The sequence below is a fragment of the Amycolatopsis sp. NPDC051102 genome (assembly GCF_040682815.1).
Classification (GTDB): Bacteria; Actinomycetota; Actinomycetes; order Mycobacteriales; family Pseudonocardiaceae; genus Amycolatopsis.
In genome coordinates, this window is record NZ_JBFBBT010000007.1 from 222,224 (window position 1) to 276,976 (window position 54,753).

Annotated in this window: 56 protein-coding genes and 1 tRNA gene (1 of these 57 running past the window's edge); 31 read left to right on the forward strand and 26 right to left on the reverse strand. The window is 70.0% G+C overall.

Annotated elements, in window-relative coordinates; all coding sequences use genetic code 11:
- Window positions 1-101: 101 nt before the first annotated feature.
- A complete protein-coding gene (locus tag AB0M93_RS21920; protein ID WP_364276153.1) occupies window positions 102-1,421 on the reverse strand; it encodes an FAD-dependent oxidoreductase in 1,320 nt (439 codons plus the stop codon).
- Between the two features lie 112 nt (window positions 1,422-1,533).
- Here AB0M93_RS21920 and AB0M93_RS21925 point away from each other — a divergent pair, with 112 nt between their 5' ends.
- From AB0M93_RS21925 to AB0M93_RS21940, 4 genes are all read left to right on the forward strand, one after another.
- The gene (locus tag AB0M93_RS21925) at window positions 1,534-2,178 is read left to right on the forward strand and encodes an aminodeoxychorismate/anthranilate synthase component II (protein WP_364276008.1); all 645 of its coding nucleotides are present in this window, start codon (window positions 1,534-1,536) and stop codon (window positions 2,176-2,178) included.
- A complete protein-coding gene (locus tag AB0M93_RS21930; RefSeq protein WP_364276009.1) occupies window positions 2,175-2,966 on the forward strand; it encodes an ABC transporter ATP-binding protein in 792 nt (263 codons plus the stop codon). Before AB0M93_RS21925 ends, AB0M93_RS21930 begins: the two co-directional genes overlap by 4 nt.
- Entirely contained in the window at window positions 2,954-3,595 is a 642-nt protein-coding gene (locus AB0M93_RS21935; RefSeq protein ID WP_364276010.1) for a hypothetical protein, read from the forward strand. The genes AB0M93_RS21930 and AB0M93_RS21935 overlap by 13 nt, the downstream gene beginning before the upstream one ends.
- A 99-nt stretch (window positions 3,596-3,694) precedes the next feature.
- Window positions 3,695-4,009, forward strand: a complete 315-nt coding sequence (locus AB0M93_RS21940) for a hypothetical protein (RefSeq protein ID WP_364276011.1) — start codon at window positions 3,695-3,697, stop codon at window positions 4,007-4,009.
- Here the strand turns inward: AB0M93_RS21940 and AB0M93_RS21945 are convergent.
- Together AB0M93_RS21945 and AB0M93_RS21950 are read right to left on the reverse strand one after the other, a co-directional pair.
- A complete protein-coding gene (locus AB0M93_RS21945) occupies window positions 3,967-4,233 on the reverse strand; it encodes a DUF397 domain-containing protein (RefSeq protein WP_364276012.1) in 267 nt (88 codons plus the stop codon). The two genes, AB0M93_RS21940 and AB0M93_RS21945, sit on opposite strands and share 43 nt — an antisense overlap.
- Before the next feature lie 23 nt (window positions 4,234-4,256).
- Window positions 4,257-5,123 (reverse strand): helix-turn-helix transcriptional regulator, encoded by an 867-nt coding sequence (locus AB0M93_RS21950; protein WP_364276013.1) that lies wholly within the window; start codon window positions 5,121-5,123, stop codon window positions 4,257-4,259.
- A gap of 52 nt (window positions 5,124-5,175) precedes the next feature.
- Between AB0M93_RS21950 and AB0M93_RS21955 the strand changes: the two genes are divergently transcribed.
- Window positions 5,176-5,439 carry a hypothetical protein gene (locus AB0M93_RS21955; protein ID WP_364276014.1) on the forward strand — a complete coding sequence of 88 codons (264 nt, stop codon included), beginning with the start codon at window positions 5,176-5,178 and terminating at the stop codon, window positions 5,437-5,439.
- Window positions 5,440-5,495: 56 nt separating this feature from the next.
- Here AB0M93_RS21955 and pknB read toward each other — a convergent pair whose 3' ends face one another.
- The 7 genes from pknB to AB0M93_RS21990 all read right to left on the reverse strand — a co-directional run bounded on the left by pknB (window position 5,496) and on the right by AB0M93_RS21990 (window position 14,978).
- Window positions 5,496-7,478, reverse strand: a complete 1,983-nt coding sequence (gene pknB / locus AB0M93_RS21960; RefSeq protein ID WP_364276015.1) for a Stk1 family PASTA domain-containing Ser/Thr kinase — start codon at window positions 7,476-7,478, stop codon at window positions 5,496-5,498.
- Window positions 7,475-8,824, reverse strand: a complete 1,350-nt coding sequence (locus AB0M93_RS21965) for a serine/threonine-protein kinase (RefSeq protein WP_364276016.1) — start codon at window positions 8,822-8,824, stop codon at window positions 7,475-7,477. Before AB0M93_RS21965 ends, pknB begins: the two co-directional genes overlap by 4 nt.
- Before the next feature lie 3 nt (window positions 8,825-8,827).
- Window positions 8,828-10,297, reverse strand: coding sequence for a penicillin-binding transpeptidase domain-containing protein (locus AB0M93_RS21970; RefSeq protein WP_364276017.1), 1,470 nt, complete (start codon window positions 10,295-10,297; stop codon window positions 8,828-8,830).
- A complete protein-coding gene (locus AB0M93_RS21975; RefSeq protein WP_364276018.1) occupies window positions 10,294-11,781 on the reverse strand; it encodes an FtsW/RodA/SpoVE family cell cycle protein in 1,488 nt (495 codons plus the stop codon). Before AB0M93_RS21975 ends, AB0M93_RS21970 begins: the two co-directional genes overlap by 4 nt.
- The gene (locus AB0M93_RS21980) at window positions 11,781-13,178 is read right to left on the reverse strand and encodes a PP2C family serine/threonine-protein phosphatase (protein WP_364276019.1); all 1,398 of its coding nucleotides are present in this window, start codon (window positions 13,176-13,178) and stop codon (window positions 11,781-11,783) included. The genes AB0M93_RS21975 and AB0M93_RS21980 overlap by 1 nt, the downstream gene beginning before the upstream one ends.
- A complete protein-coding gene (locus AB0M93_RS21985; protein ID WP_003079002.1) occupies window positions 13,175-13,636 on the reverse strand; it encodes an FHA domain-containing protein in 462 nt (153 codons plus the stop codon). Before AB0M93_RS21985 ends, AB0M93_RS21980 begins: the two co-directional genes overlap by 4 nt.
- Before the next feature lie 100 nt (window positions 13,637-13,736).
- Window positions 13,737-14,978 (reverse strand): DUF3662 and FHA domain-containing protein, encoded by a 1,242-nt coding sequence (locus AB0M93_RS21990; RefSeq protein WP_364276020.1) that lies wholly within the window; start codon window positions 14,976-14,978, stop codon window positions 13,737-13,739.
- 130 nt (window positions 14,979-15,108) lie between these two features.
- Between AB0M93_RS21990 and AB0M93_RS21995 the strand changes: the two genes are divergently transcribed.
- Window positions 15,109-15,191, forward strand: a tRNA-Leu gene (locus tag AB0M93_RS21995).
- A 178-nt stretch (window positions 15,192-15,369) separates the two neighbouring features.
- Here the strand turns inward: AB0M93_RS21995 and AB0M93_RS22000 are convergent.
- Window positions 15,370-16,101 (reverse strand): trypsin-like serine protease, encoded by a 732-nt coding sequence (locus tag AB0M93_RS22000; RefSeq protein WP_364276021.1) that lies wholly within the window; start codon window positions 16,099-16,101, stop codon window positions 15,370-15,372.
- Window positions 16,102-16,217: 116 nt separating this feature from the next.
- Entirely contained in the window at window positions 16,218-16,592 is a 375-nt protein-coding gene (locus tag AB0M93_RS22005; protein WP_364276022.1) for an FKBP-type peptidyl-prolyl cis-trans isomerase, read from the reverse strand.
- 142 nt (window positions 16,593-16,734) lie between these two features.
- Here AB0M93_RS22005 and AB0M93_RS22010 point away from each other — a divergent pair, with 142 nt between their 5' ends.
- Window positions 16,735-19,953: a penicillin acylase family protein gene (locus AB0M93_RS22010; protein WP_364276023.1), complete on the forward strand. Its 3,219-nt coding sequence runs from the start codon at window positions 16,735-16,737 to the stop codon at window positions 19,951-19,953.
- 45 nt (window positions 19,954-19,998) lie between these two features.
- Here the strand turns inward: AB0M93_RS22010 and AB0M93_RS22015 are convergent, their stop codons facing one another.
- A complete protein-coding gene (locus AB0M93_RS22015; RefSeq protein WP_364276024.1) occupies window positions 19,999-20,994 on the reverse strand; it encodes a helix-turn-helix transcriptional regulator in 996 nt (331 codons plus the stop codon).
- Window positions 20,995-21,096: 102 nt separating this feature from the next.
- Here AB0M93_RS22015 and AB0M93_RS22020 point away from each other — a divergent pair, with 102 nt between their 5' ends.
- Window positions 21,097-21,447: a hypothetical protein gene (locus AB0M93_RS22020; RefSeq protein ID WP_364276025.1), complete on the forward strand. Its 351-nt coding sequence runs from the start codon at window positions 21,097-21,099 to the stop codon at window positions 21,445-21,447.
- A 2-nt stretch (window positions 21,448-21,449) separates the two neighbouring features.
- Here the strand turns inward: AB0M93_RS22020 and AB0M93_RS22025 are convergent, their stop codons facing one another.
- Window positions 21,450-22,040, reverse strand: coding sequence for a phosphoribosyltransferase (locus AB0M93_RS22025; RefSeq protein WP_364276026.1), 591 nt, complete (start codon window positions 22,038-22,040; stop codon window positions 21,450-21,452).
- A gap of 383 nt (window positions 22,041-22,423) precedes the next feature.
- Here AB0M93_RS22025 and AB0M93_RS22030 point away from each other — a divergent pair, with 383 nt between their 5' ends.
- The 4 genes from AB0M93_RS22030 (at window position 22,424) to AB0M93_RS22045 (ending at window position 25,741) form a co-directional block, all read left to right on the forward strand.
- Window positions 22,424-23,296, forward strand: coding sequence for a DNA-processing protein DprA (locus AB0M93_RS22030; protein ID WP_364276027.1), 873 nt, complete (start codon window positions 22,424-22,426; stop codon window positions 23,294-23,296).
- A 30-nt stretch (window positions 23,297-23,326) separates the two neighbouring features.
- Window positions 23,327-24,367 (forward strand): PLP-dependent transferase, encoded by a 1,041-nt coding sequence (locus AB0M93_RS22035; RefSeq protein WP_364276028.1) that lies wholly within the window; start codon window positions 23,327-23,329, stop codon window positions 24,365-24,367.
- 61 nt (window positions 24,368-24,428) lie between these two features.
- Window positions 24,429-25,172: a hypothetical protein gene (locus AB0M93_RS22040; protein WP_364276029.1), complete on the forward strand. Its 744-nt coding sequence runs from the start codon at window positions 24,429-24,431 to the stop codon at window positions 25,170-25,172.
- Window positions 25,169-25,741 carry a class F sortase gene (locus AB0M93_RS22045; protein ID WP_364276030.1) on the forward strand — a complete coding sequence of 191 codons (573 nt, stop codon included), beginning with the start codon at window positions 25,169-25,171 and terminating at the stop codon, window positions 25,739-25,741. The genes AB0M93_RS22040 and AB0M93_RS22045 overlap by 4 nt, the downstream gene beginning before the upstream one ends.
- Here the strand turns inward: AB0M93_RS22045 and AB0M93_RS22050 are convergent.
- Window positions 25,727-26,767: a patatin-like phospholipase family protein gene (locus AB0M93_RS22050; RefSeq protein ID WP_364276031.1), complete on the reverse strand. Its 1,041-nt coding sequence runs from the start codon at window positions 26,765-26,767 to the stop codon at window positions 25,727-25,729. The genes AB0M93_RS22045 and AB0M93_RS22050 overlap by 15 nt on opposite strands.
- 54 nt (window positions 26,768-26,821) lie before the next feature.
- Window positions 26,822-27,565: a FadR/GntR family transcriptional regulator gene (locus tag AB0M93_RS22055; protein ID WP_364276032.1), complete on the reverse strand. Its 744-nt coding sequence runs from the start codon at window positions 27,563-27,565 to the stop codon at window positions 26,822-26,824.
- 66 nt (window positions 27,566-27,631) lie between these two features.
- Here AB0M93_RS22055 and AB0M93_RS22060 point away from each other — a divergent pair, with 66 nt between their 5' ends.
- From AB0M93_RS22060 to AB0M93_RS22110, 11 genes are all read left to right on the forward strand, one after another.
- A complete protein-coding gene (locus AB0M93_RS22060; RefSeq protein WP_364276033.1) occupies window positions 27,632-29,122 on the forward strand; it encodes an ABC transporter substrate-binding protein in 1,491 nt (496 codons plus the stop codon).
- Window positions 29,119-30,063 carry an ABC transporter permease gene (locus AB0M93_RS22065; RefSeq protein ID WP_364276034.1) on the forward strand — a complete coding sequence of 315 codons (945 nt, stop codon included), beginning with the start codon at window positions 29,119-29,121 and terminating at the stop codon, window positions 30,061-30,063. Before AB0M93_RS22060 ends, AB0M93_RS22065 begins: the two co-directional genes overlap by 4 nt.
- Entirely contained in the window at window positions 30,063-30,869 is an 807-nt protein-coding gene (locus AB0M93_RS22070) for an ABC transporter permease (protein ID WP_364276035.1), read from the forward strand. The genes AB0M93_RS22065 and AB0M93_RS22070 overlap by 1 nt, the downstream gene beginning before the upstream one ends.
- A complete protein-coding gene (locus tag AB0M93_RS22075; RefSeq protein ID WP_364276036.1) occupies window positions 30,866-31,597 on the forward strand; it encodes an ABC transporter ATP-binding protein in 732 nt (243 codons plus the stop codon). The genes AB0M93_RS22070 and AB0M93_RS22075 overlap by 4 nt, the downstream gene beginning before the upstream one ends.
- The gene (locus AB0M93_RS22080; RefSeq protein WP_364276037.1) at window positions 31,594-32,364 is read left to right on the forward strand and encodes an ATP-binding cassette domain-containing protein; all 771 of its coding nucleotides are present in this window, start codon (window positions 31,594-31,596) and stop codon (window positions 32,362-32,364) included. The genes AB0M93_RS22075 and AB0M93_RS22080 overlap by 4 nt, the downstream gene beginning before the upstream one ends.
- On the forward strand, window positions 32,357-33,769 hold the full coding sequence (locus AB0M93_RS22085; protein WP_364276038.1) for an aldehyde dehydrogenase family protein: 1,413 nt from the start codon (window positions 32,357-32,359) through the stop codon (window positions 33,767-33,769). Before AB0M93_RS22080 ends, AB0M93_RS22085 begins: the two co-directional genes overlap by 8 nt.
- Window positions 33,766-34,521 (forward strand): SDR family NAD(P)-dependent oxidoreductase, encoded by a 756-nt coding sequence (locus tag AB0M93_RS22090; protein ID WP_364276039.1) that lies wholly within the window; start codon window positions 33,766-33,768, stop codon window positions 34,519-34,521. Before AB0M93_RS22085 ends, AB0M93_RS22090 begins: the two co-directional genes overlap by 4 nt.
- 10 nt (window positions 34,522-34,531) lie before the next feature.
- A complete protein-coding gene (locus AB0M93_RS22095) occupies window positions 34,532-35,917 on the forward strand; it encodes an amidase (RefSeq protein ID WP_364276040.1) in 1,386 nt (461 codons plus the stop codon).
- Window positions 35,918-35,996: 79 nt separating this feature from the next.
- On the forward strand, window positions 35,997-36,518 hold the full coding sequence (locus AB0M93_RS22100) for a sigma-70 family RNA polymerase sigma factor (RefSeq protein WP_364276041.1): 522 nt from the start codon (window positions 35,997-35,999) through the stop codon (window positions 36,516-36,518).
- The gene (locus AB0M93_RS22105) at window positions 36,511-37,356 is read left to right on the forward strand and encodes a CU044_5270 family protein (RefSeq protein WP_364276042.1); all 846 of its coding nucleotides are present in this window, start codon (window positions 36,511-36,513) and stop codon (window positions 37,354-37,356) included. Before AB0M93_RS22100 ends, AB0M93_RS22105 begins: the two co-directional genes overlap by 8 nt.
- Before the next feature lie 52 nt (window positions 37,357-37,408).
- Entirely contained in the window at window positions 37,409-37,585 is a 177-nt protein-coding gene (locus AB0M93_RS22110; protein WP_364276043.1) for a hypothetical protein, read from the forward strand.
- Here AB0M93_RS22110 and AB0M93_RS22115 read toward each other — a convergent pair.
- Window positions 37,582-38,439, reverse strand: a complete 858-nt coding sequence (locus AB0M93_RS22115; RefSeq protein ID WP_364276044.1) for a CoA ester lyase — start codon at window positions 38,437-38,439, stop codon at window positions 37,582-37,584. The two genes, AB0M93_RS22110 and AB0M93_RS22115, sit on opposite strands and share 4 nt — an antisense overlap.
- Window positions 38,436-39,506 (reverse strand): CoA ester lyase, encoded by a 1,071-nt coding sequence (locus tag AB0M93_RS22120; RefSeq protein WP_364276045.1) that lies wholly within the window; start codon window positions 39,504-39,506, stop codon window positions 38,436-38,438. Before AB0M93_RS22120 ends, AB0M93_RS22115 begins: the two co-directional genes overlap by 4 nt.
- A 432-nt stretch (window positions 39,507-39,938) precedes the next feature.
- On the opposite strand from AB0M93_RS22120, the gene AB0M93_RS22125 reads away from it, so the two are divergent.
- The 3 genes from AB0M93_RS22125 to AB0M93_RS22135 are packed head-to-tail and all read left to right on the forward strand — an operon-like array spanning window position 39,939 to window position 42,222.
- Window positions 39,939-40,592 carry a hypothetical protein gene (locus tag AB0M93_RS22125; RefSeq protein ID WP_364276046.1) on the forward strand — a complete coding sequence of 218 codons (654 nt, stop codon included), beginning with the start codon at window positions 39,939-39,941 and terminating at the stop codon, window positions 40,590-40,592.
- Between the two features lie 32 nt (window positions 40,593-40,624).
- A complete protein-coding gene (locus tag AB0M93_RS22130; protein WP_364276047.1) occupies window positions 40,625-41,275 on the forward strand; it encodes an NAD(P)H-binding protein in 651 nt (216 codons plus the stop codon).
- Complete coding sequence (locus AB0M93_RS22135; RefSeq protein ID WP_364276048.1) at window positions 41,272-42,222, forward strand: ribose-phosphate pyrophosphokinase; 951 nt, start codon at window positions 41,272-41,274, stop codon at window positions 42,220-42,222. The genes AB0M93_RS22130 and AB0M93_RS22135 overlap by 4 nt, the downstream gene beginning before the upstream one ends.
- Here the strand turns inward: AB0M93_RS22135 and AB0M93_RS22140 are convergent.
- A complete protein-coding gene (locus AB0M93_RS22140; RefSeq protein WP_364276049.1) occupies window positions 42,219-43,517 on the reverse strand; it encodes a D-arabinono-1,4-lactone oxidase in 1,299 nt (432 codons plus the stop codon). The two genes, AB0M93_RS22135 and AB0M93_RS22140, sit on opposite strands and share 4 nt — an antisense overlap.
- An 84-nt stretch (window positions 43,518-43,601) precedes the next feature.
- Here AB0M93_RS22140 and AB0M93_RS22145 point away from each other — a divergent pair, with 84 nt between their 5' ends.
- Window positions 43,602-44,786, forward strand: coding sequence for an amino acid deaminase/aldolase (locus AB0M93_RS22145; protein ID WP_364276050.1), 1,185 nt, complete (start codon window positions 43,602-43,604; stop codon window positions 44,784-44,786).
- Between the two features lie 2 nt (window positions 44,787-44,788).
- Here AB0M93_RS22145 and AB0M93_RS22150 read toward each other — a convergent pair whose 3' ends face one another.
- Together AB0M93_RS22150 and AB0M93_RS22155 are read right to left on the reverse strand one after the other, a co-directional pair.
- The gene (locus AB0M93_RS22150) at window positions 44,789-45,049 is read right to left on the reverse strand and encodes a hypothetical protein (protein WP_364276051.1); all 261 of its coding nucleotides are present in this window, start codon (window positions 45,047-45,049) and stop codon (window positions 44,789-44,791) included.
- A gap of 321 nt (window positions 45,050-45,370) precedes the next feature.
- Window positions 45,371-46,018 (reverse strand): TetR family transcriptional regulator, encoded by a 648-nt coding sequence (locus AB0M93_RS22155; RefSeq protein ID WP_364276052.1) that lies wholly within the window; start codon window positions 46,016-46,018, stop codon window positions 45,371-45,373.
- A 130-nt stretch (window positions 46,019-46,148) separates the two neighbouring features.
- On the opposite strand from AB0M93_RS22155, the gene AB0M93_RS22160 reads away from it, so the two are divergent.
- Both AB0M93_RS22160 and AB0M93_RS22165 read left to right on the forward strand, forming a co-directional pair.
- On the forward strand, window positions 46,149-47,465 hold the full coding sequence (locus AB0M93_RS22160) for a GH1 family beta-glucosidase (protein WP_364276053.1): 1,317 nt from the start codon (window positions 46,149-46,151) through the stop codon (window positions 47,463-47,465).
- Window positions 47,458-48,717: an MFS transporter gene (locus AB0M93_RS22165; RefSeq protein ID WP_364276054.1), complete on the forward strand. Its 1,260-nt coding sequence runs from the start codon at window positions 47,458-47,460 to the stop codon at window positions 48,715-48,717. Before AB0M93_RS22160 ends, AB0M93_RS22165 begins: the two co-directional genes overlap by 8 nt.
- 326 nt (window positions 48,718-49,043) lie before the next feature.
- Here AB0M93_RS22165 and AB0M93_RS22170 read toward each other — a convergent pair whose 3' ends face one another.
- Entirely contained in the window at window positions 49,044-49,460 is a 417-nt protein-coding gene (locus AB0M93_RS22170; RefSeq protein WP_364244746.1) for a hypothetical protein, read from the reverse strand.
- Between the two features lie 12 nt (window positions 49,461-49,472).
- Window positions 49,473-49,817 (reverse strand): hypothetical protein, encoded by a 345-nt coding sequence (locus AB0M93_RS22175; RefSeq protein ID WP_003069007.1) that lies wholly within the window; start codon window positions 49,815-49,817, stop codon window positions 49,473-49,475.
- Window positions 49,818-50,135: 318 nt separating this feature from the next.
- Here AB0M93_RS22175 and AB0M93_RS22180 point away from each other — a divergent pair, with 318 nt between their 5' ends.
- Together AB0M93_RS22180 and AB0M93_RS22185 are read left to right on the forward strand one after the other, a co-directional pair.
- Window positions 50,136-51,521, forward strand: a complete 1,386-nt coding sequence (locus AB0M93_RS22180) for a helix-turn-helix transcriptional regulator (RefSeq protein ID WP_364276055.1) — start codon at window positions 50,136-50,138, stop codon at window positions 51,519-51,521.
- A 22-nt stretch (window positions 51,522-51,543) separates the two neighbouring features.
- A complete protein-coding gene (locus tag AB0M93_RS22185; protein WP_364276154.1) occupies window positions 51,544-52,431 on the forward strand; it encodes an aminoglycoside phosphotransferase family protein in 888 nt (295 codons plus the stop codon).
- Window positions 52,432-52,641: 210 nt separating this feature from the next.
- Here the strand turns inward: AB0M93_RS22185 and AB0M93_RS22190 are convergent, their stop codons facing one another.
- The 3 genes in view from AB0M93_RS22190 to AB0M93_RS22200 are tightly spaced (each overlapping or abutting the next) and all read right to left on the reverse strand, a layout consistent with a single transcriptional unit that may run on beyond the window.
- Complete coding sequence (locus AB0M93_RS22190) at window positions 52,642-53,670, reverse strand: CopD family protein (protein WP_364276056.1); 1,029 nt, start codon at window positions 53,668-53,670, stop codon at window positions 52,642-52,644.
- The gene (locus AB0M93_RS22195; RefSeq protein WP_364276057.1) at window positions 53,670-54,218 is read right to left on the reverse strand and encodes a copper resistance CopC family protein; all 549 of its coding nucleotides are present in this window, start codon (window positions 54,216-54,218) and stop codon (window positions 53,670-53,672) included. The genes AB0M93_RS22190 and AB0M93_RS22195 overlap by 1 nt, the downstream gene beginning before the upstream one ends.
- Window positions 54,219-54,753: the 3' portion of a YcnI family protein gene (locus AB0M93_RS22200; protein WP_364276058.1), read on the reverse strand. The gene runs 233 nt beyond the window's last position; only the last 535 of its 768 coding nucleotides appear in the window; the start codon falls outside the window, past its right edge; its stop codon occupies window positions 54,219-54,221.

Consider the following 54,753-nt stretch of genomic DNA (forward strand, 5'->3'; position numbering starts at 1 on the left):
CACCTGCCCCCCCCCGGCGCGCCGCGCCGCCCGGACCACCCCACCCCGCCGGGAGGGCGTTTGTCCTGGCGTTAAACACCCCCCCCACCCCCCCACGACCCCTAGCCGCGCGAAACCCGGGTCATCTCCTCGCGCTCGACCACCTTGATCCGCTCCCGGCCCGCCGCCGAACCGAGCGACTTCTCGTGGGCGTCCAGGCGGCCCCAGCCGTCCCAGGTCGTGAACGGGATGCCGCGCGTCGCCAGGAAGTCGAGGATCGCGTCCGGGGACGCGTACTTCGGGGGCGCCAAGGTCGGGGCGTCGGCCAGCAGGCTGGCGATCGTCTCCGCCGCGTCGCCCTTCGTGTGGCCGATCAGGCCGATCGGGCCGCGCTTGATCCAGCCCGTCACGTACACGCCCGGCAGCTGGCTCTCGTCCAGGTCCAGCACGCGGCCCGCCTGGTTCGGCACCACGCCGGCCACGTGGTCGAACGGGAGTTCCGGCAGGTGCGACGACAGGTAGCCGACCGCGCGGTACACCGCCTGGACGTCCCAGTCGTGGAACTCGCCGGTGCCGCGGACGTTCCCGTCGCCGGTCAGCTCGGTCCGTTCGGTGCGCAAGCCTGTCACGCGGCCGCCGGAGCCGAGGACTTCCGCGGGGGTGTGGAAGAAGTGCAGGTGCAGCCGCCGCGGCCGGGTGCCCGGCTCGCGGATCGCCCACTCCTGCAGCGTCTTCACGACCATGTCGATCTGCTTCGACGCCCGCAGCGCGGCGATGCTGCCTTCGTCGAACTCGATGTCCTCGGGGTACACGATGACCTCGACGTTCGGCGAGTGGTCCAGCTCCCGCAGCTCCAGCGGGGTGAACTTCGCCTGCGCCGGGCCGCGGCGGCCGAACACGTGCACGTCGGTCACCGGGCTCGTGCGAAGGCCCTGGTAGACGTTGTCCGGGATGTCGGTGGTCAGCAGCTCGTCGGCCGTCTTCGCCAGGATCCGTGCCACGTCCAGGGCGACGTTCCCGACGCCGAGCACCGCGACCGAAGACGCGGTCAGCGGCCAGGTGCGCGGGACGTCCGGGTGGCCGTCGTACCAGGACACGAAGTCGGCGGCGCCGTAGCTGCCGTCGAGGTCGATGCCCGGGATGTCGAGCGCGCGGTCGGCGGACGCGCCGGTCGAGAAGATCACCGCGTCGTAGAACTCGCGCAGCTCGTCGAGCTTGATGTCGGTGCCGTAGTCGATGTTGCCCAGCAGCCGGACGTTCGGCTTCGAGAGCACCTTCTCCAGCGCCGTCACGATGCCCTTGATGCGGGGGTGGTCGGGCGCGACGCCGTACCGGATCAGCCCGAAGGGCGCGGGCATCCGCTCGAACAGGTCGACGGAGACGTCGGCGTCGGACTTGTCCAGGATGTCGGCGGCGTAGATCCCGGCGGGCCCGGCACCCACGACGGCTACACGAAGAGAACGGCTCACCCGACCCACGGTAAGTTAGGATCACCTAACCTAAAATGTGATTTGGCGTACGGTCCACCAGGTGGGAGCCGGTAAGCTCGGCGCCATGCGCGTTCTCGTCGTCGACAACTACGACAGCTTCGTCTACAACCTGGTCCAGTACCTGGCCCAGCTCGGCGCCGACTGCACGGTCTGGCGCAACGACGTCGTGGACCTCGACCGCGTCCCCGAATTCGACGCCGTGCTCGTCTCGCCCGGCCCGGGCACGCCGGAACGCGCTGGTCAGAGCATGGACGTCATCCGCAAGTGCGCCGAGACGCGCACGCCGATGCTCGGCGTCTGCCTCGGCCACCAGGCGCTCGGCGTGGTCTACGGCGCGACCGTCGACCGCGCGCCCGAGCTGCTCCACGGCAAGACGAGCCAGGTCCACCACACCGGCGCCGGCATCCTCAAGGACCTGCCCGAGGAGTTCACGGCCACCCGGTACCACTCCCTGACCGTGGTGCCCGACACGATTTCCGACGCGGTTTTCGAGATCACCGGCAGCACCGAAACCGGCATCGTGATGGGCATGCGCCACCGCGAGCTGCCGCTGGAAGGCGTCCAGTTCCACCCGGAGTCCGTGCTCACCGAGGGCGGCCACCGGATGCTGGCGAACTGGCTGGCCGCGGCCGGCCACCCGGTCGACCCGGCCCGGGTCGACGAGCTCGAGCGCGCGACCAAGGCGCTCCAGAAGGCCGCTGTTGCGTGATCCGGCTCGAGGGGGTCGGCAAGCGGTACGGACGGGGTGACTTCGTCCTCCGCGACGTCGACCTGACCGTCGAGCCCGGGCACGTCGTCGGCGTCCTCGGCAGCAACGGCTCGGGGAAGTCGACGCTGCTGCGGATCATGGCCGGCGTCTCGCACCCGACCACCGGCACGGTCAGCGGAACCCCGCGGATCGGCTACCTGCCGGACCGCTTCCCGGCCGGCCAGCGCATGGGCGCGCGGGCGTACCTGCGGCACATGGCACGCATCCGCGGCCTCGCCGATCTTTCGATGATCGACCCGCTGCTGGAGCGGCTCGCCCTCGTCGGCGGCCCGGCGGCGCCGCTGCGCACGCTGTCCAAGGGCAACGCGCAGAAGGTCGGGCTCGCGCAGGCGGTGATGGTCCGGCCCGACCTGCTGATCCTCGACGAGCCGTGGTCCGGTCTGGACGTCGGCACGCACGCGATCCTCGGCGAGCTCGTGGCCGAGACGCGGGCGCGCGGGGCGAGTGTCGTGTTCACCGACCACCGGCCGCAGGTGGTGCACGACCACGCCGACGTCGTCCACCTGATGAACGACGGCAGGCTGACGGCCGAGAGCGCCGAGCCGACCACGCGGATCGTGCTGCGCGGCGACGGCACCGGCTGGGCGCACGAGCCCGGCGTCCGGCACGCGGTGGCCGAAGGCCCGCAGGTGGTGCTGACGGTCGAGGTCGCCGCGGTGGACGCGGTGCTGCTGCGCGCGTTGAAGGACGGCTGGTCGGTGCGGGAGGTGGCGCCGTGCTCGCCTTGACGCGGTATTACCTGGCGCTGCTGGGCCATTCCCAGCGGTACCTGCCGGCGTTGCTGGCGTACCTCGCGCTGTGCGTGATCCTCTACGCCGATCCGCATTCGCCGCCGCTGCCGCTGTTCGGCGTCAGCGCGGGCGGGTTGCTGGTCGTGTCGTGCTGGCTGACGATCGCGCTGCTCGACATCGAAGATCCCGTGCAGCGCTTGGTGACGTTGAGCCACGCGCGCCAGTGGCGCCGGATGATCACTGGCGCGGTGAGCACGGTTCTGGTCTGTTCGCTGGTGCTCACCGCGATCACCGAGGTGTGGTCGGCGATCAAGTCGTTCAAGGTGCAGCCGTCGGCGCTGGGGATCGGGTTGCTGGCGCACTTCGCGTGCGCGCTGCTGGGCATCGCGATCGCGTTGCCGTGCTCGCGGCTGCTGGTGCAGCGGATCGGCTGGACCGTCCTGGCGGCGGTGATCACGCTGGTTGTGGTGCTGCTGGCGAAGATTCCGCTGGTCCACCCGCTGCTGCACGCCCTGACGGACGACGAACCGGTCGGCGGGCCGTTGGTACTGGCGTTGGTGACGTCAGTGGCGATGCTGGCGGCGAGCTTCTTCGTGGTGTCGGCCTTGGTGCACCGGCGCTCCTGACTGCAATTTGCAGTATTCAGTTTCCGCGCGGGCTACCGGGGAGGCCACTAACACGACTAAGGTTCGTGTCCTCTCCGGTTCTGGGTGAAGGGAGACCGGGTGACGGCTGGGATCGTCGCGATCACCGTGCCAAACTCCGACCGCGAGCTTCCGGAGCTCGCCGCCTGGTTGCGCGGCGAAGACGAACTTCGCGGGCGGGTCCAGGTTTTCGACGCCGTTGTGGTCGGGGTGTCGAGCAACTCCGCCGCGGTCTTCTGCCGCTCGCTCTTCGCATGGCTGAGGCGGGGGGCCGGAAGCGTGTCCCTGAAGGTGAAACGCTCGGGCGCCGCCGAGGAGCTGGAGCTCGACTGCGGTGCCGCGAGCGACGCCGATCAGGTGCTTGGTGCGGTGCGGGGATTCCTCGACAAGGCGTGACCCAGCAGCGCATCCCAGGCCGGGCCGGTGACGGTCAGGTGGCCGGCCGCGCGGTCCTTCGTGTCGCGGATGCCCACGGCGGGACCGGTGAAGGCGACCTCGACGCAGTTGCCGCCGTTGCTGCTGCTGTGGGAGCTCTTGAACCAGGCGACTTCGACGCAGTTGCCGCCGTTTCCACCACTGAAGCTGCTCTTGAACCAAACTGGGGACTCGGGGGCTGTCATCACACACCCCTTCAGGTGGCGTTCTACTTGTAGGACTCTGCCACCTTAGCGAGGAACTTGCGAGTGGATTCCGGGTCCAGTGCGGCATCTCGCAGGCGCCCGTAGACCACGCTGTACTTGGTGAACTCGTCCGGCTCCTTGAGGTAGGTCGCGCCGAAGAGGTCTTCCAGGTAGACCGTCGAGAAGTTCTGCTCCTGCAGGCGAAATAAGGCGAAAGCGGCCGGAGTCGTGACCCGGCCCGGCGCCTCGAACGGCAGCACACGAATGGTGATGTTGGGCCGTTTCGATGCCGCGATCAGGTGCTGCAACTGCGCCCGCATGATGGCGTGGCTGCCCTGAATCCGGCGCAAAGCCGCCTCGCTGAGCACCGCATCGAGGCGCAGCGACGGGCGACCATTGCGCCGCAACGCGACCTGCCGTTCCAGTCGGGTGGTCACCTGCTTGTCGATGATCCGCTGGTCTGCCTCCGGCTCCCATGCCTGGATGTTCGACCGCGCGTAGTCCTCGGTCTGGAGCAGGCCCGGGATCATGTCGATCTCGTAAGTGCGAATCTCGGTCGAGTCCCATTCGAGCGCCAGGAACCGGCGGAACCAGTCCGGGACCGCGTCACGCTCGGCGGCCTTCCGCCTCCGTCGCCGTTTCGGCTGGGCCTCGGCCAACGCGACCAGATAGTCGCGCTGCTCCGGTGTCGCCCGGTAGAACTCCGCGAGCTTCCGGATGTCCTCCGGGTCCGCGGTCTGGTTGCCGTTCTCCAGCTTCGAGAGCTTCGGCGTGTGCGCGTTGATCGCCGCGCACGCCTCCAGTGCGGTGAACCCGGCCTCTTCGCGCAGCCGGCGCAGCTCGATGCCCAGCTGCGTCTTCAGCAGCTCGGGATCCGACGGGATGTGCATGCGCAGACACTACCAGTTGCTTAAGGAGAAAGTTTCTCGGTAAGGTCTTTCCATGAGCACAGACCGAACACCGTACCAGCGCGTCATCGAGGAGCTCGCCCTCGCCGGAAAACCCAGGCTGTTCACGGTCTTCGGGACGGCCCACCACCTGGAAGGCACCCCGCTCATCGGCTGGGGCATCGAGCTGCAGCACGGCGGCGGCGCCCTCTTCCGGTACAGCGGGCAGCGGTCGATTCACTCGTCCGATACCGCGGAACGGCTGCTGCGCGTCCAGCGCCGGCTCGGGGACGTCGAACTGCGTTGGCTCGACAACTGAGAAGGCCCGCACGGCGAACCGTGCGGGCCTTCTCAGCGGGATCGGTCAGGGATCGGTCAGGGTGCGCCCGGGGTGGACGGGTTCGTCGGGATCGTGATGCCGCCGTTGCCCTCGGACACGAACACCGTGATGGGCTGGTTGTTGCTGATCGTGCTCCCGGCCTTCACGCTCTGCCTGGTCACCGTGCCTTCCGGCTGACGGCTGCTCCGGTCGGACTGCTGCTGCAAAGTGCCTGTCCAGCCCATGCTCGCCAGCTTCGACTGCGCCTCGTCGACCGGCATGCCCACCAGTTGCGGCATCTCGATCTGGGTCGAAGTCGGGGTGGTCGGACCCGTCGACACGGTCAGCGTGATCGTCTCGCCGACCGCCAGCTGACCACCGTTCGGGTTCTGGGTGATGACCGAGTCCTTCGGCACCGTGTCCGACGCCTGCTCGGTCTTCTTCGTCTTCCAGCCCTGGGCTTCCAGCGCCGACTTGGCCTGCGAGTACGGCTTGCCGGTGAAGTCGGTGACCGTCTTGAGCTGCTTCGACTTGCCCACCGTGATCTTCACGCTGCTGCCCTGGGCGACCTCGGTCGACGCGGCCGGGGTCTGGTTCTGCACCAGGCCGGCCTGGTTCGGGTCGTCGACCTCGACCTCGCCGACGGACGGGTCGAGCGTCAGCTTCGCGTCGGTGAGCGCCTGCTCGGCCTGGGCGGGCGTCTTGCCCTTCAGGTCCGGCACGCTGGCCTTGCCCGGCGCGACCCCGACCCACAGCGTGATCTTCTGGCTGGTCGCGACCTGCGTCCCGACCGACGGGTCGATCTTGATCACTTTGTTGATGTCGTCCTGGCCGCACTGCGGGCTGCCGTCGGTCGGCGTCACCCCGCAGGTCACCTGCTTCTGCTCGATCGTGCCGTTGAAGCCCTTGCCGTTCAGCGTCTCCCTGGCCTGGGGGACCGTCTGGTGCAGCACGTCGGGGACCGCGACCAGCGTCGCGTCGTTGCCCTTGAACGAGCCCGCGAGCCACATGATCAGCAGCACCGCGCCCAGCACGAACACCGCCGCCACCGCGGCCAGGATCGTGCGGCGCCGCCGCCTGGCCTTCGGGTCCTCGTCGTCCGGCTCGCTGTATTCGTCGTAGCGCTGCGGCTGCCGCCGGTCGGCGTTCATCACCTGCGTGCGCTCGTCCTCGGACATCACCATCGGCGCCACCGGGCGCTGGCCCGAAAGCGTCCGCACCAGGTCCGAACGCATCTCCGCCGCCGACTGGTAGCGGTTCGCCGGGCCCTTGGCCAGCGCCTTCAGCACGACGGCGTCCAGCTCGGGCGCCACCGCCGGGTTCACCGACGACGGCGGGTTCGGGTCCTCCCGGACGTGCTGGTAGGCCACCGCGACCGGGGAGTCGCCGGTGAACGGCGGCTCGCCGGTGATCAGCTCGTACAGCACGCAGCCGGCGGCGTAGACGTCCGACCGCGCGTCGACCGACTCGCCGCGGGCCTGCTCCGGCGAGAGGTACTGCGCCGTCCCGATGACCGCGGCCGTCTGGGTCATGGCGGACTGGCCGTCGTGCATCGCGCGCGCGATGCCGAAGTCCATCACCTTGACCGCGCCGTTCTTCGTGATCATCACGTTGGCCGGCTTGACGTCGCGGTGCACGATGCCGTGGCGGTGCGAGAAGTCCAGCGCCGCGCAGACGTCGGCCATGACCTCCATCGCCCGCTTCTGCGACATCGGGCCCTCGGTCTTGACGATGTCGCGCAGCGTCCGGCCTTCGACGTACTCCATGACGATGTACGGCAGCGGCCCGAACTCGGTGTTCGCCTCGCCGGTGTCGTACACCGCGACGATCGCGGGGTGGTTCAGCGCGGCGGAGTTCTGGGCTTCCCGGCGGAAGCGCTCCTGGAACTGCGGGTCCCTGGCGAGGTCGGCACGGAGGATCTTGATCGCGACTTCCCGGCCGAGACGCACGTCCTGGCCGTGATGGACCTCGGACATGCCTCCGTAGCCGAGCGTTTCGCCCAGCTCGTACCGGTTGGAGAGCAGTCTGGGTGTGCTCATCTCTGGGTGCCGTTCCATTCCGTCCACGGTGTGGTCATGATGCCTTGCCGGCCATCGTCGGTCGTGCCGGGAGTGTCCGCCGGGAAGACGCTCGAGGACTGCTCCGCGGGCACCTGTCTGCCCGGGACCACCTGGCTCTGCGTCTGGCCGTTGTGCGGCGGCGAGCCGTTGCCGCCGCCCAGCATCTTCGCCACCAGCACGATCCCCGCCACCAGGACAACGAGCAGGATCGCGGCGAGAAGTGCCCACCAGCCCCACTGCGTCTTCTTCCGGGCCGCCGGCAGCATGACCTGCCGCGGGGCGGGCCGGGACGGCGGCCCGATGGCGATCATCGGGTTCATCGCGGGCGACGGCGGGCCGCCCGGCATCGGCTGCTGCTGCATCGGCTGCTGCGGCGGAATCGGCACCGGCATCGACGGCGGTGGCTGCTGCGGCGGTTGCGGCTGCTGGGGTTGCTGGGGCTGCTGCCCGGTCGCGTACGTGGCGTTGACCAGCCCGGACGGCGTCGGCAGCGGCAGCCCGGCGCGGACCGCGGCGACGGCGGCCGCGAACTCGCCGCCGTTGTTGTAGCGCTGCCGCGGGTCCTTGACCAGGGTCGCCTCGATCACCGCCCGGGCCGCGGGCGGCACGTCCGGCGGCAGCGGCGGCGGCATGTCGCGGATGTGCATCATCGCGACCGTCACGGCGTTCTCGGACAAGAACGGCCGGTGCCCGGCGAGGCACTCGTAGCCGCACACCGCCAGCGAGTAGACGTCGGACGCCGGCTCGGCCGGCTGCCCGAGCGCCTGCTCCGGGGCGATGTAGTGCGCGGTGCCCATGACCATGCCGGACCGGGTGACCGGGGCGGCGTCGGCCGCCTTCGCCACGCCGAAGTCGGTGATCTTCACCTGGCCGGCCGACGTCACCAGGATGTTGCCCGGCTTGACGTCGCGGTGGACCAGGCCGTGGGAGTGCGCGGCCTGCAGCGCGTTGCCAGCCTGCTCCAGCATGTCGAGCGTGAACTCCGCCGACAGCCGCCCGTGCTTGGCCAGCAACCCGGCCAGCGGGTCGCCGTCGACGAGCTCCATCACCAGGTACGCGATCGACAGATCGCCGTCGAAGATGGTCTCGCCGTAGTCGTGCACCGCGGCGATGCCGGGGTGGTTCAGGGACGCCGTCATCCGCGCTTCCGTGCGGAAGCGGTGCAGGAATTCGGCGTCACCGGAGAGTTCCGCCTTGAGGATCTTGACGGCAACGGTCCGGTCCAGCCGGGTGTCGCTGGCCTGCCAGACCTCGCCCATCCCGCCGACGGCGATGCGGCTCGTCAGCTTGTAGCGGTCGGCCAGCAGCTGGCCGGAGGACAGCATGCGCTATCCACCCCCGAGCTTGGCGTTGATGGCGGCGCGGCCGATTTCCGAGGCGACCTTGCCGCCCGTCGCGGCCAGCCCGCGGTCGCCACCGTTCTCGACGATCACGGCGACCGCGATCTTCGGGTCGTTCGCCGGGGCGAAGGCGGTGTACCACGCGTGCGGGGCGGTGTTCTTGGAGTCCGTGCCGTGCTCCGCGGTGCCGGTCTTCGACGCGATCTGGATGTCCGCGCGCTTGCCACCGCCCGCGGTGAAACCCTCGGAAGCGATCATCATGTCCTTGAGAATCGCCGCGTTCGACGCCGACAGCGCGGGCGTGCCAGTGAGTTCGGTGGGGCTGTAGTCCTCGATGGTCGACAGGTCCGGCGCCAGCACCGACTGCACCAGCTGCGGTTTCATCGCGATCCCGCCGTTGGCCACGGTGGCCGCGAGCAGGCAGTCCTGCAGCGGCGTGATCCGGACGTCGCGCTGGCCGATGCCGCTCTGGTAGAGCGCGCCCTGCGAGTCGAGCGGGCCGACCGTCGACGGGGCGACCTTCATCGGCACGGTCAGGTCGGTCTGCCCGATGCCGAAGTTCGCCGCCGTCTTCTTCATCTTGTCCGCGCCGAGCTGGCCGGCGAACTCCGCGAAGGGCACGTTGCACGAGTGCGCGAGCGCGTCCTTGAAGGTGTTGCCGGGGCACGGCTGGCCCGCGTAGTTCTCGAGCGTGACGCTCGTGTTCGGCAGCTTCGTGTTCGGCGCCGTGCTGACCTGGGTGTCCGGGCCCTTGCCGTCCTCGAGCGCGGCCGCCGCGGTGACCAGCTTGAACGTCGACCCCGGCGGGTAGGTCTCCGAGATCGCCCGGTTCAGCATGGGCTTGTTCGGGTCCTTGTTGTTCGCGTTCCAGGCGTCGGTCTGCGCCTTCGACGTGTGCGAAGCAAGCGCGTTCGGGTCGTACGACGGCGTCGACACCATCGCCAGGATCCGCCCGGTGCTCGGCTCCATCGCGACGACGGCGCCGGTGTAGCCCTTCTGCGTCATCAGGTCGTACGCGGCCTTCTGCACGGCCGGGTCGATGGTCAGCCGGACGTTGCCGCCGCTCGGGTCGCGGCCGGTGACCATGTCCGACAGCCGCCGCACGAACAGCCGCGGGTCGGAGCCGTTGAGGACGTCGTCCTCGGCGCGCTCCAGGCCGCCCGCGCCGTAGTTGATCGAGTAGTAGCCGGTGACCGGCGCGTACATCGGGCCGTCGGCGTAGGTCCGCTTGTACTTGTACTTGTCGTTCGACGGGTCGATGCCGGCCAGCACCTCGCCGTTGGCCTGCGACACGATCTTGCCGCGCTGGCGGGCGAACTCGTCGTAGAGCACGCGCGCGTTGCGGGAGTCGGTGCGGTAGTCGTCGGCCTTCACGACCTGGATGTAGGTGGCGTTGGCCAGCAGCAGGACGACCATCACGAGCATCGCCATGCCGACCTTGCGGAGCGGGGTGTTCACGCCTGCGCACCCCCGTCCGCCGGCGGGCGCTGCACGAGCACCGTGTGCGCCTCCGCGATCGGCGCCTGCGGCTGCACCTGCGGCTTCGGACGGGAGGCGGGCTTGCGGGCCGCGTCCGAGATGCGGAGCAGCAGCGCGACGAGGATGTAGTTCGCGAGCAGCGACGAACCACCCTTGGACAGGAACGGGGCGGTGATACCGGTCTCCGGGATGAGTTTCGTGACCCCGCCGACGACGACGAAGATCTGCATGACCATGGTGAACGCGAGCCCGCCGCCCAGCAGCTTGCCGAATGTGTCGCGCACCGCGAGCGCGCTGCGCATGCCGCGCATGGCGACCAGCAAGTACAGCATCAGCACCGCGGCCAGCCCGATGAAGCCGAGCTCTTCGCCGATCGACGCGGTGATGAAGTCGGTGTTGGCCTCGGGCACCATGTCCGGCCGCCCGGCGCCGAGCCCGGTGCCGCCGACCCCGCCGGTGCCGAGCCCGAACAGGCCCTGCGCCAGCTGGTAGCCGCCGCCCGCCTGGTCGTAGGTGGCCAGCGGGTCCAGCCAGTTGGCGACGCGCTGCTGGACGTGCCCGAAGAGGTTGTAGGCGATGACGCAGCCCACCGCGAAGAAGCTCAGGCCGAGGACGACCCAGATGGCCCGCTCGGTCGCCACGTACAGCATCACCAGGATGACGCTGAAGAACAGCAGCGACGTGCCGAGGTCCTTCTCGAACACCAGGACGCCGATGCAGACGAACGCGGCGATCAGGATCGGGCCGAGGTCACGGGCGCGCGGCAGCTCGACGCCGACGAGCTTCTTGCCCGCCACCATGAACAGGTCCCGCTTCGACACCAGGAACGAAGCGAAGAAGATCATCAGCAGGATCTTCGCGAACTCGCCCGGCTGGATCGAGAACCCCGGCAGCTTCAGCCACACCTTGGCGCCGTTGACCTCGGACAGGCTCGACGGCAGCAGCGCCGGCAGCGCCAGCGCGACGATGCCGATCAGGCCCGCGGTGTAGCCGTAACGCGTCAGCGTGCGGTGGTCGTTGACCACGACCAGCACGACGACGAAGAACACCAGCGAGATCACCGTGAACAGGACCTGCGCGGTGACGGCGGGCGTGTAGTCCTTGCCCTGCTGCGAAGCCCGCTCGGCCAGCGCCAAGTCGATCCGGTGGATCATCACCAGCCCGATGCCGTTCAGCAGCGCGACGCAGGGGAGCAGCACCGGGTCCGCGTACGGCGCCCACTTGCGGACGGCGAGGTGCGCGCCGGTCAGCACGCCCAGGTAGGCCAAGCCGAGCCAGATGATCGACGTCGTGAGCTCCTGCTCCTGGTTCGCTTCCACCAGGACCAGCGCGATGGTGACGATGAAGGTGGCGAACCCCAGCAGCACCAGCTCGGTGTTGCGGCGGGTCGGGACCTCGCGCGGCGGGTTCGTCTGGAACTGCGCGGCGAGCGGTTCGGCGGAACGCGCGACGGGCTGGCCCATCAGTTACCGCCTCCCGTCGTCGGTGCCGTCGAACTCGGCGTCGAGCAGTCCCTCCCCGCTGGCTGGTTCGCCGACGACGGAGCAGTAGAGCCGGCCGGAGCCGACGGAGTCGTCGTCGGCGTGACCGAAGGGGTCGGCGTCGAGGACGGCTGGCCGCCCGCCGGCGCGCAGTTGTTCAGGCGCTTGCGCAGCTGCAGGAAGTCATCGATGTACCTGCGGGCGTCATCGAGACTGTCCTTCTTGACGCCGTTCTGCACCGCCAGCCGCGCGTCCTCCTGGAGCTGGTTGACGCGCAGCTTGTCCGTGCACACCTGGGCGGGCGGGCAGGAACCCTGCTCGTAGGCGTGCAAGTCGATGCCGAGAATGCTGCCGGGGACGCCGCGATAGATCACGACCTCCCCGTCCGCTCCCTCGCCGACATAGTACTGACTCAGCACGAAGTAGCGGGTGGCGATGGCCGCCGCGGCGAGCACCACGAGGACCACCAGCGCGCCGGCCAGCCAGCGGAACCGCTTCCGGCGCCGGGCCTTCGGATCTTCCTGCGGCTGCGGCAGTTCCGGGCGCGGCTGCGGCGGCGGCTGGGTCAGCGCCCTGGCCCGCGCCGCGGGCGAGTCGCCCTGGTGGCGTTCGTCGCTGCCGTCCCCGGCGGCGCCGCCCACGATGGGCGCGTCTTCGCCGAAGTCGACGTCGACGACGTCGGCGATGATCACCGTGACGTTGTCGGTGCCGCCGCCCTTGAGCGCCAGCTCGATCATCCGGTCCGCGCACTGCTGCGGGTCCGGGATCTGCACGGCCTCGGCCAGCGTCTCGTCGCTGACCATGCCGGACAGGCCGTCCGAGCAGATCAGGTACCGGTCACCGGAACGGGCTTCGCGCACGGTCAGGCTCGGCTCGACCTCGTGCCCGGTCAGCGCCTTGAGCAGCAGCGACCGCTGCGGGTGCACCGCCGCCTCTTCGGGCGTGATCCGGCCCTGCTCGAGAAGTTCGTTGACGAAGCTGTCGTCGCGCGTGATCTGGGCGAACTGGCCGCCGCGCAGCAGGTACGCGCGCGAGTCGCCGACGTGCACCAGCCCCAGCCGGTTGCCGGCGAACAGGACGGCGGTGAGCGTGGTGCCCATGCCGTCCAGGTCGGGGTCCTGCGAGACGAGCTCGGCGATCGCGGCGTTGCCGTTCGCCACCGCCTCCCGCAGCTGGGCGAGCAGGTCGTCGCCCGGCTCGTCGTCGTCGAGCGGGGCGAGGGACGCGATGACGACCTTGCTGGCCACCTCACCCGCCGCGTGGCCACCCATACCGTCGGCGAGCGCGAGCAGGCGAGGGCCGGCGTACACGGAGTCCTGGTTGCTCGAACGCACCAGGCCCCGGTCGCTGCGGGCTGCGTAGCGGAGGACGAGAGTCATGGGCGAAGCTCGATCACCGTCTTGCCGATCCGGATGGGGACTCCGAGCGGGACCCGGAGGGGTGCAGTGACCTTAGCCCGGTCGAGATAGGTCCCGTTCGTCGAGCCCAGATCTTCCACGTACCAGTCCTCGCCACGCTGGGCGATCCGCGCGTGCCGGGTCGACGCGTAGTCGTCGTCGAGCACCAGCGTCGAGTCGTCGGCCCGGCCGATCAGGATCGGCCGGCCGTCCAGCGCGATGCGCGTCCCCGCCAGCGCGCCGTGCGTGACGAGCAGCTGCTGCGGGGACTTGCTGTTGCGCGGCTTCTTCTCCTTCTTGCGCCCGAAGGTCGGCACCTGGACGCGCATGCCCGACGCCGCGTAGAGGTCCGAGCGCACGACTCGGAGCGCGGCGAACACGAAGAGCCAGAGCAGCACGAGGAAGCCCACCCTGGTGAGTTGTACGACCAGCTCTGGCACTTGGTGTGTCCGCTCCCGACTCTTCCGCGCAGCCGCGACGCGGGTACGCCGCGGTCCCCCCGCACGTCAATTCTGCGGGAACAGTATTCCGTGTCCCGAGTCAGCCCTGTGTACGGAACACGAGGGACGAGTGACCCACCCGGATGACGTCGCCGTCGGCGAGCTGCCAGGTCTGGACCGGCGTGCCGTTCACGGTCGTGCCGTTGGTCGAGCCGATGTCCGCGAGCGTCGCGCTCTGACCGTCCCAGGTGATCTCCAGGTGGCGGCGCGAAACACCGGTGTCCGGGAGGCGGAAGTCCGCGTCCTGGCCGCGGCCCACGACGTTCCCGCCCTGCTTCAGCGAGTACGTCCGGTTGGAGCCGTCGTCCAGCTGCAGGCTCGCCGCGAGCTGACGGCCCGGCGCCGGCGGGGCGTAGCCACCCTGCTGGCCGTACGGGTCCGCGGCCGGGGCGCCGTACGCCTGCTGCTGGCCGTACTGGTCGTAGCCGCCCTGCTGCTGGCCGCCGTACTGGTCGTAGCCGCCGCCCTGGGGCTGGCCGTAACCGCCCTGGTCGTAGCCGCCCTGCTGGGGCTGGGCGTAGCCGGCCTGGTCGTAGCCACCGCCCTGCGGTTGCCCGTAACCGCCCTGGTCGTAGCCGCCCTGCTGGGGCTGGCCGTAACCCTGGTCGTAGCCGCCCTGCTGCGGCTGGGCGTAGCCGGCCTGGTCGTACCCGCCCTGGTGCTGCTGGCCGTACTGGTCGTAACCACCGCCCTGCTGCGGCTGGCCGTACTGGTCGTATCCACCCTGCTGGCCGTAACCCTGGTCGTACCCGGGCTGCTGGCCACCCTGCTGTCCGTAGCCGTACTGGCCCTGCTGGCCGTACGGGTCACCCTGGTCGTATTGGCCGTAGCCGGGGGGCTGGCTCATTGCTGGGTCTCCTGCGTTGCTGGGTCGTGCCGACCGCGGTGAACCGGCGCCTGAGGGGCGGGCGTCGGGATCGACGGACGAACGGGTCTTGAACTGTCCAGTATGCAGCGCCTCGTTGCGCTCGAGTGATACGACGACGTCACCATAGGTGTCCAGGCCCTCGGCGGCGAGGTGTTCCGCCACCGCCTTGGCCAGCACCTGGGTGACGCGTTGCTCGTCACCGGCCATGCGCTCGTGGTCAGCCGTCCCCAAGGACACGATGTAGTGATTCGGGGCGAGCTGCCGACCGCCTGCCAGCTCACGAACGTTCTCCTCACTCTCCCGCTCCAGGGCGATCGCCACTTCCTGCGTGACGACGTTGCCACCGAACATGCGCGCGAAAGTGTTCCCCACCAGGTTCTCGAGTCGCCTGTCGAATCGTTCGGCGCGGCCCACCGGGGAAAACCTCCTCACACGTGTGCTTCCGCACCGATCCTATCCGGGTGAGCCAGCCTCTACACGGCCCCCGGTGAAAGCCGTTCAAACGACCTGCTAGTCTTCTCCTCGCTGCCGCAAGGAAGCACTCGGGCGAGTGGCGGAATGGCAGACGCGCACGGTTCAGGTCCGTGTGTCCGAAAGGACGTGAGGGTTCAACTCCCTCCTCGCCCACGCTGTTCAAGGGCCCCGATCGCTGGCGCGATCGGGGCCCTTTCCCGTTGTCCTTGTGTCTCCCGGGGGGCCGAGCCCCCCGGACCCCCCACGGTGCCTTCCCTCACCTTCCAGCGTGGTTTGGGGAGGCTGTGGGGAAGCTGTCGTGGGCTACGTCACCCGTTCGCCGTGGGCGAAGTTAGGCCGTGTGGGTGGTTAGCCAGTCGGCTATGACGTCTGCTCGGCTTGTTGTTTCGATGCCTGCGTGGGGGCAGTCCGGGCCCGTTGCCTCCAGGGCGACCAGCTCGGTGTCCGTGAAGTAGGGGGCGCCCGAGTCGTATGTGCACGCGCTCGTCGTGATCTCCGGGGCCGCGCCGCGGACGCCGATCGTGGTCGGGTCGACCTTGGCGATCGCCACCGTGCCCTGCTGCATCCTTGCCGCCGGTTTGGGGTCCTTGCCCGTCAGGCTGCCCCAGCCCGCCAGCGTCAGCTGCTGGCCGACCTTCGGGGCCGCGCGGTGCACCGCCAGCGGCGTCACCACGGTCACCGGGGAGTCCAGGCGGATCAGGGCGACGTCGTTCTCCTTGGCCTGGAGGACCTCGGTCGCCCTGCGGGCGATGCCCGACTCGGTTTCCTCGTCCGTCAGGCCCAGCGTCACCGTCGTCGGGTACGGGATCTTGCCCGAGACACGGTCGCGGTGGGCGTCGTGGAAGCAGTGGCCGGTCGTCACGACCCAGGCGGGCGCGATCAGCGCGCCCGTGCAGTAGCTGCTGTACGTCGAGCCGTCCGGGCGCGGGATCTTCGTCATCGCGATCTTCGCGACGAACCCGTACTGCCCCGGTGGAACGTCGGAACCGTGGGCGACGGCCCAGGCGGCGGGAGCGGTGGAGATGGTCAGAACGGCAGCGGCGAGCAGGGCGCGCAGGCGCATTTCTCCCCTTCGTCGAATCGGTGGTCGACGTTCGACGTTAGGGCCGCCGCCGCGGGCGGGGAATTCCCTGGCCGGGCGTCACCCGGTGGTCCATCGGGTGACGCCCGGCCGTGGGGTCAGTTCACGCCGACCAGGTCGACGACGAAGACGAGGGTCTCGCCCGGCTTGATCACGCCGCCCGCGCCGCGGTCGCCGTAGGCCAGGTGCGGCGGGATCACGAGCTTGCGGCGGCCGCCGATCTTCATCCCGGCGACCCCCTGGTCCCAGCCGGAGATGACCTGGCCGGCGCCGAGGCCGAAGCGCAGCGGCTCGCCGCGGTTCCAGGACGCGTCGAACTCTTCGCCGGTCGCGTGCGAGACACCGACGTAGTGCACGGTGACGGTCTTGCCCGGCGTGGCCTCCGCGCCGTCACCGACGGTGATGTCGGTGATTTCCAGGTCGGCCGGCGCAGGTCCGTCCGGGCGGTCGATGAGGGGCTTTTCCAAGGTCATACGCCTCACCGTACCTACGCCCCCTCGGGCTGCGCCGATCGGACTACGCCCAAAGAGGGGAGAAACGCGAAAAGTCTTCACACTTGCCCTACTGCTCGGTAGCGTGCGCTTCGTCACTCTTCTGGACTGAGGGGAGCCCGGCATGCGACGACGCATCCGCGCCCTGACCATAACGGCACTGGGGGCCCTCGTGGCCGGGCTGACCCAGGTCGCCGTGTCCGCGCCGGCCGCGGAGGCGGCCCTGTCACCCGACGACTACTGCGGCGGGCAGTGCAACGACATCCTCCCGCCCGGCGAGCAGGGCAGCGCCACCCTCGCGGAAATCCTGGCGCACAAGCTGCTCGGCACCCGCCCGGCGCACTCGGCCGACCAGCTCGGGAAGTACGCCTCCCTCGCGGGCGGCTACAAGACGCTGACCACCGGCGCGATCAGCCAGTACTTCAACGACTCCTCCTTCGGCGTCCCGGCCGACCAGGTGGCGAGCACCTCGAAGCCGCGTGCGGACGTCACGATCGTGCGCGACAAGGCCCTCGGCGTCCCGCACATCACCGGCACCACCCGCGCCGGCACCGAGTTCGGCGCCGGGTACGCGGCCGCGCAGGACCGGCTGTGGCTGATGGACGTGCTGCGGCACGCCGCCCGCGGCCAGGTCACCTCGTTCGCCGGCGGCGCCGAAGCCAACCGCGAACTCGAGCAGCAGTTCTTCGCGAACGCGCCGTACACCGAAGCCGAGCTGCAGGCGCAGATCGACCGCACGGCCGCCAGCGGCCCGCGCGGCGCGCAGGGGCTCGCCGACGCGCAGGCCTACATCGACGGCATCAACAAGTACATCAGCGACTCCTACAACGGCCGGTACTTCCCCGGCGAGTACGTGCTGACCGGGCACGTCGACTCGATCACCAACGCCGGGTCGATCGACCCGTTCAAGCTGACCGACCTGGTCGCGCTGGCGTCGCTGATCGGCGCCGAGTTCGGCGCGGGCGGCGGCGGCGAGGTCCAGAACGCCATCGCGAAGCTCGCGATGCAGGAGAAGTACGGCGTCGTGCAGGGCGAGAAGGTGTGGCAGAGCCTGCGCTCGGAGGACGACCCCGAGGCGGTCAAGACGCTGCACGACGGCCAGACCTTCCCGTACGGCAAGACCCCGGCCAACGCGGTGGGCCGGGCCATGCCGGACAAGAACTCGGTGACGCCGCAGCCGCTGGTGTTCGACCAGACCGGCTCGGCCGCCTCCGCGACGCCGTCCACTGTGGACGTCGCCGCGCCCGCCGAGCTGGAACCCGCCCGCGGGATGTTCGACAACGGCGTGCTGCCGGCGAACATGCTGAGCGAGAAGCACGGCATGTCCAACGCGCTGCTCGTCTCCGGCGCGAAGACCGCCAGCGGCCACCCGGTCGCCGTGTTCGGCCCGCAGACCGGCTACTTCGCGCCGCAGCTGCTGCTGTTGCAGGAGCTGCAGGGCCCGGGCATCAGCTCGCGCGGCGCGGCGTTCGCCGGGCTGAGCATGTACACGCTGCTGGGCCGCGGCCAGGACTACTCGTGGAGCGCGACGACGTCGGCGCAGGACATCATCGACACCTACGCGCTGCAGCTGTGCGACCCGAACGGCGGCACGCCGACGAAGGACTCGAACTACTACACCTACCAGGGCAAGTGCGTCCCGATGGACACCGTGGAGGTCAAGAACGCCTGGAAGCCGACCGTGGCCGACGGCACCGCGGCGGGCTCGTACACCCTGCGCAGCTACCGGACCAAGTACGGGCCGGTGCAGAGCCGGGCGACCGTCGGCGGCAAGCCGGTGGCGTACGCGGCGCTGCGGTCGTCCTACTTCCACGAGGTCGACTCGCTGATCGGCTTCCAGGAGCTGAACGACCCGACCTTCGTCAAGTCCGCCGCGGACTTCCAGCGGGCCGCCGCCGACATCAACTTCACGTTCAACTGGTTCTACGCCGACTCGCGTGACATCGCCTACTTCAACTCCGGCGCCAACCCGGCCCGGCAGTCCGATGTGGACCCGAACATGCCGGTGTGGGGCGACCAGGGCCACGACTGGCAGGGCTGGAACCCGGCGGGCAACGTCGCGAACTACACGCCGGCGTCGCAGCACCCGCAGTCGGTCAACCAGGACTACTACGTCAGCTGGAACAACGCGCAGGCCAACGGCTACGCCGCGGCCGGGGCGGACAAGTCCGCCGTGCACCGCGTCGACCTGCTCGACGCGCGGGTGAAGCAGCTGATCAGCAGCGGCACCAAGGTCACCCGGGTCAACCTGACCCAGGCGATGGCGGACGCCGCACTGGCCGACCTGCGGGCCGAGCGCGTGCTGCCGCTGCTGCTGCAGGTGCTCGACAAGACGCCCACCACCGGCGCGGCCGCGGACGCCGAGGCGAAGCTCAAGACGTGGCTCTCGAACGGCCACCTGCGCAAGGAGACTTCGCCGGGTAGCAAGGCCTACGCCGACGCCGACGCCATCCGGATCTTCGACGCCTGGTGGCCGCTGCTGGTCCAGGCCGAGTTCAAGCCGTCCCTCGGCGACGACGCCTACAACGCGATGACCGGCGTGCTGGGCATCAACGAAAGCCCGTCCGGCTGGCAGAACGGCAACGGCCAGCACACCGGCCAGCCGCACAAGGGCTCGTCGTTCCAGTTCGGCTGGTGGGGCTACGTCAGCAAGGACATCCGGCAGGTGCTCGGCCAGCCGGTGGCCGGCCCGCTCGCGCAGACGTTCTGCGGCGGCGGCGACGTCACCGCGTGCCGCCAGGCGCTCGTCGACTCGCTGACCACCGCCGCCGGCCAGTCCGCGAGCACCGTCTACCCCGGTGACGCGAACTGCTCGGCCGGTGACCAGTGGTGCGCCGACTCGATCATCCACAACCCGCTCGGCGGCATCACGCAGGACAAGATCAGCTGGCAGAACCGCCCGACGTTCCAGCAGGTCGTCGAGTACGCCGCGCACCGCGGGGACAACATCGCGAACCTGGCGGCGACGAAGACGGTCAGCGCCACCAGCGCCGAAACCGGCTTCTACAACTCGCCGGCGGCCAACGCGATCGACGGCAACGCCTCGACCCGCTGGGCCAGCGACTGGAGCGACGACCAGGCGATCACCGTCGACCTCGGTTCGGTCCAGCAGGTCTCGCGGGTGATGCTCGCCTGGGAGTCGGCGTACGGCAAGAGCTACCGGATCCAGCTCTCCCCGGACGCGGCGCACTGGACGGACGCGGCAGTGGTGACCGACGGCGACGGCGGCCAGGACAACCTCGCCTTCGCCGCCACCCCGGCCCGGTTCGTCAAGATGCAGGGCGTCCAGCGCGGCACGAAGTACGGCTACTCGCTGTACGAGTTCGAGGTGTACGCGCACTGAGCCTGGCCGGGGCACTCGCGGACGCGTGAGTGCCCCGGCCTCCCGCTATTGGTGAACGGTCGGCTTCGCGACGTCGTGGATCAACACGGTGTAACCGACTGGCGTTTTTTCGCGGGCCAGTCCGGTCAACTCGAATTCGTTCACTGACGCACCAGGGATGCCGGCATCCCTGAGCGTTCTCGGCGGAACTCGTAGGCTGTCACCAGCCGAGGCGGTGTCGACCTCGGGAATCAACTGCGCGAGTCGGGCGAGTTCACGGTGCGCCAAGATCAGGACCGATATCGCTCGTTCCGCGGCGGTGCGTCTCAACTCCCACATCCGGCGGATCAGCATGAGGTGTCCGGACCGCGAGGGACCGTTCTCCTCGTGGCTCAGCGTGACCTGTATGTCGATCTCCGGCGTGGTCTCGTAGCGTAGGGACAACCGGCCGAGGGGGCCGGTCAGCAGCGACGCGAGTTCGACGGGCAGCCCTGCTGCCTTGAGCGCTGTCGCTGCTGCGTGGGTTGCCACCTGATCCGTAGTCAGATGGAGCGTTCCACTGGCGGCTTCGTCGGTGATCCACTCGGCCAGCTGGCGGGATGCGAGCGGCCAGGCCGGCTCGCCGCCGGGCTGGGTAGGCGAGTGGAAGACGGGGCTGCCGTTGCCTGGCCGCCACGAACCGAGCCAGCTGCGGTGCGCCAAAGGGAACAGCGTGCGCAGGTCGTCCGGATCGCAGTGCGCCAGGGGCGGCACGTCAAAGGCCAGCGCGAGGGAAAGAAGCATCGGCAGGGTGATCGCCCGACGACCGGACCAGACGTCGATGACAGTGCGATCGCCTCTTGTCTTACCGAGATGGTCCGCGACATCGGCGGCAGACAGGCTTGCCCCGTGTTGTGCCCGGATGCCGGCGATGAGTTGTTGCTGGGCGAACGCCGCCGCAACCTCGCCGGGATGCTGTTCCTCGTCGACGAGCCACCGTGGCTCACCGGTGAACGTCCGAGCTTCGGTGTACCGGATCGGAGGACCTTCGCCCGGTGGGCGGCCGCGGCGAGACTCGTTCATGGGCGGCTCCCCGGCGAGTCTTCGGCGTTAAAACTACGGCTGGTTGTATTTTAAATGCAGGTACTCGACAGATCCAGTGTGAACGTGGGGAGGGGAGTCCAGATGGATGTGCGGTTGCTGACCGATCAGCTCACGTCGTCCTCCTCGCTGCCCGGCGTCGCGTTCGTGGTGGCGCGGGAGGTCATCGAATCGGCCGTGCTGGATGGCATGGTCGACCAAGACGCCGCTGACGATCTGATGCGGGCGGCTGATCATTTGCAGGTCGCGGCCGCAGGCAACGCGATGTTGAGCGGTTATCCAGCTCTGATCGGGCACCTTGTTCACATCGCGGAGACTCGTTCTTTGCCCGACGACCGTATTTTGATCGAGGTCAGGTCGGCGCTGCGGGAACTCGTGAGGACGGTGCCGCGAGAAGGCTCGGTATCACCGACCGCCGACTACGTCGGTTTTTGACGTCAGCGTCGCCAGTTGCGAGCGGCGGTCAAGCCGAGCACGGTCGACGCGCCGGCCAGCCGGGCGGCCCGAGCCACGCTGCGCATGGTGTATCCGGTGTGGAAGACGTCGTCGACCACCAGGACTGCGAGGCCGCTGAGATCCCGCTCGACCACGAAGCAGTCGAGCAGTTCGGCCCGCTCCTGATCTGTCATCTTCTTCGCAGACTTCCGAAAACCTGGGCGGCGGCTCTTCGGTGAGATGCACGGTACCCGTGCGTGTCCGGCAACCGTGACGCCGATGCGGACGCTGGTAGCCAACTGGGCCGGGTCATGTCCGGGGACCGCCAGCACCAGGTCGATCGAGCGATACCAGGGGTGGGTCATCACTACGTCGGAGAGTAGTGCGGTGAGCCGCCTGCCTGCGTCGCTTACTTCCCCCTCGCCAAGAGCTTGGTACTTGACCGCGTTGACGAGCGATCCCACGGACGTGGGTGTCAGTCCAAGCTCACCGTTGACGGCCGGCCGGTAGTAAAAATCGAGGGCGATGACCGCGTCCAGATCTTCCGTTCTCCGCAAAGTCAAGACACGCTGGAGCATGTCGAGGACCGGCACCGGGTCGACTTCACCCGGGAGGCAAAGCCGATGTGTCCAGACCGGCGCGTGTTTTGGATACAGATCTACTTCTACGGTCCCAGGAAATGCCCGGATCACCTGACCTGTTGTCTCGTCTGATCCCCGCAGCAACAGTAGTTTCTTCTGCCCCACGTGTTCCCACGCCCAGTTCGCGAGGCAGTTACCTCGGGGGTCTGGATCGAAGATTCCGGACGACATGACGCTCAACAACCCTCCCGCTACTCAGTGTCGCGCAGCGCTGGCGTTAGGTGCGTGATCCGCGAGGGTGTGTCGAAGGGTGGACTCAATCGAACATGTGTTCTAGCTTGGTGTTCTGATGAGATAACGTCACAGTCCCCTGCAGCGGAGAGAGCGGCCGAGCCATGACGATCGAAGACGCTACTTCGGTTCGTGAGCTGGTGTTTGCTCTTCTGGCGCCACGTGCGGCAGGCGGCCCGCGACGCGCGGCGAAGGTCCTGCTCCAGTCGGGCCGCCGCAGCCTCGAAGAGCTGGTGAGTGAGCTTCCGTACGAGGAGCAAGCCGCTGCGGCCGAGCGGGCGGATCGTCTGCTGTCCCAGGGTGTGGGCGTACTTTTCTGTGATGATCCCGCGTACCCGGATCGTTTGCGGAGGGCCCCCGGAGCCCCACCAGTCCTGTACCACCTTGGCCCGATCGAGCTGCTCAGTCGTTCATCGATCGGGGTGTGCGGTTCGCGCAATGCGAGTGAAGCGGGGCTGCGTGCGGCCCGAGCCTGTGGTGAGGACGCAGCCGGGCTCGGCGTAGTAGTCGTTTCCGGATACGCAAAGGGCGTCGATACCGAAGCCCACACCGCTGCGCTGACGGCGGGAGGCGGCACTGTGGCCGTGCTTGCCGAGGGAATCCTCGACTTCCGGCTCAAACAGGCCTACCGCGAACTGCCTGACGAAGCACTGCAGCAGCTGCTGGTGATATCGCAGTTCCCCCCGCAGCAGCGATGGTCAGCGGGTGCCGCCATGACGCGTAACCAGGTTATCGTCGGCTTGGGAGACGCGGTCGTCGCTGTCGAAGCGGGTGAAACGGGGGGAACGCTCCGAGCCGGTGAAGCCGCGCTCCAATGTGGGAAGCGGTTGTGGGTACTCGGATTCCCCGGTGAGGATCCGCCGGGAAACCAGGCGTTGCTCGCCGCAGGTGGCACCCGGATCGCCGGTCGGACTGCACTGAGGACCGAGTTGCGGGACCTCTTGAGAGGACCCCATTCGCCGTCGCTGTTCGACTGAGTGCCCCGGCCGCCCATTACCGTGGGACGCATGGACGACTGGACGCCCCGCACCAAGGCCATCGCCACCGGCCGGCCGCACGGACCCGGTGAGCCGCTGAACACTCCGCTCGTCGCCACCAGCACCTACCAGGCCGGTGGCGATTTCGTGTACGCGCGCGGGGACGGGACGCCCACCTGGCACGCCCTCGAGGAAGCCGTCGGCGCGCTGGAAGGCGGCGAGGCGACGGCGTTCGCGTCCGGGGTGGCCACCCTGTCCGCGGTCCTGGATTTGCTGCCGGTCGGGTCGCGGGTCGTCGTGCCGACGTTCAGCTACGCCGTGACCCGCGGGGTGCTGGCCCACGCGCAGAAGCTCGGCAAGCTCGCCGTCACCGAGCTCGAGCCGACGGACACCGACGCCTGGGTCGCCGAGGCGGCGACGTCCGACCTGGTCTGGCTGGAGTCGCCGACCAACCCGACCCTCGACGTGATGGACATCGAGACCATCGCGGCCGCCGCGCGCGGCCGGGTCGTCGTCGACAACACCTTCGCGACGCCCTTGCAGCAACGGCCCCTGGACCTCGGCGCCGACGTCGTCGTGCACAGCGCGACCAAGCTGATCGGCGGGCACAGCGACCTGCTGCTGGGCATCACCGTGGCCAAGGACCCGGCCGTCGCGGCCGAACTGCGCGGCGCGCGGACCCGGGTCGGCTCGACGCCGGGCGCCCTCGAAGCCTGGCTCGCCCTCAGGGGTCTGCGGACCATGCCGGTCCGGCTCGCGGAGCAGTCCCGCACCGCCGCGCTGCTCGCGTCCCGCCTCCGCGAGCACCCCGCGGTGCAGCGCGTGCGCTACCCCGGCTTCGGGATGATGGTCGCCTTCGACCTGGCCGACGCCGAGACCGCGGACCGCTTCTGCGCGTCGGTCCGGCTGATCCGGTCGGCGACCAGCCTCGGCGGCGTCGAAAGCCTGGTCGAGCGGCGGGCGTGGCTGGCGGGCGAGGAGCGCGTGCCGCCCGGGCTGATCCGGTTCAGCGTCGGGTTGGAGGACCCGGACGACCTGTGGCGCGACCTCGCGTTCGCCCTCCCGGAGTAACGCGGACGGGTGAATCGTCGATAGTCGCGGCAGCCAGGTCAACCGCCGTTGGGAGTCACTCGTGGGTAGAACGCTGAGCCGGGTCGCGGGGATCGTGTCCGCGGGTGCGCTGATCACCTTCGCCGCCGCGCCGGCCGCGCTGGCCCAGACCGAGACGGAGACGACCACCGCGTCTTCGCCCTCCGAGACGGCCCCCGAGACGACGACGGCGCCGGCCACCACGACCGCGGAGAGCACGACGCCGGTCACCACCACGGAGGCCACCACCACGGCTCCGGCGACGACCGGGACCCCGCCGGCCACGACCCCGAAGACCACGACGACGACCACGGAGACGTCCGAACCGCCGAAGGACGAGTACCAGGACAACACCGGCGCCGGCTTCGTCGGCACCGGCGGTGAAGGCGTCCTGGTCATCGCCTGCGCGGCCGGGGCGCCCGGCAACGTGGCGACCCAGTATCTGAGCGTCACCGGCGGTCCGGACCAGGACGAGTCCGACGGCCGCTACTGGAACTACACCGTGCGCGTCGACAATGCCCCGGCCGGCACGACCACCGCGAAGTTCAGCTGGACCTGCGACGGCGTCGAAGGCAACGGCACCGTCGAGTTCCAGCAGGAGCAGCCGCCGGTGACGACGACCACCAGCAGCGCGGTCCCGTCGAGCACCGCGCCGATCACCACGGCGACCTCGGGCACGGCGACCACCACCACCTCCGCGCCGGCCGGCAACGCCGCCCCGAAGGCCCAGGTCAAGGTCGCGCCCAAGGGCGGGGTCGAGACGGGCTTCGGCGGCACGGCGGGATGACCGTCCGCCGGGCGGGCGCCGCGCTCGCCCTCGTCCTGACGCTGGCCGCCTGCGGCACGCCAGAGCCGAAGGCCGCGCCGGCGCCGGCGTCCGTGCCGGTGACCGTGCCGTTCAAGGGCCTGCGGCCGACGTCGGTGAAGATCCCGAAGATCGGCGCGGAGTCCAGCCTGCTCGCGGTGGCGGTCAAGACCGACGGCACGATCTCCGTCCCGTCGGTGCACACGCCGATGCAGGCGGCCTGGTACAAGCTCTCGCCGGTGCCCGGCGACGTCGGCCCGGCGATCGTCCTCGGGCACGTCGACGGCGACAAGAAGCCCGGCATCTTCTACAAACTGAAGGACCTCGCGCCCGGCGACGAGGTCGACGTCGACCGCAGCGACGGGAAGCACCTGAAGTTCGTCGTCGCCCGCGTCACGCAGGTCCCGAAGGACACGTTCCCGCGCGACGCCGTCTACGGCAACAGCGACAAGCCGGAGCTGCGGCTGATCACCTGCGGTGGCGCGTTCGACCACGCCGAGCACAGCTACAAGGACAACATCGTCGTCTACGCGAACCTAGCCGACGCCTGAGCCGGGGTACGGGAAGTCCTTCGGCGCGACCGCGGCCTGGTCGACCCACTTGCGCATGCCGGCGTCGCAGACCGCGTAACCCCAGTTGATCAGCTGCTCCTGCCGCTTCTCGGACGTCTTCGTCAGCCGCGTCTTCGTCTCGGCCAGCGCGTGGGTCTGCTCGACGGGCGCGGGCAGGGCGTCCGGCAGCTGGAAGTTCTCGATGTCGCTGTAGGTCGCCCAGTACGTGCCGGCGAACTGCTTGTCCTTGAACGCCTTCAGCAGCGTGCCGGTGCGCAGGCTGCGGACCTGGTTGTCCATCACGGTCAGCACGCGCAGCAGCTGCAGCGGCCAGCTGCGGTGCGGGTTCTCCTCGCGCTTCATCTTCTTGCCCGCGTCGCTGACCAGCACGATGGCGTGCTGGTTCTCGATCGGGTCGAGGCCGAGGTTGTCGTACACACCCGCGTCGCTGAGCACGATCTTGCGGCCGGACCCGAGCGGGTCGGGGATCACGACCGGGGACAGCATCGGCGGGAACGCCGAGGAGGCGGCGACCGCGGTCGACAGCAGCACCCGTCCGTTCGGGCCGGCCTCCCGGGAGAACCACCACAGCGTGCCGTCCTGCAGGTTGGTCGCGGTGAACACGAACCGGGGCCCGGTGGGGTCGAGGTCGGCGAGGCAGCAGTCGCCGAAGAGGTGCTTCGCGTAGCGCAGGGCCAGCTCTTCGCCCGCGCTGCGCCACGGGATGAACATCGCCTTCAGCGTCACCGGGATGTCGAGGTTGGTGCGGGCCAGCTTCCGGATCGGCTGCACGACCTCCTTGTCGAAGTTCTCCGCGACGCCGTCTTCGCCGAACCACAGCTTGCTCCATGCGTGCGCCAGCACGCCCGCGGCGATCGAACCGCCGGAAACGCTGGAGACGGTGGTCAGCTTCGGCAGCCAGCCCAGCTCGTTGAGGCGCCGGAGCGCGCCGGCGTGGAAGAGCATCGCGCGGTAGCCGCCGCCGGACAGGGCCAAGCCGACGCCGGCCCGTTTCGTGGAATCCATGGCCACCCCCAACTCGTGCGAGTGTAAGGGCAGTCGCGGGCCGTGCGGCCGCCGTTACCTCAGCAGCGGCGCGAGCAGCGGCCGCTGCCCGGCCGGGACGTATTCGGCGTAGTTGTCGTACAACGCCTGCTTGGCGAGCCGGGCCGCACCGCTGCCGTCGGCCGCGCGGATCGCGTCGAGCACCTCGGCGTGGTGCGCGAGCCACGCGCGCATCAGCGACGTCCGGTTGCTGGCGTGTTCGAGCTTGTCCTCGATCAGTTCCAGCACGACCCCGCGCACGACCTCTTCGCTGACCACCAGCAGCGGATTCCGGGAGATGCGGGCGATCACCTCGTGGAAGGCGACGTCGGCGCGGCTGAACTCGGCGTATCCGCGCGAGACGCCTTCGCGCATCGACTCCAGTGCCTCGTCGAGGCCGGTCAGGTCATCCTCGGTGCGGAGCTCGGCGGCGAGCAGGTGGGCCGAGCCGTCGAGGATCATCCGGAACTGCAGGAGTTCCGCGAGCCCGACGTGTTCGGCGCGCGCGAGCCGGTGCATCGAGCGGTGCAACGCGGCGGGCGAGGCGGCCAGCACCTCCGGGCCGCGCGGATCCCCGGGCCGCGACCGGATCATCTCGGCTGCCTGCAGCACGCGCAGCGCCTCCCGGATCGTCGAGCGGCCGACGCCGAACTGCGTCATCAGCTCGCGCTCGCTCGGCAGGCGTTCGCCCGGCTTGAGCGCGCCGCTGACCACGGCCTGCTCGATCTGCTCGACGACCCGCTCGTACGCGCGGACCGGAGCCACCGGTTCGAACCGCATCCCTTGACCTCGTCGTCCGCTCAGTGCAGGCTACTGGTCAGACCAGTGTACTTACCTGGAGGCCGAATGAAAGCCCGGATTCCTGCGGTGGCAGCGGCGCTGCTGCTGGTGGCGTCCGGCTGCTCGGCGGGCTCGTCGGCCAGCGTTTCCGCAGGTCCCGGCACGCTTTCCGTCGGCTTCACGGCCGAACCGGCGAACTTCGACTTCACCCGCACCGACGGCGCCGCCATCCCGCAGGCACTCCTCTACAACGTCTACGAAGGGCTCGTGAAGCTCGACGCGCAGGGCCGGGTGGTGCCGCTGCTCGCGAAGTCGTGGACGATCAGCCCGGACCGGCGCACCTACGACTTCCAGCTGCAGCAAGGCGTCAAGTTCAGCAACGGCGCACCCTTCACCGCCGAAGACGTCAAGTTCTCGCTGCTGCGCGTCAAGACCGCCTGGACGATCTCGATCAAGTCCACGATGGACGTCGTCGACCACGTCGACGTCGTCGCGCCGGACCACGCGCGGGTCGTGCTCTCGAAGCCGTCCAACGGCTGGCTGTTCAGCCTCACCAGCCGGCTCGGCGCGATGTTCAGCCCGACCGGCGTCGCCGACCTGGCGAACAAGCCGGTCGGCACCGGGCCGTTCGTCGTGGCGGCGCGCAAGCGCGGCGACTCCGTGGTGCTGAAGGAGAATCCCGCGTACTGGGGCCGGAAACCGGCGTACTCGACGGTGGTGCTCAAGTACATCAAGGACCCGACGGCACTGAACAACGCGTTGTTCAGCAACGGCATCGACGTCATCTCCGCGGTCACCGCGCCCGACTCGATCCCGCAGTTCCAGGCCGATGACCGGTTCCAGGTCGTCCAGGGCACCTCGAACAGCGAGGTCACGCTGGCCATGAACAACGCGCGTGCGCCGCTGAACGACGTCCGCGTGCGCCAGGCGCTGACGTACGCGATCGACCGGAAGGCGCTGCTCGACACGGCGTGGGCCGGCCGCGGCACGCTGATCGGCAGCATGGTCCCGCCGACCGACCCCTGGTACGAGGACCTGTCGAACGTCCATCCCTTCGATCCGGGGCGGGCCAAGGCGTTGCTGGCCGAAGCCGGTGCGACGAACCTGAGCCTGCGGCTGCGGATCCCGAACCTGCCGTACGCGGTGTCGGCCGCGCAGGTCGTCCAGTCCCAGCTCGCCGACGTCGGCGTGCGGACCACGATCGAGCCGCTCGACTTCCCGGCGGTCTGGCTGAAGCAGGTGTTCACCGACCACGACTACGACCTGTCGATCATCCAGCACGTCGAAGCCCGTGACATCACGACGTTCGGCAAGCCGAAGTACTACTGGGGCTACGACAGCAAGCGCGTCCAGCAGCTGCTCGCCGAGGCCGACAGCGGGACGCCGGAGCAGCAGGTCGCGGACATGAAGCAGGTGGCGCGGCAGCTGAACACCGACGCGGCCGCGGACTGGCTGTTCCTGTTCCCCAACGTGATCGTCGCGAAGGCCAAGGTCGGCGGGTTCGTGCAGAACCAGGTCAGCGAGTCGTTCGACCTCACCGGGCTGGCGCCGCGATGACCGCCAAAGTACTGCGCCGGGTGGCGATCTTCGTGGTCAGCGTGCTGGTCGCGTCGATCGTGGTGTTCCTGTTCATGGCCGTGCTGCCGGGCGACCCGGCGCAGGTCGCGCTCGGCGTCAACGCGACACCGGAGCTGCTCGCCAAGACCCGCGCGGAGTTCGGCATCGACCGCCCGCTGGTCACGCAGTACTTCGACTGGATCGGCGGCGTGCTGCACGGCGACTTCGGGCGTTCGTACGTGACGCGGGAGGTGATCGGGCCGCAGCTGCTCGACCGCCTCGGCGTGACGCTGTGGCTGGTCGGCGCGGGCATGCTGGTGGCGCTGGTGATCGCCGTGCCGGCCGGGACGTTCGCCGCGGTGAAGCACCGGAAGGCGGCCGGTGCGGGCGTTTCCGGGCTGTCGCAGATCGGCGTCGCGATCCCCGCGTTCCTCGCCGGGATCATCCTCGTGCAGGTCTTCGCCGTCCAGCTGCGCTGGCTGCCTTCGGGCGGGTGGACGCCGCCGGACCAGGACTTCGGCGAGTTCGCGCGCGGGCTCGTGCTGCCGGCGTTGTCGCTCGGGCTGGTGCAGGGCGCGGTGCTCACGCGGTATGTGCGTTCCGCCGTGCTCGACACGCTCGGGCAGGACTACCTGCGGACCGCGCGGTCGAAAGGCCTGCGCCCGGTACAGGCGCTGGTGCGCCACGGTCTCCGCAACGCGTCCGTCCCGGTGGTCACCGTGCTCGGGCTTCAGCTGGCGACGCTGCTGATCGGCGCGGTCGTCGTCGAGCGCGTGTTCGTGCTGCCGGGGCTGGGGTCGATGCTGCTGGACGCGGTGTCCGCGCGTGACCTGCTGACCGTGCAGGGGATCGTGCTGGTCCTGGTGGTCGGCGTGCTGCTGGTCAACTTCGTCGTCGACGTCCTCTACACCGTGCTCGACCCGAGATTGCGGGGTTCGTGATGCGCAGTCTGGTGCTGGGCGGGATTCTCGTCGGCCTGGTCGTGCTGGCCGCGCTGCTGTCGTTCCTGTGGACGCCGTTCGACCCGGTGAAGGTCGACGCGACCCACCGGCTGCTCGGCTTCGGCGCGTCCCACTGGTTCGGCACCGACAAGTTCGGCCGCGACCTGCTGAGCCAGCTCATGGTCGGCGCCCGCACGACGCTGTACGTCGGGGTCGTCGCCGTGGGCATCGCCGCGGTGATCGGCACGCCGCTGGGGATACTGGCCGGGATGTCGCCGCGGTGGCTCGGCGAGTTCGTCATGCGGGTCAACGACCTCGTGCTCGCGTTTCCCGCGCTGCTGCTGGCGATCATGTTCGGTGCGGTGTTCGGGGCGGACACGCTGACCGCGATGGTGGCGATCGGCATCGCGACCATCCCCTCGTTCGCGCGGATCGCCCGATCCGGGACGCTGCAGGTGATGAGCACCGAGTTCGTGCTCGCCGCCCGCGCCGGCGGCCGGTCGCGGGCGAACATCGCCCTGCGGCACGTGCTGCCGAACATCTCCGGCCTGCTGATCGTGCAGGCGTCGGTGTCGTTCGCGATCGCCGTGCTCGCCGAAGCGGCCCTGTCGTTCCTCGGGTTCGGGACGCGGCCGCCGACGCCGTCGTGGGGCCGGATGCTGCAGGAGTCCCAGGAACTCCTGACCGTGCAGCCGCGGCTGGCGCTGGTGCCCGGCATCGCGATCGCCGTCGCCGTCCTCGGCTTCAACCTCCTCGGCGACGGCCTGCGCGACCGCCTGGACCCCCGATTGGCGGCCCGCGTATGACGCTCTCGGTGCGCGGCCTCAACGTCTCTTCGCTGGTCCGGAACGTCTCGTTCGAGATCGGCGCCGGCGAGCGCGTCGGCCTGATCGGCGAGTCCGGGTCCGGGAAGTCGCTGACGGCGCTGGCGATCATGGGCCTGCTGCCCGAAGAGCTGCGCGCGTCCGGCTCGGTGGTCTTGAACGACCGCGAGCTGCTGGAAATGTCCGAAAAGGACCTTTCGCGGCTACGCGGCGACGAGCTGGCCATGGTGTTCCAGGAGCCGATGACGGCGTTGAACCCGGCCATGCGCGTCGGCCGCCAGGTCACCGAACCCGGCCGGATCCACGGACGGCGGCACCGCGCCGAGGACCTGCTGTCCGCGGTGGGCCTGCCGGGCACCGCCCGCGCGTACCCGCACCAGCTGTCCGGCGGCCAGCGGCAGCGGGTCGTGCTCGCGATGGCCCTGGCCAACGAGCCGTCCCTGCTGATCTGCGACGAGCCGACAACCGCCCTCGACGTCACGGTCCAGGCCCAGATCCTCACCCTCATCAAGAGGGCACTTTCACGTGAAAGTGCCCTCCTGTTCATCACGCACGACTTGGCGGTGGTTGCGTCGGTGTGCGAGCGCGTGCTGGTGATGCTGGACGGCGAGATCGTCGAAGCGGGCTCTACGCGTGAAGTGCTGACGCAGCCGAAGCACGCCTATACGCGCAAGCTCTTGGACGCCTCGGATCTGGAGGCCCGGCGATGATCATCGAAGTCCGCGACCTCGAACGCCGGTACGCGCGGCGAGATGTTCACGCGCTGCGCGGGGTCAGCTTCGACGTCGAGGCCGGGCAGCGGTTCGGCATCGTCGGGGAGTCCGGTTCGGGCAAGTCCACGCTGGTCCGGCTGCTGGCGGCGCTCGACAAGCCCACCGCGGGCACGGTCTCGTTCCAGGGCCGCCGCATCGACGACCTGCCCGAACGGAAGCTCGGCTTCCTGCGCTCGGAGCTGCAGATCGTCTTCCAGGACCCGATGGGCTCGCTCGACCCGCGCATGCGCGTGCGGGACATCGTTTCCGAACCGCTCGGCCGCCGGGACCCCGATCGCGTCGCCGAGCTCCTGGCCGCCGTCGGCCTGCCTGCCGATGCCGCCCAGCGCTATCCGCACCAGTTCTCCGGCGGCCAGCGGCAGCGGATCTCGATCGCCCGCGCGCTCGCGCCGAACCCGAGCGTGCTGATCGCCGACGAGCCGGTCAGCGCGCTCGACGTCTCCGTGCGCGGCCAGATCCTCGACCTGCTCGCGTCCCTGGTCGAGCGGTTCGCGTTGACGCTGATCTTCGTGTCGCACGACCTCGGCGTCGTCCGGCACGTCTGCGACCGGGTGGCGGTGATGCGCCGCGGCGAGATCGTCGAGCTCGGCGATGTTGCGCAGGTTTACGACGCGCCGCGGCACGAGTACACCCGGGAGCTCCTGGAAGCCGCGCCGAACCTGCGCGCGGAACTGGCCCGGCTGAGCGGAGGTGACGATGCCTGAGTACCCGGACGGCCTGCCGGTCGGCGGCGGCTGGGTGTCCACTGTGGATGCCGAAGAAATCGTTTTCCCGTACGACGGGAGCGTCATCGGCCGCGCGCCGGTCGGTACTCCCGAGCTGGCAACGCGCGCTGTGGACGAAGCTGTCGCCGTCGCGCGCGAAGTGGCTTCGCTGCCTTCGCGGGTTCGCCGGTCCCTGCTGAACGACGTCGCAGCCGCGGTGCGTTCTCGCCGCTCCGAATTCGAAGACCTGCTGGTGCTGGAGACCGGCAAGCCGCTGGTCGACTGCCGCGTCGAGGTCGCGCGCACGATCGTCACCTGGGAAGCCGCGGCCGAAGAGGTGTCGCGGCTGCACGGCGAGACCGTCCCGCTCGACCTGCTGCCCGCCGGCGACGGCCTGGTCGGGTTCTGGAAGCGCAAGCCGATCGGGGTCGTCGTCGGCATCGCGGGCTTCAACTACCCGCTGCTGCTCGCGTCGCACAAGATCGCCCCCGCGATCGCCGCGGGCTGCCCGGTGATCGTCAAGCCCGCGCCCCAGACGCCGTTGGCCACGCTCTGGCTGGTCCACCTCGTGCGCTCGCTCGCGCCCGTGCCCGCCATGGTCCAGCTGGTCACCGGGGACGCGGCCGTGGGCGCCGCGCTGACCACCGACCGCCGCATCGGCGCGGTGTCGTTCACCGGCTCGGCCGCGGTCGGCCACCGCATCGCCCGCGACGCGGCGCCGACGAAGACGTTGCTGGAGCTGGGTTCGAACGCGGCGCTCGTGGTTGCCGAAGACGCGGATCTCGAAGCCGCCGTGGACGCCGTGCTGCGCGGCGGCTTCTACGCGTCCGGTCAGGCGTGCATCTCGGTGCAGCGGGTGCTGGTCGTCGCGTCGGTGGCTTCGGATTTCACCGAACGGCTGTTGGCGCGGCTCGACGAGGTCGTCGTCGGCGATCCGCGGGACGAGAAGACGCGGGTGTCCGCGCTGATCGACCCCGCTTCCACCGACCGCGTCGCCGCGTGGATCTCGAAGTCCGGCGCTCGCCAGGTCGGCGGGGGAGTCGAGGGCACGGTGTTGCGCCCGACCGTCCTCCTCGACGTCCCGGACGGCGTCGAAGCCTGGGACGAGGAGATCTTCGGCCCGGTCGTCTGCGTCCGCACCGTGTCCGATGTGGACGAAGCGTTCGCCGCGGTCAACGCCTCCCGCTACGGCCTCCACGCCAGCGTCTACAGCCGCTCGCTGCACACGGCGTTCCGCGCGCTCGACGAGCTGGAGGTCGGGGGCGTCGTCGTCAACGAGGTGCCCGGCTTCCGCTCGGACACCATGCCGTACGGCGGCGTGAAGGACTCCGGCATCGGCCGCGAAGGGCCGCGGTTCGCCGTCGAAGAGCTGACCGTGACCAGGATGGCGGTGCTGCGGCCATGAACTACTCGACGTTGTTCCGGCTGGACGGCCGGCGAGCCGTGGTCCTCGGCGCGGGCGGCATCGGCCGCGAAGCCGCCCGGGCCCTGGCCGCGCACGGCGCTGACGTCGTCTGCGCGGACCGCGACCTCGAAGCCGCGCGCGAGGCCGGCGTCGGCGAGGCGTACGAGCTCGACCTGCTCGAACCCGGCGCGATCGACCGGGCCGCGAGCGACCTCGGGCCGCTCGACGTCGTCGTGCTGACCGCCGCGACGAACGTCCGCAAACGTTTGCTGGACTACACGCGCGAAGAGTTCGACCGGGTCATCGAGCTGAACCTCGGCGTGACGTTCGAGGTCGTCCGCGTGTTCGGCGCCGGCATGGTCGAGCGCGGCCGGGGCAGCATCATCGGCTTCTCGTCGATCCGCGGCACGACCGTCGAGCCCGGCCAGGGCCCATACGCGGCGACGAAAGCCGGGCTCGTCCAGCTGTTCCGGACGGCGGCCGCGGAGTTCGGGCCGGCCGGCGTCCGGGTCAACGCGATCGCGCCCGGCGTCGTCGAAACCCCGCTGACCGCGCAGATCAAGGCGAACCCGGAGTGGTACGACGCGTACGCGGCGAAGGGCGCGTTGGGACGCTGGGCGCGTCCGGACGAACTCGCCGGCGCTGTCGTGTACCTCGCTTCGGACGCTTCGTCGTTCGTGACCGGCTCAGTGCTCGCCGTGGACGGTGGCTGGACCGCCGTCGACGGCCGCTTCGAACCGCCTGCCTCGTGAAGGAGCGCTCATGACCGAGCTGCCCGACCTGACCGCCGTCGAGCTCGTGGCGCAGTACCGCGCGAAGACGCTCTCGCCGGTCGAGGTGACCGAAGCCGTTCTCGCCCGCATCGAAGCGCGAGAGCCGGAGCTGCACGCGTTGTACGCGTACGACCCGTCAGGCGCTCTCGACACCGCGAAGGCGTCCGAAGCGCGCTGGGGATCGGGCGAACCGCTGGGCGCGATCGACGGCGTCCCGCTCACGTTGAAGGAGAACATCGCGACCCGCGGCACGCCGGTCCCGCTGGGCACCGCGGCCACGGAGCTGGTCCCGGCCGCCGAGGACGCCCCGGCGGCCGCCCGCGTCCGCGAGTCCGGCGGCGTCCTGCTGGCCAAGACGACCATGCCGGACTACGGGATGCTGACGTCCGGGCTGTCGAGCTTCCACGCCACGGCCCGCAACCCCTGGCAGCCTTCGGCCACGCCCGGCGGCTCGAGCGCGGGCGCCGGCGCCGCGGCCGCCGCGGGCTACGGCCCGCTGCACGTCGGCACGGACATCGGCGGCTCGATCCGGTTGCCGGCGGGCTGGTGCGGCCTGGTCGGGCTGAAACCGAGCTTCGGGCGGGTGCCGGTCCACCCGCCGTTCCTCGGCCGCGTCGCCGGCCCGATGACCCGCACGGTCGCGGACACGGCGTTGCTGATGAGCGTGCTCTCGCGTCCGGACGAGCGTGACCACCTGTGCCTGCCGCCGGCCGAGTTCGACTGGTCGTCGCTCGATCTCGCCGTGGCCGGCCTGCGCGTCGGCCTGCAGCTGGAGTCCGGTCCGGGCCTCCCGGTGGACCCGGTGATCGCGGACGCCGTCGCCGCGGCGGCCCGCGCGTTCGAAGCCGCGGGCGCGATCGTCGAGCCGGTCGAGCCGTTCCTGACCCGCGAGATGCTCGACGGTCTCGACACGTTCTGGCGCACCCGTGCCTGGTCGGACACGGCGGCCCTGCCGCCGGAGCGCCGCGCGAAGGTCCTGCCGTACATCGCGGACTGGGCGGCGGGCGGCGCGGACGCGTCCGGGGTGGCCGTCTACCGCGGCTTCGCCCAGATCGACGTGATGAGCGTGGCCGCCCTGCGCGCGACCTCGGCGTTCGACTTCGTGCTGTCGCCGACCTGCCCGGTCGCGGCGCCGCCGGCGGAGTGGGCGTCCCCGACGAACGACCCGGCCCGCCCGTTCGAGCACATCGCGTTCACCGTGCCGTACAACATGTCCGGCCAGCCCGCGGTCTCGCTGAACTGCGGCTACACCGACGACGGCCGCCCGATCGGCCTCCAGATCGCCGGCCGCCGCTTCGACGACCTCGGCGTCCTCCGCGTCGCCGCGGCCTACGAGCGGCTCCGCCCGCCGCAGCGCCCCTGGCCAGTGGGGTAGGGAAGAAGTTCCGGACCTCCGGCGAAGTGGTGGTGTGACTGTCGCCGAAGGGAAGGAACCGCATGACAGAGGCAGCCCCGTGACGGCGGCCCCGGCGATCGGCCTCGAGCGGTTCACCGACGTGCACGACCGCCACTTCGCGGACATCTACCGCTACGTCGCCGGCCGGCTCGGCGCGCAGGCCGCGGAGGACGTCGCCGCGGAGACGTTCCTCGTCGCCTTCGACCGGCGGAAGACGTTCGACGCCGGCCGCGGCGACGTGCGTGCCTGGCTGTTCGGCATCGCGACGAACCTGGTGTCCCGCCACCGCCGCAAGGAGGCCCGGCACTACCGCGCCCTCTCGCGTCTCGACCCACGCGAAACCACCGAAGGGCCCGAGAACCGCGTCGTCGATTCAGTCGCGGCCGCGCGGGTGGGCAAGGCGCTGGCCCGCCTTTCCGCCGGTGAACGCGACGTCCTGCTGCTCGTCGCGCTCGGCGATCTCGGCTACGCGGAGGTCGCCGAAGCCCTCGGCATCTCCCCTGGCACGGTCGGCTCCCGGCTCAACCGCGCCCGCAAGAAGCTCAACCCCGTTCTTTCCCAGGAGGCTTCCGATGAATGACCTGCAGACCCTGCGGGCCGCGCTGGTGACGGCCGAGCCCGCCCAGGACGTCGTCGACCGGAGCCGGCACCGGCTGCAGAACCGGATGCTCGGCGCGCCCCGCCGCCGGGTTCGCCCGCTGGCGATCGGCATCGGTGTCGTGGCCGCCGCAGCCGCCGCCGCGGTGGTCGTGACGACCCTGCCCGCGACTCCGGCCCCACCGCCACCTCCGCAGGCGGTCGCGCCGGTCGACGCCGGGCAGCGGGTCCTGCTGGCGGCGGCCACCGTCGCCGAGCGCGCCGATGTCGGGACCGGCAAGTACTGGCACTCGACGACGAAGGTGGGCAAGGAAACCTGGGAGTACTGGAACACCGTCGACGGGCACGAGTGGTACCGCGACGCGAAGACCCACGGCAAAGCCGTGCCCCAGCCCCGCCCGCGGCCCATCCGCCTGAACGGCGACGACGACGTCACGATCAGCGGGATCCTGGCGCTGCCCGCGGATCCGGCGGCGCTGCGGAAGTGGCTCGTGGAAGGACTGACCCGGCACGGGATGCCCGCGAACCAGCGGGACACGGCGGTCCTCCAGTCGTTGATCGACCTGGTCTCCGTGGTGCCGTCACCCCCGGCGGTCCGGGCGGCGGCGTTCCGCGCGATCGCCGCCGACCCGGGCGTGCACGCGGCCCCCGACGGCAAGGGCGTCCAGCTCCCGGGCGGCGGCCGCCTCGTCGTCGACCCGGAGACCGGCCAGGTCGACGGGGCATCGGTGTTCCTGGGCCCGGACGGCAAACCGGCCACGGACACGAAGGGGCACACGTACGCGGTCAGTGCCGAGTGGACGGACGACCTGCCGAAGTGACCACATCGCTAGCCTGAGCCGTGCACATCCCGGGTTACCTGGACGGCTTCCGGTGGCGGGCCGGACCGGCCTGGCCGCCGACCTCATCGAGGGCTGGGGCTACTGGCCGTCGGCCACCTGGCGCGTCCACGACGGCGTCCGGTACGCCAACGGGCCTGCGAGCACCCGGGGTGTCGGCCGGTCCCGTGCCGAACTGGCCCTGCTGACCGAGGCGTTCCGCGCGGGCTAGGAACCCACCGCCTCGGCGAGCGCCAGCACCCGCCGCGCGTTGTCGACGTGCAGGTTTTCGATCATTCGGCCGTCCACAGTGACCACGCCCTTGCCGGCCGCCTTGGCTTCCTCGAAGGCCTCGATGATCCGCCGCGACCGGTCGATCTCCTCTTCGGACGGCGCGAAGATCCGGTTGCACGGCACCACCTGGGCCGGGTGGATCAGCGTCTTGCCGTCGAAGCCGTACTGGCGGCCCTGGACGCACTCCGCCTCGAACCCCTCGAGGTCCTTCACGTCGTTGTAGACGCCGTCGAGGATCACCTTGCCGGTGGCGCGCGCGGCCAGCAGGCACAGCGACAGCCCGCCGAGCAGCGGGCCGCGGCCCGGGACGAACTCCGCGTGCAGCTCCTTGGCCAGGTCGTTCGTGCCCATCACCAGCACGGTCAGCCGCTCCGACGCCGCCGCGATCTCCTCGGCGTGCAGCATCGCGACCGGCGTCTCGACCATCGCCCAGATCTTCGTGTGGTCCGGCGCGCCGCCGAGCTCCAGCGCGCGCTCGATGTTGTGCACTTCGGACGCCGAGTTCACCTTCGGCACGACCACCGCGGCGGGCCCCGCCGAGGCGGCCGCGCGCAGGTCGGCGTCGTGCCACTCGGTGTCCAGGCCGTTCACCCGGATCGTCACCTCGCGCTCGCCGTAGTTCCCGATGGCCGCGCACACGCGTTCCCGCGCCGCTTCCTTCGCGTCCGGCGCGACGGCGTCCTCGAGGTCGAGGATCAGCGCGTCCGCGGGGATCGTCTTGGCCTTCTCCAGCGCGCGCTCGTTCGCGCCGGGCATGTAGAGGACGGACCGCCTCGGCTTCAGCTCGGTCATCCGAGGACCTCCTTGGTGGCCGCGTCGTAGGCCGCGGCGAGTTCGGGGTCGTCCGCCGCCAGTGCGTCGGCCAGCTCCGCGACCACGCGGCACTGCTTCACCGACGCGTCGTCCTGCATCTTCCCGTCGATCATCACCGCGCCCGTGCCGTCACCCATCTCCGCGATGACGCGCCGCGCCCAGGCCACATCGGACGGCGAAGGCGAGAACACCTTCTTCGCGATGTCGATCTGCACCGGGTGCAGGCTCCACGCGCCGACGCAGCCGAGCAGGAACGCGTTGCGGAACTGGTCCTCGCACGCGACGACGTCGCGGATGTCCCCGAACGGCCCGTAGTACGGCAGGATCCCGTGCATCGCGCACGCGTCCACCATCCGCGCGACCGTGTAGTGCCAGAGGTCCTGCTGGTAGGTCGTCCGGCCCGCGTTCAGGTCGTCGCCGGTGGGGTCGGTCCGCACCAGGTAGCCCGGGTGCCCGCCGCCGACGCGGGTCGTCTTCATCCGGCGGCTCGCGGCCAGGTCTGCCGGGCCGAGCGAGATGCCCTGCATGCGCGGGCTGGCGCCGGCGATCTCCTCCACATTGGCCACGCCGCTCGCCGTCTCGAGGATCGCGTGCACCAGCAACGGCTTCGTCAGGCCGGCGCGTGCTTCGAGCTGGGCCAGCAGGCGGTCGACGTAGTGGATGTCCTGCGCGCCTTCGACCTTCGGCACCATGATCACGTCGAGCTTGTCGCCGATCTCGGTGACCAGCGTGATCAGGTCGTCCAGCACCCACGGCGAGTCCAGGCTGTTGACGCGCGTCCACAGCTGCGTCTTCCCGAAGTCGTTCGCCTTGGCGATCGCGACCAGCCCGGCGCGCGCCGCCTCCTTGCGGTCGGCGCGGACGGCGTCCTCGAGGTTGCCGAGCAGGACGTCGACCTTCTTCGCGATGTCCGGCACCTTGGCCGCCATCTTCTCGTTGCCCGGGTCGAAGAAGTGGATCATCCGGGACGGCGTCACCGGGATCTCCCGCACGGGTGCGGGCGCGCCCAGGGCGAGCGGGGCGAAGAAGTCCTTCGGGGAGCGCATCGGTCCTCCAAGGCGGCGGCTAAGTAACTCGCGGGTAACTTTAGTCCGGCGCGCGCGGGACCGCTGCGGCGCAAGTCACCGCCGTGTGGGTGACGGCGGACAACCGCAGCTCAGCGGCCTGCGTCCACTGTGGAACAGCGCCGGTTTGCGCCGAACGGGCTAGCCACAGCCGGGTGATCGTCGTTTCGCCCCTTCTGCGCGGGGTAATCGGATGCCGTCGGACGGTAATGCCACTCAACTCGCTCTCACTCGGTTGGCCGCACCGTTCGACCGAAGTCCGATGACCGCCTACCGACCGGTCATCGACCGCTGGCCGCCGCCGATCGCAGCCACTCGCACTACCCGGCGACGCCGCGCCGCCGCGCTGTTAGACAAGTGAGGTGCCGGTTTCCCCCGGTCACGAAGCGGTGCAGGTTAGAAGGAGGCGGACTCGTGGCGGCTACACCTCAGAACACCGAGCGCTCGACGGTCGCCGGTGGCGCGCAGCGCAGCCGGTCGATGCCGAGCCGCGTGGTGCCGCCGATCGAGCTCCCCGCGAGCGTCGACGAGCTCGCCCGCGTCGCCGCCGCCCAGCTGGGCTGGAACGGCGTCGTGCTCCCCGAGACCACCATCCTCGGCCGCAAGGTCTGCGTGGTCGCCAAGCTCCGCACCGACGTGCACGCCGAACGCATCGCGATGGGTGCCGGCCCGGTGGCCGACCGCGCCACCGTCGACACCTGGACCTGGCCGGAGCTGGCCGGAACCGCCCCCGCCCCGGCCGCCGAGATCGTCGGCGTCCTGGCCGTCGCGCGCCACTGGCGCACCGCGATGGCCTCCGCGGTTCCGTTCGCCCGCTACGGCGAGGCCGCGATGGTCCTCCCGTCCCCGGCCGTGCTGACCGAGGACTACGTCGGCAACTGCCTGCCGCGCGCCCGCGCGTACGGCCTCGCCGTCGTGACCGCCGACCCGAACGCGGTCGTCGACCTCGACCTCGAGGGCCGCACCGAGCGCGTCGTGCTGGCCGAGGACCCGGTGTCCCGCCTGGTCAACGAGCTGGTCTACGACCACCTCCTCCGCACCGCCGAGGTCCCCGCGTCGCTCGACTGACAGGCGCCTTCGCAGCGGGATAGGGTCGGCTCATGCGAGTCGTCATTGCAGGTGGACACGGTCAGATCGCACTGCGGCTCGAGCGGCTGCTCGCCGCGCGCGGTGACGAAGCCGTCGGGATCATCCGCAACCCCGCCCACGCGGCGGATCTCGAAGCCGCCGGCGCCCAAGCCGTCGTGCTCGACCTGGAGAACTCCACGGTCGACGCCGTCGCCGAGGTGCTGAAGGGCGCCGACGCCGCGGTGTTCGCCGCGGGCGCCGGGCCGGGCAGCGGCACCGCCCGCAAGGACACTGTGGACCGTGGCGCGGCGGCGCTGTTCGCCGAAGCGGCCGAGCGGGCCGGCGTCCGGCGGCACGTCCAGGTCGGCTCCATCGGCGCCGACAACCCGGAGAACCCGAACGTCACCGAAGAGTTCCGGCACTACCTGCGCGCCAAGCGCGCGGCGGAAGACGACCTGAAGGCCCGCGATCTCGATTGGACGATCCTCCGGCCGGGGCAGCTGACCGACGACCCCGGCACCGGCCTGGTGCTGCTGGCCGAGGACGCCGGCCGCGGCCCGATCCCGCGCGACGACGTCGCCGCGGTGCTCGTCGGCCTGCTCGAGACACCGGCTTCGGTGCACCGCACCCTCACGCTGATCTCGGGCGAGGAAGCCATCGGCGAAGCGATCGCAGCGCTGTGATCACCCAGGCATCGAGAGAAATCGCCGTCTTCAGCGGCAGCGCCCACCCCGAGCTGGCCGAAGAGATCTGCCAGCACCTCGGCGTACCGCTGCGGCCGGTCGAAATCCAGCGGTTCGCCAACGACTGCCTCGAGGTGCAGCTGCAGGCGAACTGCCGCGAACGGGATGTCTTCATCATCCAGCCGCTGGTCAAGCCGGTCCAGGAGCACCTCGTCGAGCTGCTGCTGATGCTCGACGCGGCCCGCGGCGCCTCGGCGTCGCGCATCACCGCCGTGATGCCGCACTATTCGTACGCGCGCTCGGACAAGAAGGACGCACCGCGCATCTCGATCGGCGGCCGCCTGGTCGCCGACCTGCTGGTGACCGCCGGCGCGAGCCGCGTGCTGGCGATGACCCTGCACTCGCCGCAGGTGCACGGCTTCTTCAGCGTCCCGGTCGACCACCTTCACGCGCTGCAGGAGCTGGCCAGGCACTTCCGCCAGTACGACCTCTCGCGCGCCACCGTCGTCTCGCCCGACCTGGGCAACGCGAAGGAGGCGTCGCACTTCGCGCGGCTCCTCGGCGTCCAGGTCGCGGCCGGGGCGAAGGAACGCTTCCCGGACGACCGCGTCCAGATCACGTCGGTGATCGGCGAGATCACCGACCGGGACGTGATCGTGCTCGACGACGAGATCGCCAAGGGCAGCACGGTGCTGGAGCTGCTGGACCGGCTCGCCGAACTCCACCCGCGCTCGATCCGCGTCGCGTGCACGCACGGGCTGTTCGCGGCGAAGGCCATCGAGCGCATCGGCAGCCGGCCCGAGGTGCTGGAGATCGTCTGCACCAACACCGTCCCGGTGCCCGAGGAAGAGCGCACCGAAAAGCTGAAGATCCTGTCGATCGCGCCGGCGATGGCCGAAGCGATCCGCCGGATCCACAACGGCGAATCGGTGTCGGCGCTCTTCTAGCCGACGGAGCCGAGCACGCGGTCCAGATAGGTGTTCGTGAAGACGCCGTTGGGGTCGGTTTCCTTGCGCACGCGCAGGAAGTCGTCGAAGTGCGGGTAGCGCGAGCGCAGGACGCCGGCGTCGAGGTCGTGCATCTTGCCCCAGTGCGGGCGGCCGCCGACGGCGCCGGCGATCTTCTCGAACGCGCCGAAGTACTCGCGGTAGGGCATGCCGACGAACTGGTGGATGGCGATGTAGGCGGAGTCGCGGCCCTGCGCGGTCGACAGCCAGATGTCGTCGGCTGCGGCAACCCGCACCTCGACCGGGAACATCACCGGGTCCTTCAGCGTCGGCACCACAGCGCGTAGTTCGGCGAGCACGTCGAGCACTGATTCACGTGGAACAGCGTATTCCGTTTCGGTGAAGCGGACATTGCGCGCGGTGACGAAGACGCGGTGGGAGACGTCGCTGTACTCACGCGCGGACAGGACGTTCGAGGCGAAGCTGCCGAGCGACGGCACGAGCCGCGGCATCAGCCGCCCGGTCCGGCAGAGGCCACCGAAGGCGACGTTTTCCATGATCCGGTAGTCGACGAACTCGCGGACCTTGCTCAACGGCTGCGCGGTCTCGCACCGGTTGTTGCGCTTGACCAGGGCGTTCTTGCCGTACGGGAACCAGTAGAACTCGAAGTGGTCGTTCTCGGCGGCGAAGTCGTGGAAGCCCTCGAGGACCTGCTCCAGCGGCTCCGGCCGTTCCTGGGCGCGGAGGAAGAACGACGGCTCGCACTTGAGCGTCACGGTGGTGATCACGCCGAGCGCGCCCAGGCCGACGCGGGCGGCGGCGAAGAGGTCGGGCTTTTCCTCGGCCGAGCAGGTGACGACCGAGCCGTCGGCGAGCACGAGTTCGAGCGCGGCGATCTGCGTGGCGATACCGCCGAGTTTCGCGCCGGTGCCGTGGGTCCCGGTGGAAATCGCGCCGGCGATGGTCTGCGCGTCGATGTCACCGAGGTTGGTCATGGCCAGCCCGAGCGCGTCGAGGGCGGCGTTGAGCTCCCGGATCGTCGTGCCCGAGCGGACGGTGACGTGCCCGGTTTCGAGGTCGACGCGCTCGACGCCGGTCCAGTGCCGCAGGTCGAGCGCGTCGGAATCGGCGACGGCGATCGCGGTGAAGGAGTGCCCGCTGCCCCAGGGGCGCACGGTGCGGCCGGCGCCGGCGACGCTTTCGACGACCGCCGCGATCTCAGCCGCGCTGCGCGGCTGGTGAACGTGTTGCGGCGAGGCGGACGCCGTGCCCGCCCAGTTGGTCCACCGGGTCATGCGCGCACCCTTCGTCGTCGAGTGCCCGAAACAGTAAGTGAATAGTATTCGCGTTTCAAGCCTTCGTGTCGTACTTTAGACCTCGTGACCAGTGCGACGGTGTACGACTTGGCGACCAAAGATCTCGACCCGCCCTTGGCGGTGGTCGACCTGGCTGCCTTCGACGCGAACGCCGAAGACCTCCGCCGCCGGGCGGCGGGCAAGCCGATCCGCGTCGTGAGCAAGTCCGTGCGCTGCCGCGCGCTGCTGGAGCGGGCGCTGGCGATGCCGGGTTTCGAGGGCCTGATGTGCTACTCGCTGGCGGAAGCGGTCTGGCACATCGAGCAGGACACGACCGATGACATCGTCGTCGCCTACCCGACGGCGGACCACGAAGCCCTCCGCCGCCTGGCCGCCTCCGAGCGCGCCCGCGCATCGATCGCGATCATGGTGGACTCGGTCGCGCACCTGGATCTGGTGGACGCCGCACTCGGCCACGGCCACCCGGAGATCCGCGTGTGCCTGGAGCTGGACGCATCTTGGCGCCCTCTCCCGGGAGTCCACGTCGGCACGCGGCGGTCACCGGTGTTCACCCCGAAGCAGGCGTCGGCGTTCGCCCGCCAGATCGTGGCCCGCCCGGGTTTCCGCCTGGTGGGCGTGATGGCGTACGAGGGCCAGATAGCGGGCCTGGGCGACGCGGCGGGCCGCCGCCTGAACCAGGCACTGGTGGGCTGGATGCAACGCAGGTCGGCGGCCGAGCTGGCCCGCCGCCGCGGCGAAGTGGTCCGAGCGGTCCGCGAGGTGACGGACCTGGAGTTCATCAACGGCGGAGGAACGGGCAGCCTGGAGTCAACGGGCGCGGACGCGGTGGTGACGGAGATAGCGGCGGGCTCGGGCTTGATCGGCCCAACACTGTTCGACGGCTACACCCGGTTCAAGCCCCGCCCGGCAGCGTTGTTCGCACTGCCGGTGGTCCGCCGCCCGACCCGCAAGATCGCAACGCTCTTTTCGGGCGGCTACATCGCTTCGGGCCCAACGGGTCCTTCGCGTCAGCCGCAGCCGTACTTGCCGGCGGGCTTGAAGTTCCTGGGTTTCGAGGGAGCGGGCGAAGTCCAGACACCGGTGACGGGCCGCGCGGCCCGCAGTCTGAAGCTGGGCGACCGCGTGTGGCTGCGTCACGCAAAGGCGGGCGAGCTGGCCGAGCGCTTCACCCACTACCACCTCATCAACGGCGACCAAGTGGAACGCACGGTCCCGACGTACCGGGGCGAGCACCAGAACTTCGGCTGAACTCAGACGCCGAACTCCCTCTTGCGGCGGGCAAGGTAGGCAGGCCAGTCGGCGTTCGCGGCGATCACATCGTCGATGGAGAGCTTGATGACGGCGCAGCCGCTGAGCGAGCAAGCCCGCGGAGAGCTGGCATCGATCAACGAGATGCCACCGATCTCGTCGTCGTCGACGTAGGTGCACAGGACGGGGTGGAACGAGCAGTCCTCATAGACGTCACCGGGACTGATCTCGCCAGGCTGGTCCTGGGTAATGGGTTCGCCCATCAAACGCGCAAGCCTCCTCTTGGTCCGTTTAGCCCGGAGGCTCCCACACAGCCTGGTCCGCTCGCCGACGTCCCGCACCGAGGGAGCAGATCAACCCGCGCTTCTGCCGCATCAAGCGAAAACAGCAGCCCAGCCCCCGCCCCACCAGGGCGAGCACTCCGGCCGACGCCCCCTGTGCCCCCGGGGAGACTCCCGAAAAACGTCCCCCACCCTCCCGGGGGGCGTCCCCAAGTCCAGTCTATCGGCCCCCACCGACAACCCAGCCCCAAACCACCGACTTGTCCACAGCCACAAAGACCTGTGGACAACTTCTGTGGACAGCTACGACTGCTCCCCGAACCGAGCCGCCAGATACCCCTTCACCACGTACTTGGCCTCGGCGACGATCTTCTCGTCCCCACTGGGCTCCTTCCGGAACGCCAGCTTCAGCAGCGCGTCCGCCACCTCGTTCGCGATCCCGATCGCGAACCGCAGGTCCTCCACCGGCCGATCGACCTGCGTCGACACCAGCTCGGTCAGCGAATCCACGATCACGGCGTTGTTGTCGCGTGTCTCGTCGAGGAGCTGCCGGTCGATGATGTCGCCGAAGTGGACCTTCGAAAATCCCGGGACCGTCCGGTGCATCTCCAGGTAGATGTCGAGGATCGAGTCCACGATGTCCCACCAGTGCTCCGGGCCGAGCTGCTTCAGGCGCTCGTTCACCGCGCCCACGAAACGCTCGAGGTTCCGGGCCGTCAGCGCTTGGACCACAGCGCGCTTGTCCGGGAAGAACTGGTACAGCGAACCTACGGCGACTCCCGCCCGCTTGGCGATCAACGTCGTCGTCAGCGCGTCGTAACCGAGCTCGTCGATCAGCGCCGCGCTGGCGTCGAGCATCTGCTCGACCCGCTTCGCGCTTCGCTGCTGGACCGGCTGACGGCGTAAGGGGGTGGCTTCTGCCGGCACCTTCGCGGCCTGGATGTCGGACACGGCGCTCCTCCTCGTCTGATCTGGGACTTTATCGTGCCGACGGGCTTCCCCACGGACGAGTGACGACCTAGTATATGAGAACTTTTCATGTTCACCCGTACGGGTGGCCTGACGAAGGGGTCAGCAGCCGGTGCAGAACCCGATCTTCCCGCCCGACTTCCTCTGGGGTGTCTCGACATCTGCGTTCCAGATCGAAGGCGCCACCAGCGAAGGTGGGCGCGGACCGTCCATCTGGGACACGTTCACCGCCACCGAAGGCAAGATCGCCCGCGGTGAACAAGCCAACGTAGCCGCCGACCACTACCACCGCTACCCCGAAGACATCGCGCTGATGGCCGAACTCGGCGTCGGCGCCTACCGGATGTCCATCGCCTGGCCCCGCATCCAGCCCGACGGGAAGGGCTCGCCCAACCCCGAAGGTCTCGGCTTCTACGACAAGCTCATCGACGCCGTTTGCGAAGCCGGCATCGCTCCCGCCGTCACGCTCTACCACTGGGACACCCCGCAAGCCGTCGAAGACGAGGGCGGCTGGCTCTCCCGGGATACCGCTGGGCGCTTCGCCGAGTACGCCGAGATCATCGGAGAGCGCTTCGCCGATCGGGTGAAACTGTGGATTCCGCTCAACGAGCCCATGGTCATGTCCATCTTCGGCTACGGCATCGGCGAGTACGCGCCCGGCAAGACGCTCCTGCTCGACGCCATCCCCACCGCGCACCACCAGCACCTCGCGCACGGCCTCGCCGTCCAGGCCCTGCGCGCGGCCGGGGCCACGAACGTCGGCACCGCCAACAACCACTCGCCCGTCTGGCCCGCCGACGACGACTCGGACGAGGCCGCGATCTGGCTCGACGCCCTGCTCAACCGGCTCTACGCCGATCCCGTGCTGCTCGGCAGCTACCCCGAAGAGCTCCACGGACACCTTCCCGCCGGGTTCGCCGACGACCTCCCGACCATCGCCCAGCCGCTCGACTTCTACGGCATCAACTACTACGAGCCACAGGGTGTCGCGAAACCCGGGCCGGGCAACCCGCTGCCCTTCGAGCTGCGCGACGTCGAGGGCTACCCGATGACGACCAACGCCTCGCCGATCGTGCCGCACGCGCTGCGCGAGCTGCTGCTCGACTTCCACGCCCGCTACCAGGACAAACTCCCGCCGATCCAGATCACCGAGAACGGGTGCAGCTTCGCCGACGAAGTCGCCGAAGACGGCGGTGTGCACGATCCCGAACGCATCGACTTCCTGCACAGCCACCTGGTCGCGCTGCGCGAGGCGATGGACGCCGGGGTCGACGTCCGTGGCTACTTCTGCTGGTCCCTGATGGACAATTTCGAATGGTCCAAGGGTTACGCGCCGCGCTTCGGCCTGGTGCACGTCGACTACGAGACCCTGCGGCGGACGCCGAAGGACTCGTTCCACTGGTACCGGAAGCTGGTGCGGAATGAGTGAAGCCACCGAGGTCGTCCCGGACGCCCTCGCCGAACCCGTCGTGCGGGTGCGGCCCGGCTGGATGACGCTGCTGTTCTTCGCGAACATCGCGCTCTGGCTGGGCGTCTACGCGCCGATCCAGGTGCTGCTGCCGAAGCAGGCCGAGCTGCTCGACACCGCGAACAAGGAAGCCGTGCTCGGGCTGGTGATGGGCTTCGGCGCGGCCGTGGCGCTGGTCGCCAACCCCGCGATCGGGCTGCTGTCCGACCGGACCTGCTCCCGGTTCGGCCGGCGGCACCCGTGGACCGTCGCCGGCGCGATCGTCGCCGCCGGCGGCCTGGCGGTGCTGGCGCTGGCCCCGACGGTTCCGGTGATGATCATCGGCTGGTGCCTCGTGCAGGGTGGCCTCAACGGCATGCTCGCCGCGCTCATGGCGGCCTTGCCCGACCGGGTTCCGGTGCAGCAGCTGGCCGTGGTCGGCGGCCTGGTCGGCATCGCGCAGATGCTCGGCACGGTGCTGGGCGCGGTCGTGGTCGTCGTCGTGCTCGGCATCGCCGGGCTGCCGTCGGCCTACGCGGTCTGCGCGGGGATCGTCGTGCTCGGTGCCGCGTTCTTCGTGCTCCGGACCCCGGACGCGCGGCTGCCGCTCGAGTCCCGCCCGCCGTGGGTGCTGCGCCAGGTGCTCCGCGACTTCTGGGTTTCGCCCCGGAAGCACCCGGACTTCGCGTGGGCCTGGAGCTGCCACTTCATGATCAACCTCGGCAACGCGTTCGGCACGCTCTACCTGCTGTTCTTCCTTCAGGACGCGGTGCACTACCCGGACCCGGAGAACGGCCTGCTGATCATGATGGGCCTGTACGGCGTCGCGCTCGTCGCGGGCGCGGTGCTCGCCGGGCACTTCTCCGACAAGTCCGGACGGCGCAAGCCGTACGTCCTGCTGGCCTCCGGAGTGATGGCACTGGCCGCTTTGCTGCTGGTCGTCTGGCAAAGCTGGCCGGTCGCGCTCGCCGCGTCCCCGCTGCTCGGCGTCGGTTTCGGGGCGTACATGGCCGTCGCGCTGGCGATGTTGACGCAGGTGCTCCCCGCGGCGCAGAACCGGGCCAAGGACTTCGGCATCATCAACATCGCGAACGCGCTGCCGCAGGTGGTCGCCCCGCTGGTGACGCCGCTGGTGCTCGCCTACCTCGGCGGTTACTCGGGACTCTTCGCGGCTTCGGCGATCGCGACGCTCCTGGCCGCGGTGCTCGTGCTGCGCGTGAAGGCGGTTCGCTAGACGTGGAACCGCGGGCCGGTGCCGGTCGGGGGAGGGGAGTGCAACGGCACCGGCCCGCGGAATTCGAGGGCCGCTCAGGGGCGGGGCGACAGCGGGACCAGACCCGTGATCCAACGCCGTCTTCGATGATCAATCTAGCGGGCGATTACTGCCTGGGCTAGGGCTAACGTGTAATTTTTTCGATTAATCGCGCAGGGGACCGGAGTGGTGGCCGAGGACTGGTTCGCGCTGCTCGGGGGTGCGGGCGAAACAGTCCTCGGCCGGGGCGAGTACGGGTGCGGGTCCGATGGGGCGATCGGCCGGCCGCGCGCTCGCCGGTCTCGAGGTCAGGCCGTGACCGCTCGGCGCGGGTTCACCAGCGCGTGGCGACCCGTGGTCTCCGCCGCGGTGGGCGGCGCCGGGTGCACCGGCACCGGGCTTTTGCGACGGCCCTGCAGCCGGCGGTCCGCCGGGGCCTGCTGCTGCGGGGCCAGCCCGCCGGCCACCAGGTGTTCGTGCGCGACCTGCCAGACCGAGCACGGCGCCTTGCAGCGGTGCCACCGGGTCGAGCAGGTCGGGCAGTCGCCGCGCTCGTCGGGCTCGTGCATCTTCAGCATTGCGCGCCACGCCTCCGTCAGGCGGGGCAGCTCGGAACGCGCGACCGAGACGAGTGACTGGGCGTCGGCGCGGTTCGCCAGGTCGGTCAGCATGTCGAGGCGCTCCCAAACCGCGTTGCGGAGGACCTGCCCGAGTACCTGATCCATGTCAGCTCACCGTCACCTTTCCGCCATCTTGGCGGCTTCGTTGAGCGCGGCGCGCAGCTGTCCGAGCTGGCCGGACGTCAGCCGCGCGGTCTCACCGGGAGGCGAGACCAGTACCACCTGGTTGTCTTCGACGAACACCGTCACCGCCCGCTCCCGGCTGATCAGGTCGCCGCACTGGACGCGCCAGACGAGCTGGCCGCCTTCGTAGTGGCGGACGCTCGCGGTGCGGGGGTCCACCGCGGCGGCGGGGGTGACGGGGCGGACGGCGGAGACGGGAGAGACCGTCGCGACCGCCGGCCGCACGGCGCGGGTGGCCGTGCCGGCATGTCCCCCTGCGAACGAGTCCACGAACTCCACGCCCTTCTCCGCTCTGTCGAAAGTCTTCGAAGATGCCTTCTGCAACATCGCCCTAGCACAACGCTGCGGTTTTCGTAGCTCTCCGTGATCGCTACCGGTGTCCGGGCGGTGACGGAGATCTGACAACTACAGTGAGGTGTAACCGGGTGCGATAGAAGGTGGAATCGGCGTCATAGCGGTGACTGGGCTCGGTTCCACGGTAAGCGGTCAACGGACTTCGCCCGGACCGATCAGGGCACCAGTTCGGCTGTTCACACGGTTCCGCAGGTTTGCCTACGCTGTTTCACAGACGCCCGACCGGACAGTGGAGGGGGCGCGATGGACGCCAGTAACGGTGGCAGTGCCGAAGCCCGGCAGAGCCACGCAGTTCCCGCTGACGCGTGGGAGCAGCCGGAGATGAGAACGGCTCTCGCGTCGCGCGAGATCAGCGCCGTGTACCGGCTCCTGCGCAAGCACGGTGTCTCGCAGCGCCAGATCGCCGCGATGACCGGCCAATCCCAGTCCGAGGTGTCGGAGATCCTCAAGGGTCGCCAGGTCATGGCCTACGACGTGCTCACGAGGATCGCCGACGGCCTGGGCGTCCCCCGTGGATACATGGGCCTCGCTTACGACGAGGCCACGGCGATACGGGTCGTCGGCTCCGCCGACGGCCAGCAGGCTGAGGAGGACGAGTCCGTGAAGCGACGGAGGTTCCTCGCGCACGCTGCCCAGGTCACGATGGGGGCGGCGGTCTTCGGCCCGGAATCGGGCACGTGGTCGGCCGGACCGGCCAGGACGCCGGCTCCCGGGCGCATCGGCATGACCGACGTGCGCCAGGTCGAGGCCGCGACGCGCGCGCTCCGGGCGCTGGACTACCAGTACGGCGGCGGGTTCTGCCGCGACGCCGTCGTGGCGCAGCTGTCCTGGGGACAGCAGATGCTCGAGGCGCACGGCACCGAGATCGTCAAGAACCGGCTGTACGTGGCGCTGGCCGACCTCCACTCGCTGGCCGGCTGGACCTCCTTCGACACCGGCCTGATGGACTCCGCCCGCGGGCACTTCGCGAACGCGCTGGACCTCGCCAAACAGGGCGAAAACCACCCGTTGGTGGCGAACGTCCTCTACCGCATGGGCCGCGTCTACCTGCACCAGGACGCCCCGAACGACGCGCTCAAGCTGTTCCAGCTGGGCCAGATCGCGGCTCAGGAAAGCGGTTCCGAGCTGGCCGTCTCCGTGCTCTGCGCGAACGAGGCGTGGGCCTACGCGATGATGGGCAACGAAGAGCAGGCGGTGAAGCTGCTCGGCCGGAGCAAGGACGAGTTCGAGCGCGCCAACCTGGCCGAAGCCGAGTCGTGGGTCAAGTTCTTCACCGAGACCGACGTCTACGCCATGGTCGGCACCGTCCACACGGTCCTCGCGCAGAAGAACGCCGAGCACACGAAGTACGCGATCCCGGCGCTGAGCAGGGCCGTCGAGTCCTATGACGACGAAATGGCCCGCTCCAAGACGTTCATGCTGAGCGCGCTCGCCACCAACCACCTGCTCGACGGCGACCTCGACCACGGCGCCAAGGTCGGCGGCAAGGCCATCGACTGCGCCGAGGGCATCAAGTCCGAGCGGGTCAAGGACCGGATGCGGCCCCTGCAGGAGGAGGCCGAGCGCCGCCGCAACAACGCCGATGCCCGTGACCTCGCCGACCGCCTCCACGCTTTCTACGCCGCATAACGCCGAAAGCGCCGGCGCGGTTTTGGACGGCCGGTTCACCTCCGGGAAGCTGCGTGGCGTGCTGGCCGAGACCTGCGCGCTGCTGGACCTCGACCCGGCGGGCGCGCGGTTGCTGCGGTTCACCAACAACGCGGTGTACGCGCTGGTCACGGCGCCGTTCGTGATCCGGATCGTCGGCTCGACGCAGCTGCGGCACCGCGTCGGCACGGTCGTGTGCGTGGCCCGGCACTTCGAGCGCCACGGCGTCCCCGCGATCCGGCTCCTCGCCGACGTCGAGCAGCCACTGGAGGTCGGCGCGCACCTGGTGACCGTGTGGCACCAGGTGCCGAGCATCGGCCGCCCGGCGACGTCCACCGACCTGGCCCGGCTGCTGCGCCAGGTGCACGCCCTGCCCGCGCCGGACGGTCTCGCGGAGTGGGCGCCGTTCGCCGCGGTGCGGGCCCGGGTGTCGGACGCCGAGGAGATCAGCGACGCCGACCGGGAGTTCCTGCTCGAACGCTGCGCCGAGCTCGAAGCCCAGCTGGCCGACCTGGAGTTTCCGCTGCCCAGGGGCCTGGTCCACGGCGACGCGTACCCCGGCAACGTCATCCCCGGCCCGGCTGGGCCGGTGCTCTGCGACTTCGATTCCTCGTGCGTCGGCCCGCCGGAATGGGACCTGACGCCGCTCGCGGTCGGCCGCGAGCGGTTCGGCGACCCGCCGGTGCGCTACCGGACGTTCGCCGCGGCGTACGGCTTCGACGTGACCTCGTGGCCCGGGTTCGCCGTCCTGCGGGGGATCCGCGAGCTGAAGCTCACGACGAGCGTGCTGCCGATCCTGCGCAGCCGGCCGCAGGTGCGTCCGGAGCTGTACCGGCGGCTGGACGACTTCCGCAACGCGCGGACCGACACGCGGTGGACGCGTTACCGCTGACCGTCATGTGTCACTTGGTGTGATCGACACCACAGACTGCACGTGCATTCGCCGACTGCAAATGACCGTTCGTCGCATCCGAAATGCCGCCCGCTCAGGGTAGAAAGTTCGGTCCGACCGGTCGCCCCCAATGGTCTACTCGTCGCCCCAATGCGCAAGTTGCAGCTACTCGCCGTGACTTCACACCCGGTCCTACCTGCGGGGACGACGTCAGGAGGCGACGACCGGCGCCCGCGTCAGCACGACGGCGAAGCCGAAGGCCAGCCCCATCACGGTCAGCTCGAGCGTCGCCCAGGCGGCGAGCGACGTGCGGTCGTGCCGGATGATCCGGGGCATCAGCCGCCAGCGGACGTTCGCGCCGAGCAGCGCGATCACGCCGGTGCACACGGTCTTCAGGATGAGCAGCTGCCCGTACGGCGTCGTGAAGATCGCCGCCCAGAAGCTGATGGTCGGGTTCAGCGAAATCTCGATCAGGCCGTTGAACAGCCCGGTCGCCGCCGAGATGACCAGGCACAGCGTCGCCAGCTTCGAGAACTTGGGCAGCGCGTGCGCCAGCAGCGTCCGGTTCGCCACGAGCAGCACGGTCATCGCGCCGAGGCCGCCGGTCCAGGCGACGGCGCTCATCACGTGCAGCTCCATCGAGATCATCGTGTAGTCGTGGTAGTTCCAGTTCGACGCGTGCCCGGTGACCGGCAGCGGCAGCAGCGCGAACAGGCCGAGCCCGACCCGGACCTCGGCGGGCACCTTCTCGCCGAAGCGCAGCGCCAGCGCGCCGATCCCGGCGTGGACGAGCGCGAGCACCGCGACGATGACGAGCGCCTTCCCGGCGCCGACGGCGGCGATGTACCGGCCGATGTCGGACGGCGAGAGCGTCGAGGAGCCCGGCTTGAACTCCGCGGTCTGCAGGATGAGCGCGACCACCGCGGCAGTGCCCCAGACGAGCGCGGCCGCGACGCCGGCCGGGCGGGCCAGCCGCATGACCGGCTCGGTGAGCTTCGGCCGGTCGTAGCCGACGAGCACGGACAACAGGGAAAGCCCGATGGTCGTGACCGCGGCCAGGTCGAGCAGGACGCGCACGACCGGGATGCCGGCCGAGACCACCGCGCTGGGTTCCACCACCCCGGGCACCGGGGCGGTGGACATGAGCGCGACGCCGATCAGGGCGCCGAGCAGGCCCGCCGTCACGACGCACAGCAGCGTCGAATAGCGGGGTTTCGCGGTGGTCTCGGCCTGGGTCATCAGTTCTCTTCTTCGATTTTGCCGCCCGACCGCAGGGCCACGGTCAGGCCGATCGCCAGCAGCACGACCGCACCGGCGATCCAGACCCAGATCGGCACCCCGCTCGACGACGACTGCGGCGCGGCCGACGAGGAGCCGCCCGGCGACCTCGCCGCGTCGACGGTCGCCGGCGTGCCGGTGCCGGCGGTCGTGAGGGTGAAGGTGAGTTCCCCGGTCACCGGGTGGCCGTCCGCGGAAAGCACCCGGTAGCCGACGGTGTACTTCCCGGCCGGGCCGAGCGGCCGCAGGGGTGCGCTGGTGACGTTGTTCACCACGGTGATCGGCCCCTCGGCCCACTGGCCGCCGCCGGGTCCGGTCACCGCGATCTGGTTGACGTCCGCACCCTGCACGTACTGGTCGAAGGTCAGGCTGATCTTCGCCGGGCTGGTCGCGACGGACGAGCCGTTCGCCGGGTCCGAAGAGATCAGCACGTTGTGCGCCAGCGCCGGAGTGGCCGTGCCGAGCACGGCCACCCCGGTCAACGCCAGCGCGACGAGCGCCTTCCGCATCTAGCTGTTGCCTCCCGGCTTCGCCGTGGCCTTGCGGGCCCGGATGGTCGCGCCGGCCCCGACGCCGAGGCCGATGGCGCCGACGAGCAGGCCGGCCCCGCCGAGCCAGCGGGCCGTGCTGTCCGACGTCGACGCGGCCGCTTCAGTGTGCTCCCCGGTGGTGGACGCCGTGTTCGCGCCCATCGCGGCGTGGTCGTCGTCACCGTCGCCCGTGGCCTTGGCGGCCAGCTTGACGGCCGGCGCCGGGTGCTCCGGCTCCTCGCCACCCGGCGGCGTCGGCTGGTTCCAGTCGACGACCTTGCCGTCGCTGTAGGTCTGGTGCGCCGGGAACTCGACCTCGTCCACGTTGGTCGGCAGCGGGCCGAAGCTCACCGAGAACTCCTGGTAGTCGGTGGCCTTCAGCTCGTTGCCCGGCTGCGCGGTCCAGGTCACCGCCGTGACGGCCTCGGTGATCTGCGTGCCGTTGTCCTTGGTGATCGGGGCCGGCAGCTTCGACTTGGTCACCTCGGCGGTCCAGCCGGGCAGCGGCTTGGTC

Excerpts from the sequence above, each read along its gene's own strand:
- AB0M93_RS21945 (WP_364276012.1), bottom strand. The coding sequence starts at position 4,233 with ATGACAGCCCCCGAGTCCCCAGTTTGGTTCAAGAGCAGCTTCAGTGGT.
- AB0M93_RS22180 (WP_364276055.1), top strand. The coding sequence starts at position 50,136 with ATGGACGCCAGTAACGGTGGCAGTGCCGAAGCCCGGCAGAGCCACGCA.
- AB0M93_RS22055 (WP_364276032.1), bottom strand. The coding sequence starts at position 27,565 with ATGCGGTTCGAACCGGTGGCTCCGGTCCGCGCGTACGAGCGGGTCGTC.
- AB0M93_RS21980 (WP_364276019.1), bottom strand. The coding sequence starts at position 13,178 with ATGACTCTCGTCCTCCGCTACGCAGCCCGCAGCGACCGGGGCCTGGTG.
- AB0M93_RS21975 (WP_364276018.1), bottom strand. The coding sequence starts at position 11,781 with ATGGGCCAGCCCGTCGCGCGTTCCGCCGAACCGCTCGCCGCGCAGTTC.
- AB0M93_RS22195 (WP_364276057.1), bottom strand. The coding sequence starts at position 54,218 with ATGCGGAAGGCGCTCGTCGCGCTGGCGTTGACCGGGGTGGCCGTGCTC.
- AB0M93_RS22085 (WP_364276038.1), top strand. The coding sequence starts at position 32,357 with ATGCCTGAGTACCCGGACGGCCTGCCGGTCGGCGGCGGCTGGGTGTCC.
- AB0M93_RS22000 (WP_364276021.1), bottom strand. The coding sequence starts at position 16,101 with ATGCGCCTGCGCGCCCTGCTCGCCGCTGCCGTTCTGACCATCTCCACC.
- AB0M93_RS22060 (WP_364276033.1), top strand. The coding sequence starts at position 27,632 with ATGAAAGCCCGGATTCCTGCGGTGGCAGCGGCGCTGCTGCTGGTGGCG.
- AB0M93_RS21950 (WP_364276013.1), bottom strand. The coding sequence starts at position 5,123 with ATGCACATCCCGTCGGATCCCGAGCTGCTGAAGACGCAGCTGGGCATC.
- AB0M93_RS22015 (WP_364276024.1), bottom strand. The coding sequence starts at position 20,994 with ATGAACGAGTCTCGCCGCGGCCGCCCACCGGGCGAAGGTCCTCCGATC.
- AB0M93_RS22140 (WP_364276049.1), bottom strand. The coding sequence starts at position 43,517 with ATGACCCGGTGGACCAACTGGGCGGGCACGGCGTCCGCCTCGCCGCAA.
- AB0M93_RS22050 (WP_364276031.1), bottom strand. The coding sequence starts at position 26,767 with ATGGATTCCACGAAACGGGCCGGCGTCGGCTTGGCCCTGTCCGGCGGC.
- AB0M93_RS22095 (WP_364276040.1), top strand. The coding sequence starts at position 34,532 with ATGACCGAGCTGCCCGACCTGACCGCCGTCGAGCTCGTGGCGCAGTAC.
- AB0M93_RS22030 (WP_364276027.1), top strand. The coding sequence starts at position 22,424 with ATGACGATCGAAGACGCTACTTCGGTTCGTGAGCTGGTGTTTGCTCTT.
- AB0M93_RS22170 (WP_364244746.1), bottom strand. The coding sequence starts at position 49,460 with ATGGATCAGGTACTCGGGCAGGTCCTCCGCAACGCGGTTTGGGAGCGC.
- AB0M93_RS22115 (WP_364276044.1), bottom strand. The coding sequence starts at position 38,439 with ATGACCGAGCTGAAGCCGAGGCGGTCCGTCCTCTACATGCCCGGCGCG.
- AB0M93_RS22045 (WP_364276030.1), top strand. The coding sequence starts at position 25,169 with ATGACCGTCCGCCGGGCGGGCGCCGCGCTCGCCCTCGTCCTGACGCTG.
- AB0M93_RS21965 (WP_364276016.1), bottom strand. The coding sequence starts at position 8,824 with ATGCTGTCCTCCGGCCAGCTGCTGGCCGACCGCTACAAGCTGACGAGC.
- AB0M93_RS22090 (WP_364276039.1), top strand. The coding sequence starts at position 33,766 with ATGAACTACTCGACGTTGTTCCGGCTGGACGGCCGGCGAGCCGTGGTC.
- AB0M93_RS22120 (WP_364276045.1), bottom strand. The coding sequence starts at position 39,506 with ATGCGCTCCCCGAAGGACTTCTTCGCCCCGCTCGCCCTGGGCGCGCCC.
- AB0M93_RS22105 (WP_364276042.1), top strand. The coding sequence starts at position 36,511 with ATGAATGACCTGCAGACCCTGCGGGCCGCGCTGGTGACGGCCGAGCCC.
- AB0M93_RS22010 (WP_364276023.1), top strand. The coding sequence starts at position 16,735 with ATGCGACGACGCATCCGCGCCCTGACCATAACGGCACTGGGGGCCCTC.
- AB0M93_RS22190 (WP_364276056.1), bottom strand. The coding sequence starts at position 53,670 with ATGACCCAGGCCGAGACCACCGCGAAACCCCGCTATTCGACGCTGCTG.
- AB0M93_RS22005 (WP_364276022.1), bottom strand. The coding sequence starts at position 16,592 with ATGACCTTGGAAAAGCCCCTCATCGACCGCCCGGACGGACCTGCGCCG.
- AB0M93_RS22070 (WP_364276035.1), top strand. The coding sequence starts at position 30,063 with ATGCGCAGTCTGGTGCTGGGCGGGATTCTCGTCGGCCTGGTCGTGCTG.
- AB0M93_RS22035 (WP_364276028.1), top strand. The coding sequence starts at position 23,327 with ATGGACGACTGGACGCCCCGCACCAAGGCCATCGCCACCGGCCGGCCG.
- AB0M93_RS22130 (WP_364276047.1), top strand. The coding sequence starts at position 40,625 with ATGCGAGTCGTCATTGCAGGTGGACACGGTCAGATCGCACTGCGGCTC.
- AB0M93_RS22020 (WP_364276025.1), top strand. The coding sequence starts at position 21,097 with ATGGATGTGCGGTTGCTGACCGATCAGCTCACGTCGTCCTCCTCGCTG.
- AB0M93_RS22080 (WP_364276037.1), top strand. The coding sequence starts at position 31,594 with ATGATCATCGAAGTCCGCGACCTCGAACGCCGGTACGCGCGGCGAGAT.
- AB0M93_RS21925 (WP_364276008.1), top strand. The coding sequence starts at position 1,534 with ATGCGCGTTCTCGTCGTCGACAACTACGACAGCTTCGTCTACAACCTG.
- AB0M93_RS22075 (WP_364276036.1), top strand. The coding sequence starts at position 30,866 with ATGACGCTCTCGGTGCGCGGCCTCAACGTCTCTTCGCTGGTCCGGAAC.
- AB0M93_RS22065 (WP_364276034.1), top strand. The coding sequence starts at position 29,119 with ATGACCGCCAAAGTACTGCGCCGGGTGGCGATCTTCGTGGTCAGCGTG.
- AB0M93_RS21955 (WP_364276014.1), top strand. The coding sequence starts at position 5,176 with ATGAGCACAGACCGAACACCGTACCAGCGCGTCATCGAGGAGCTCGCC.
- pknB (WP_364276015.1), bottom strand. The coding sequence starts at position 7,478 with ATGAGCACACCCAGACTGCTCTCCAACCGGTACGAGCTGGGCGAAACG.
- AB0M93_RS22165 (WP_364276054.1), top strand. The coding sequence starts at position 47,458 with ATGAGTGAAGCCACCGAGGTCGTCCCGGACGCCCTCGCCGAACCCGTC.
- AB0M93_RS22150 (WP_364276051.1), bottom strand. The coding sequence starts at position 45,049 with ATGGGCGAACCCATTACCCAGGACCAGCCTGGCGAGATCAGTCCCGGT.